Origin of the sequence: Streptomyces sp. NPDC008079 (assembly GCF_042957385.1) — a bacterium.
In the GTDB taxonomy this organism is placed as follows: Bacteria; Actinomycetota; Actinomycetes; order Streptomycetales; family Streptomycetaceae; genus Actinacidiphila.
In genome coordinates this window covers 288,357-346,027 of the sequence record NZ_JBIBIC010000005.1, presented here as the reverse complement: position 1 = coordinate 346,027, position 57,671 = coordinate 288,357, and the positions used below count along the sequence as shown (strand labels likewise).

General features: G+C 74.1%; 37 protein-coding genes (2 of these 37 cut by a window edge). 14 read left to right on the top strand and 23 right to left on the bottom strand.

What is annotated here, in order from left to right:
* From ACFZAM_RS14775 to ACFZAM_RS14750, 6 genes are all read left to right on the top strand, one after another.
* Positions 1-1,468: the 3' portion of an AMP-binding protein gene (locus ACFZAM_RS14775; protein ID WP_391046034.1), read on the top strand. The gene continues 167 nt to the left of window position 1, outside the view; 1,468 of the gene's 1,635 nt are visible here — the last part of the coding sequence; its start codon lies beyond the left edge, outside the window; it ends in the stop codon at positions 1,466-1,468.
* 3 nt (positions 1,469-1,471) lie between these two features.
* Positions 1,472-2,641: an acetyl-CoA acetyltransferase gene (locus tag ACFZAM_RS14770; protein WP_391046032.1), complete on the top strand. Its 1,170-nt coding sequence runs from the start codon at positions 1,472-1,474 to the stop codon at positions 2,639-2,641.
* A complete protein-coding gene (locus ACFZAM_RS14765; RefSeq protein WP_355342415.1) occupies positions 2,638-3,117 on the top strand; it encodes a Zn-ribbon domain-containing OB-fold protein in 480 nt (159 codons plus the stop codon). The genes ACFZAM_RS14770 and ACFZAM_RS14765 overlap by 4 nt, the downstream gene beginning before the upstream one ends.
* A 195-nt stretch (positions 3,118-3,312) precedes the next feature.
* On the top strand, positions 3,313-4,515 hold the full coding sequence (locus ACFZAM_RS14760) for an ABC transporter substrate-binding protein (protein WP_391046030.1): 1,203 nt from the start codon (positions 3,313-3,315) through the stop codon (positions 4,513-4,515).
* Positions 4,512-5,036 (top strand): nuclear transport factor 2 family protein, encoded by a 525-nt coding sequence (locus ACFZAM_RS14755; RefSeq protein WP_391046028.1) that lies wholly within the window; start codon positions 4,512-4,514, stop codon positions 5,034-5,036. Before ACFZAM_RS14760 ends, ACFZAM_RS14755 begins: the two co-directional genes overlap by 4 nt.
* The gene (locus tag ACFZAM_RS14750; RefSeq protein ID WP_355342406.1) at positions 5,015-5,467 is read left to right on the top strand and encodes a MaoC family dehydratase; all 453 of its coding nucleotides are present in this window, start codon (positions 5,015-5,017) and stop codon (positions 5,465-5,467) included. The genes ACFZAM_RS14755 and ACFZAM_RS14750 overlap by 22 nt, the downstream gene beginning before the upstream one ends.
* Positions 5,468-5,666: 199 nt before the next feature.
* Here the strand turns inward: ACFZAM_RS14750 and ACFZAM_RS14745 are convergent, their stop codons facing one another.
* The 12 genes from ACFZAM_RS14745 to ACFZAM_RS14690 form a co-directional block, all read right to left on the bottom strand.
* A complete protein-coding gene (locus ACFZAM_RS14745) occupies positions 5,667-5,864 on the bottom strand; it encodes a ferredoxin (RefSeq protein WP_188284234.1) in 198 nt (65 codons plus the stop codon).
* 32 nt (positions 5,865-5,896) lie between these two features.
* On the bottom strand, positions 5,897-7,129 hold the full coding sequence (locus ACFZAM_RS14740; protein ID WP_391046026.1) for a cytochrome P450: 1,233 nt from the start codon (positions 7,127-7,129) through the stop codon (positions 5,897-5,899).
* Between the two features lie 401 nt (positions 7,130-7,530).
* Positions 7,531-8,328, bottom strand: coding sequence for a 4'-phosphopantetheinyl transferase superfamily protein (locus ACFZAM_RS14735; RefSeq protein ID WP_391046024.1), 798 nt, complete (start codon positions 8,326-8,328; stop codon positions 7,531-7,533).
* Positions 8,325-11,612, bottom strand: coding sequence for a S41 family peptidase (locus tag ACFZAM_RS14730; protein ID WP_391046022.1), 3,288 nt, complete (start codon positions 11,610-11,612; stop codon positions 8,325-8,327). The genes ACFZAM_RS14735 and ACFZAM_RS14730 overlap by 4 nt, the downstream gene beginning before the upstream one ends.
* Positions 11,609-12,193 (bottom strand): GNAT family N-acetyltransferase, encoded by a 585-nt coding sequence (locus tag ACFZAM_RS14725; RefSeq protein ID WP_355342394.1) that lies wholly within the window; start codon positions 12,191-12,193, stop codon positions 11,609-11,611. Before ACFZAM_RS14725 ends, ACFZAM_RS14730 begins: the two co-directional genes overlap by 4 nt.
* Before the next feature lie 3 nt (positions 12,194-12,196).
* Complete coding sequence (locus ACFZAM_RS14720) at positions 12,197-12,634, bottom strand: GNAT family protein (protein ID WP_355342391.1); 438 nt, start codon at positions 12,632-12,634, stop codon at positions 12,197-12,199.
* Positions 12,627-13,127, bottom strand: coding sequence for a hypothetical protein (locus tag ACFZAM_RS14715; RefSeq protein ID WP_355342388.1), 501 nt, complete (start codon positions 13,125-13,127; stop codon positions 12,627-12,629). The genes ACFZAM_RS14720 and ACFZAM_RS14715 overlap by 8 nt, the downstream gene beginning before the upstream one ends.
* Positions 13,124-13,681 carry a hypothetical protein gene (locus ACFZAM_RS14710; protein WP_391046019.1) on the bottom strand — a complete coding sequence of 186 codons (558 nt, stop codon included), beginning with the start codon at positions 13,679-13,681 and terminating at the stop codon, positions 13,124-13,126. The genes ACFZAM_RS14715 and ACFZAM_RS14710 overlap by 4 nt, the downstream gene beginning before the upstream one ends.
* Positions 13,678-14,814, bottom strand: a complete 1,137-nt coding sequence (locus ACFZAM_RS14705) for an acyl-CoA dehydrogenase family protein (RefSeq protein ID WP_355342382.1) — start codon at positions 14,812-14,814, stop codon at positions 13,678-13,680. The genes ACFZAM_RS14710 and ACFZAM_RS14705 overlap by 4 nt, the downstream gene beginning before the upstream one ends.
* Entirely contained in the window at positions 14,811-15,434 is a 624-nt protein-coding gene (locus ACFZAM_RS14700) for an acyl-CoA dehydrogenase family protein (RefSeq protein ID WP_355342379.1), read from the bottom strand. The genes ACFZAM_RS14705 and ACFZAM_RS14700 overlap by 4 nt, the downstream gene beginning before the upstream one ends.
* Positions 15,435-15,465: 31 nt before the next feature.
* The gene (locus tag ACFZAM_RS14695; protein WP_188284224.1) at positions 15,466-15,732 is read right to left on the bottom strand and encodes a phosphopantetheine-binding protein; all 267 of its coding nucleotides are present in this window, start codon (positions 15,730-15,732) and stop codon (positions 15,466-15,468) included.
* Between the two features lie 165 nt (positions 15,733-15,897).
* Complete coding sequence (locus ACFZAM_RS14690) at positions 15,898-16,083, bottom strand: hypothetical protein (RefSeq protein WP_355342376.1); 186 nt, start codon at positions 16,081-16,083, stop codon at positions 15,898-15,900.
* A 280-nt stretch (positions 16,084-16,363) separates the two neighbouring features.
* Here ACFZAM_RS14690 and ACFZAM_RS14685 point away from each other — a divergent pair, with 280 nt between their 5' ends.
* The gene (locus ACFZAM_RS14685) at positions 16,364-18,232 is read left to right on the top strand and encodes a condensation domain-containing protein (protein WP_391046014.1); all 1,869 of its coding nucleotides are present in this window, start codon (positions 16,364-16,366) and stop codon (positions 18,230-18,232) included.
* Between the two features lie 280 nt (positions 18,233-18,512).
* Here the strand turns inward: ACFZAM_RS14685 and ACFZAM_RS14680 are convergent, their stop codons facing one another.
* Entirely contained in the window at positions 18,513-19,592 is a 1,080-nt protein-coding gene (locus ACFZAM_RS14680; RefSeq protein WP_355341381.1) for a hypothetical protein, read from the bottom strand.
* A 350-nt stretch (positions 19,593-19,942) separates the two neighbouring features.
* On the opposite strand from ACFZAM_RS14680, the gene ACFZAM_RS14675 reads away from it, so the two are divergent.
* The 7 genes from ACFZAM_RS14675 (at position 19,943) to ACFZAM_RS14645 (ending at position 31,634) form a co-directional block, all read left to right on the top strand.
* Complete coding sequence (locus tag ACFZAM_RS14675) at positions 19,943-20,221, top strand: phosphopantetheine-binding protein (protein WP_355341384.1); 279 nt, start codon at positions 19,943-19,945, stop codon at positions 20,219-20,221.
* Positions 20,214-21,959, top strand: coding sequence for an acyl-CoA ligase (AMP-forming), exosortase A system-associated (locus ACFZAM_RS14670; RefSeq protein ID WP_391046011.1), 1,746 nt, complete (start codon positions 20,214-20,216; stop codon positions 21,957-21,959). Before ACFZAM_RS14675 ends, ACFZAM_RS14670 begins: the two co-directional genes overlap by 8 nt.
* Positions 21,956-23,227: a pyridoxal-dependent decarboxylase, exosortase A system-associated gene (locus tag ACFZAM_RS14665; protein WP_391046009.1), complete on the top strand. Its 1,272-nt coding sequence runs from the start codon at positions 21,956-21,958 to the stop codon at positions 23,225-23,227. The genes ACFZAM_RS14670 and ACFZAM_RS14665 overlap by 4 nt, the downstream gene beginning before the upstream one ends.
* Before the next feature lie 62 nt (positions 23,228-23,289).
* Positions 23,290-26,010: a BTAD domain-containing putative transcriptional regulator gene (locus tag ACFZAM_RS14660; protein WP_391046007.1), complete on the top strand. Its 2,721-nt coding sequence runs from the start codon at positions 23,290-23,292 to the stop codon at positions 26,008-26,010.
* Positions 26,011-26,113: 103 nt separating this feature from the next.
* A complete protein-coding gene (locus ACFZAM_RS14655; protein ID WP_355341396.1) occupies positions 26,114-27,052 on the top strand; it encodes an ABC transporter ATP-binding protein in 939 nt (312 codons plus the stop codon).
* A complete protein-coding gene (locus ACFZAM_RS14650) occupies positions 27,042-27,797 on the top strand; it encodes an ABC transporter permease (RefSeq protein WP_355341399.1) in 756 nt (251 codons plus the stop codon). The genes ACFZAM_RS14655 and ACFZAM_RS14650 overlap by 11 nt, the downstream gene beginning before the upstream one ends.
* Before the next feature lie 9 nt (positions 27,798-27,806).
* The gene (locus ACFZAM_RS14645) at positions 27,807-31,634 is read left to right on the top strand and encodes an SDR family NAD(P)-dependent oxidoreductase (RefSeq protein WP_391046004.1); all 3,828 of its coding nucleotides are present in this window, start codon (positions 27,807-27,809) and stop codon (positions 31,632-31,634) included.
* 131 nt (positions 31,635-31,765) lie between these two features.
* Here ACFZAM_RS14645 and ACFZAM_RS14640 read toward each other — a convergent pair whose 3' ends face one another.
* From ACFZAM_RS14640 to ACFZAM_RS14595, 10 genes are all read right to left on the bottom strand, one after another.
* Positions 31,766-33,343, bottom strand: a complete 1,578-nt coding sequence (locus tag ACFZAM_RS14640; protein ID WP_391046001.1) for an AMP-binding protein — start codon at positions 33,341-33,343, stop codon at positions 31,766-31,768.
* A complete protein-coding gene (locus tag ACFZAM_RS14635) occupies positions 33,330-34,172 on the bottom strand; it encodes a thioesterase domain-containing protein (RefSeq protein ID WP_355341408.1) in 843 nt (280 codons plus the stop codon). The genes ACFZAM_RS14640 and ACFZAM_RS14635 overlap by 14 nt, the downstream gene beginning before the upstream one ends.
* A complete protein-coding gene (locus ACFZAM_RS14630; RefSeq protein ID WP_355341410.1) occupies positions 34,169-35,278 on the bottom strand; it encodes an HAD-IIIC family phosphatase in 1,110 nt (369 codons plus the stop codon). The genes ACFZAM_RS14635 and ACFZAM_RS14630 overlap by 4 nt, the downstream gene beginning before the upstream one ends.
* The gene (locus ACFZAM_RS14625) at positions 35,275-36,441 is read right to left on the bottom strand and encodes an acyl-CoA dehydrogenase family protein (protein WP_355341413.1); all 1,167 of its coding nucleotides are present in this window, start codon (positions 36,439-36,441) and stop codon (positions 35,275-35,277) included. Before ACFZAM_RS14625 ends, ACFZAM_RS14630 begins: the two co-directional genes overlap by 4 nt.
* An 11-nt stretch (positions 36,442-36,452) precedes the next feature.
* Positions 36,453-36,713 carry an acyl carrier protein gene (locus tag ACFZAM_RS14620; protein WP_188282225.1) on the bottom strand — a complete coding sequence of 87 codons (261 nt, stop codon included), beginning with the start codon at positions 36,711-36,713 and terminating at the stop codon, positions 36,453-36,455.
* Between the two features lie 5 nt (positions 36,714-36,718).
* Positions 36,719-37,570: a 3-hydroxyacyl-CoA dehydrogenase NAD-binding domain-containing protein gene (locus ACFZAM_RS14615; protein ID WP_355341416.1), complete on the bottom strand. Its 852-nt coding sequence runs from the start codon at positions 37,568-37,570 to the stop codon at positions 36,719-36,721.
* Positions 37,571-37,673: 103 nt separating this feature from the next.
* Positions 37,674-46,775 carry a beta-ketoacyl synthase N-terminal-like domain-containing protein gene (locus ACFZAM_RS14610; protein WP_391045996.1) on the bottom strand — a complete coding sequence of 3,034 codons (9,102 nt, stop codon included), beginning with the start codon at positions 46,773-46,775 and terminating at the stop codon, positions 37,674-37,676.
* A gap of 12 nt (positions 46,776-46,787) precedes the next feature.
* A complete protein-coding gene (locus ACFZAM_RS14605; RefSeq protein WP_391045995.1) occupies positions 46,788-51,665 on the bottom strand; it encodes an SDR family NAD(P)-dependent oxidoreductase in 4,878 nt (1,625 codons plus the stop codon).
* Positions 51,666-51,824: 159 nt separating this feature from the next.
* Positions 51,825-57,386, bottom strand: a complete 5,562-nt coding sequence (locus ACFZAM_RS14600) for a beta-ketoacyl synthase N-terminal-like domain-containing protein (RefSeq protein ID WP_391045993.1) — start codon at positions 57,384-57,386, stop codon at positions 51,825-51,827.
* 39 nt (positions 57,387-57,425) lie between these two features.
* Positions 57,426-57,671 carry the end of an SDR family NAD(P)-dependent oxidoreductase gene (locus ACFZAM_RS14595; RefSeq protein WP_391045989.1) on the bottom strand. It continues 8,673 nt past the right edge of the window, so 246 of the gene's 8,919 nt are visible here — the last part of the coding sequence; the start codon falls outside the window, past its right edge; it ends in the stop codon at positions 57,426-57,428.

Here is a 57,671-nt window from a genome sequence, read left to right as displayed (position 1 = left end):
ATTCGCCGCGTGGGCCGATGTGCTCGCCGCGCACTTGGTCGAGGCGGGAGTCGTTCGCGGCGACCGCGTCATGATCCAGCTGCCGAATCTGGCGGAGGCGCTGCTGGGCCAGGTCGCCGCCTTCCGGATCGGCGCGGTCAACGTCCCGGTCGTGCCGATCTACCGCGAGCACGAGATGGCGCACATCGTCAACGACTGCAAGCCGCGCGCGGTGATCTCGATCGCGGAGAACCGCGGCAGGCGCCCCGCCGAGGAGCTGGACGGCATCCTGGAGGGCGCCACCTGGGGACCGGTCGCCCGCTTCTGCGTGGACCTGGAGGAGCCGCGGCCCGGCTGGCGCGCCTTCCCCGGCCGGGACGACCGGCGGCCCGCCGTCTCGCTCCCCGACCCGCTCGAACCCGACCGGTGCTGCCTGATGCTCTACACCTCGGGGACGACCTCCGCGCCCAAGGGCGTCGAGCTGACGGGCCAGGGATTCGTGTCCAACGCGCGCAGCATCCGGCACACCATGTCGCTGAGCGCCAAGGACGTCTTCTTCTGCGCCTCGCCCCTGTCCCACCTGGCCGGTTTCAACGCCGGGGTCGTCTGGCCCGTGTCCATGGGCGCCAAGATCGTCGTGATGCCGGTCTGGAACGGCGCGGAGGCGGCCCGGATCATCGAACGCGAACGGTGCACCTTCACCACCGCAGCCTCGGTGTTCCTCCACGACCTGGTCGCGGCCCACCGCGAGGGCATCGGCGCCGGCCACCCGATCTCGGTGTTCATGTCCGGCGGCGCGGCGACCGTACCCGATCTGATCCGGGAGGCGGGCGAGGTCGGGATCACCGCGCTGCGCGGCTACGGCATGACGGAGACCGGCGGGGGAGTCTCCTGGGTCGCCCCCACCGAACCGCTCGACATCAGGGCCGAGTACGACGGCGCCGTCGTCCCCGGCAGCGAGATCCAGGCCGTCGACGCCGAGCGCCGGCCGCTCCCGCCCGGCGCGGAGGGCGAACTGCGGATCAGGGGTCCGCAGGCCCTCATCGGCTACACCGACCCGGCCCTCACCCGCGAACAGCTCGACGAGGAGGGCTGGTTCTACACCGGCGACCTCGGCCGGGTCGACGCGCGCGGTCTGGTCCGCATCACCGGCCGTACCAAGGACATCATCAACCGCGCGGGCGAGAAGTTCTCCGCCCGCGACATCGAGGAACTCATCCAGCGGCACCCGGCCGTCGACATGGCGGCCGTGGTCGGACTGCCCGACCCGCGGCTCGGCGAGGTCGTCGGCGCCTTCGTCACCCTGGCCTCGGGCCAGGAGTGGCCGGGCGACGCCGAGATGACGGCGTACCTGGACCGGGCCAAGCTCGCCAAGCAGAAGATCCCCACCTCGTGGCAGGTGCTCCCCGAGCTGCCGAGAACCGCCTCGGGCAAGATCCAGAAACACGAACTGCGCCACACGAACTCCACGACGAACAGGAGGAGTTGAGCCGTGACCCGCCTCGACCGCACCCCGGTCATCGCCGCCGTCGGACTGTCCGACGGGCCCAAGGCGCCCCATCTCGACGCGCTCGGCCACCAGGCCCAGGCGATGCAACGCGCGCTGGCCGACTCCGGCCTGCGCAAGGACGACATCGACGGCTTCGGCTGCGCCGAGGCGTGGATCCCCGGCGTCCCCGGCGTCGACCTCCCCGAGACCGCGGAGTACCTGGGCCTCGACCCGCGGTGGATCGAGGGCACGTACACCGGAGGATCGGCCTACGAGTTCCAGATCCAGCACGCCGAGGCCGCGATCCGGTCCGGCATGGCGGACACCATCCTCCTCACCTACGGCAGCGACCTGCTGACCCGGATGGGACGGAGCCTCGGCACGGCGTACGGCCGCAGGCCCGTCGGCGGCGCGGCGTACGAGGAGCCGTACGGCAAGACGACGGTCGCCGCGTACGCGATGGCCGCCCGGCGCCACATGTACGAGTACGGCACCACGCCGGAACAGCTCGCCAGCGTCGCCGTCGCGGTCCGCGAACACGCGGCCCACAATCCGCAGGCCATATACCGCAAGCCGCTGACCGTGGACGACGTCCTCGACTCCCGGATGATCGCCGACCCGCTGCACCTGTTCGACTGCTGCGCGATCACCGACGGCGGCGGCGCCGTCATCGTCACCACCGAGGAGCGCGCCCGCGACCTCAGGCAGCCGTACGTCTCGATCCTGGGCACGGCCGCCCGCCAGAACCACTGGAACATCTCGCAGGCGCCGGACGTGACCACCACGGCGGGAGCCCGCTCCGGCCCCGACGCCTTCGCGCGCGCCGGACTGACCCCGGCCGACGTGGACATGGCCATGCTCTACGACAGCTTCACCATCACGGTCATCCTGCTGCTGGAGAGCCTGGGCTTCTGCGAGCCGGGCGAGGGCGGGCCCTTCGCCGAGGAGGGCAACCTCCGGCTCGGCGGGAAGCTGCCCGTCAACACCGACGGCGGCGGCCTGTCCGCCTGCCATCCGGGACTGCGCGGGATCTTCCTGCTGATCGAGGCGGTCAGACAACTGCGCGGCCAGGCCGGTGAGGTGCAGGTGCCGGACTGCGAGGTGGCGCTCGCGGCCGGCTCCGGCGGCTGGTTCTCCACGATCGGCGTCACCATCCTCGGGAAAGGCAGATGAGGCAGATGGCAACCGAGAACATCCGCGGCCCACAGGGGACCCTCGACGTCATCGACGTGGCCGACACCTGGGCGAAGCCGGTCCCCGAACTCGACCCGGTCAGCGCCACCTACTTCCGCGCCGCCCAGGAAGGCACGCTGCTGATCCAGCGCTGCCCGTCCTGCCACGCCACGCAGCACTACCCGCGGCTGATCTGCCGCGTCTGTGCGGCGACGCCCGAGTGGGAGGCGGCGAGCGGGCGGGGCACCGTCTACACCTACACCGTCGTCCGGCAGGCGGGCATGCCCGGATTCGACGAGGACGCGCCGTACGTGATCGCGCTGGTCGACCTCGACGAGGGGCCGCGCATGATGGGCAACATCACCGACTGCCCCGTGGACGAGGTCCGCGTCGGCCAGCGCGTCCAGGCGTATCAGTTGCGGATCGCCGACGGGATCGGCCTGCCCCAGTGGCGGCCCGAGGCCACCTCCGGCTGAGACCGCGCCACGCGACCGAGGCCACGTCCGGCTGAGACCGCGCCACGCGACCGAGGCCACGTCCGGCCGAGGCCGCCCCCGACCGAGAGCACCTCCGGCTGAGCCCGCTCGCGGCTGAGCCCGCCCACCCTCCCCGTGACGCGCGTACGCGCCGTCGCCGGCGATTCATCATTTCACTTCGTTAAGGAGCCTGTTGTGCACAGATCCCTCTTCGGCGTCGGCGTCCTGGCGCTCGCCGCCACGATGTCGCTCGCCGCCTGCGGCTCCAACGGCGGGGGCAGCACCTCCGGCGGTGGCGGCGGCAAGACCCTGGTCATCGGCTTCGCCGCCCCGCTCACCAGCGGCAACGCGGCAGTGGCCGAGCAGATGGTCAACACGGCCAAACTGGCCGTGAAGACGATCAACGCGGACGGCGGCGCGGGCGGCCGGAAGCTCTCCCTCAAGGTCTACGACGACAAGCTCACCGCCGACGAGTCGGCCAAGGTCGCCCAGCGGGCCATCACGGTCGACAAGGCCGGGGTCATGATGGGCGGCTACACCAGCATCGAGGGACTGGCGATCCGCAAGATCGTCGAGCCGCGCAAGATCGTCTTCATCAACTCCTCGACGATCTCACCCGCCCTGATGGACGGCGCGAAGTACACCTTCCGCACCACCGTCGACCAGAGCGACTACCCGGTCCAGATGATCGACCTGCTCAAGTCGCTCGGCTACAAGCACCCGGTGGTGACCGCGGACGACGGCCCGACCGGATCGACGCTGTGGAAGCCGATCGTCGACCAGGCGAAGCAGGCGGGCATGGACCCGGGCGACACCGTGCACTACACGCTGGGCGCGACCGACCTGACCTCGGCCGTGACCAAGCTGAAGGGCGAGCACCCGGACGCCGTCGTCCACATCGGCTCCGCGGCGGCCGACGCGGGACTCATGCTCAAGACGATGGCGGAGGCCGGGGTCAACGTGCCCGTCGTCGGCTTCGGCTCGCTCATCGCGCCGGACGCCCTGAAGATCGGCGGCGACGCGTACACCAAGCTCCCGGCGATCTACACGCTCGCCAACCAGCAGCCGTCCAAGCCGGAGTACCAGGACTTCGTCAAGGCGTACGCCACCGAGTACGGCGGCAGCGCGGACGCGCTCGCGCTGGGCCTGGCGGAGCAGGCGGGCGCCACCTGGGACGCCTTCACCGTCCTGAAGAAGGGGCTCGACGCCACCGACGGCGACACCGACGGGGACAAGCTCGCCAAGGCGATCGACGCGATCACGCCCTTCGCGGGCGCCGCGGGCAAGGACGGCTCGCTGATCAACTTCGGTGACGGACGCGACGGATTCAGCAAGTCGCTCGTGGCCTTCCAGTTCGTCGGCGGCAAGCCCAAGGAACTGGCGAAGCAGCCCTCGTGACCCGGCGCGACCCGGTCGACGCGCCGGGCCCCACACCCCGGGGCCCGGCGCTCGACGCCCAGGACGTCCGGCGGATCACCGCCCTGCTCACCGCGTACTGCGACAGCGTGGACACCGGTGACTTCGCGCGCTTCGCCCGCCTCTTCCGCGACGGCACCTGGCTGGGAATGCCCGGCGCCGACGTCGAGGACTGGATGCGGGAGAACGTCCTCACCTACGACGGCGCCACGCACACCCGGCACCGCGTGCACGACATCAGCCTGGCACCCGGCGGTTCGCGGGACGAGGCGTACGGGACCTGCGGCATCGAGGTCACCCAGCGGTTCCCCGGTGAGCGGGCCCTGCTCGTCACCCGCAACACCTACGCCGACCGGTTCCGCCGCGTGGACGGCCGGTGGCGGTTCGACTCCCGGACGATCACGCGGCGGCAGCCCGGCGACGACTCCCGGCACCGGCGCCGGGGGAGCGGCCGGGACGACAACCAGAAGGGACGAGGCACGTGCGGATCTTCGACGGCCTGACGGATCTGGCCGACTCCGAAGGCGAGGATCTGGGGGCCAGCGACTGGATCGCGGTCGACCAGAAGCGCATCGACGCCTTCGCCGACGTGACCGGGGACCACCAGTGGATCCACGTCGACCCGGACCGCGCCGCCTCCGGCCCCTTCGGGCGGACGGTCGCCCACGGCTACCTGACCCTGTCGCTGCTCGCCGAACTCACCACCCGGCTCTACCGCGTCGACAACGTCTCCTTCGCGGTCAACTACGGCCTGGACCGCGTCCGGTTCGTCACGCCCGTGCTCGAAGGCTCCCGCATCCGCGCCACGGCGCGGCTCGCGGAGGCCGCACGCCTGGACGCGGCCGTCCAGGTGAGGCTGGAGAGCACCATCGAGATCGAAGGGTCACGGCGCCCGGCCGCGGTCGTCACCTCACTCGCCCGCTACATCGCCTGAGCCGGGCAGCGTACGAGGCGCGGCGGACCGGGACAGGACATCGCGATGGACCTGCGCGTCGCGCCGCACCGGCTGTGCCCCTTCTGCGACCGGCGGCGGGAACTGCCGGGCGGTGATCCGGGGGCGCTCCCGTCGGAGCGCCCCCGGATCACCGCGGCTGTACGGCTGTACGTCATACGGCTGCGGCTGCGGCTACGGCCTACGGCTCGACCGTCTCGATCGCCTGCGCCGGGCAGCCCACCTCGGCCTCGCGGACGTCGTCCCACGTCGCCTCGGGCGGCTCGTCGGCCAGCAGCCGCACGATGCCGTCCTCGTCGCGCTGGTCGAAGACGCCCGGCGCGGTCAGGACGCACATGCCGGAGCCGCAGCACTTGTCGGTGTCGACGTGGACTCGCATGAGGCGTTCCTTTCGTTGCGGAGCGGCGGGGTTCACCAGGCGAGGGGGAGCGCGTGCAGCCCGTAGACGGCCATCTCGTGGCGGAAGCGCAGCTCTTCGAAGGGGACGGCCAGGCGCAGGCCGGGGAACCTCTGGAGTACGGCGGGCAGCGCGACGCGCAGTTCGAGGCGGGCGAGCGGCTGGCCGAGGCACTGGTGGACGCCGAAGCCGAAGGCCAGGTGACGGCGGGCGCCGGGGCGGCCGAGGTCGAGCAGGCCGCCCTCGGGGAAGGCGTCCTCGTCCCGGTTGGCGGCGCCGATCATGCACAGGACGCCCTCGCCCGCCCGTATCCGCGTGCCGCTGACCTCCACGTCCTCGACGGCGACCCGGCCGATCCCGTTGTGGACCACCGTCATGTAGCGCAGCAGCTCCTCGACGGCGGTGTCGAGGGCGGAGCCGTCGCCGTCCTCGTCGAGCCGGGCCGCCTCGTGCAGCCGCGCGGCCTGGGCGGGCTCGCGCAGCAGGGCGAGGACCGACAGGGAGGTCATGTTGGCGGTGGTCTCGTGCCCGGCCACCAGCAGCAGCCGGCCCATCGACGCGATCTCGTCGTCGTCCAGGACGTCCTGCTCGGCGAGGCGGCTGATGATGCTGTCGTCCGGCGCGGCCCGCTTGGCGCGCGCCAACCCCGCGAGATAGGCGCCCAGTTCGTCCTGCGCCGCGGCGACCTCCCGCGGCGGCGCGTCGGTGCGCAGCATCGTGCTGCTGCACTGCTGGAAGAAGGCGTGGTCGGCGTATGGGACGCCCAGCAGCAGGCAGATGACCATGGAGGGCAGCGGCAGCGCGAAGTCGGCGACCAGGTCCGCGGTGCGGTCGGCGCGGGCGGCCATCCGGTCCAGCAGGTCGTCGGTGACCTGGCGTACCGCCGGTCGCATCTCGGCGACCTTGCGGATCATGAAGTCGGCGGTGAGCATGCGGCGCAGCCGGGCGTGGTCCGGGTCGTCCATCCGGATGAAGGTCGGCCGGTCGGTGGCGAGCGTCCGCAGGCCCGCCGAGAGGAACGGGAAGCCGGGCCGCCTCGCGTCCGAGCTGAAGCTCCGGTCCCGCAGCACGGAGCGGATGTCCGCGTGCCGGGTCACCATCCAGCACGACGTGCCGTCCCACAGCCGGACGCGGCTCAACCCCTCCTCGCCTCGGGCCTGTTCGTAGGCGGGCGGTGGGGCGAAGGGGCATGTCCCTCGGGCGGCGGGGGCGGTGACGGCAACGGGCGGGTGCGCGGCGGTGGCCATGACGGACACTCCTGTCTTGCCGGTGCGGAAGGTGCCAGAGCGGTGCCAGGGGCAGCAGAGGTCAGTGCCTGTAGCACTAAGTGCCGTAGGCAACTAACTTGGTGTCGAGGCTAGTTCGCTCTCCGCACTCGCCGGTAGGGCGGATTCGGGCCGTTTCACGCCGATGCGACCCGGTGGTCACGCCTTCGGTGACGGGACGTCACGCCCCGAACGGGGCGCCCGCTTGAGGTCGGCGCGACGGCCCCGACCGGCGACGCCGCGCCGTGCCGTCGCGCACCCGCGCGCGTCGCGCCGACCGCCGCCCGGCGCCGTCCGAAACGCATCGGTACGCGGTCGGGTGCGGCCGTTCGGCGTGGCTGCCGTCCGTGGCTGCCGTGCGTAGGCGCCGTGCGTGGCCGCCGTCACTCCGGGAGCGTGCGCCGCCGGACGTGGGTCACCGGAACCGTCGTGGCCAGGGCCGCGCGATGGGCGGGCGGGGCCGCGAGGGGGGTGAGGTGGAGCGGGGCGCGGGGCCAGTCCCGCACGGTCGGCGCCGTGGCCAGCGCAGTGCTGACGTCGATCGCCGCGGGAGGAGCCGACAGGCCGTGGCCGGTCAGCTTCATCGCCGCCTCCTTGCGCACCCAGGCGTCGAGGAACGCCTCCGGGCGCGCGCTGGGCGGGAGTTGGTCGTACGCGGCGCGCTCGGCGGGGGTCAGGGTGAGCACCGCGAGGCCGTCCGCGTCACGGTCGGCGTCGAGTTGGTCGAGATCCGCGCCGATCAGGCCGCTGCCGACGACCGCGATCAGCAGCCACTCGCGGGTGTGCGAGACGGAGAAGTCGAAGGCGGCGTCCGCCACTCGGGGGCGGCCGTGCCGGGGCGCGCCGCACAGCCCGCAACCCCGCTCGACGGCCACCTCGGCCGGTGGCACGCCCAAGTAGCGCCCTACGACGAGCCGTTGGGCCGCCCGCGAGGTCAGCAGCGTATCGGCCGCCGCGCCCTCACCGAGCACCTGCCACCGCTCCCGCTCCTCGGCGCCGAGCAGACCGGCCCACGCCGCGCGCCGCCGCACCGGCACCAGCCACACCTCGCAGGTCCCGGTGACGGGCGCAGCGAGGGCCCTTCCGGCCGCGACCGGCCCGGCCGCAAAGGGGCTCGTCGCCAGAGGCGTGGGGACGAGCGGTCCGGCCGCGGCCCGCCCCGCCGCCCCCGGCCCGCTCATCCGCCGCTCCGTCCCGTCGCGGCGCCGACGGCCCCGGCGTCGACCGCCCCGGCGTCGACCGCCCCGGCGTCGGCCGGTGCGATGTCCATGCCGGACCCGTCCGTCGACGCCGGTGCCGGCAGCACCGTCAGCAGATGCGTCACCGCCGTCGCCAACTGCGCGTCCAGGCCGGGCTGCGGCCCCGCCGGGACCACGGCGACCGTGATGTCCGGCTCGACCCCGCGGTTCTCCAGCCCCGCCCCGACCCCGCGGAAGTAGTAGCAGAATTCGGGCTGGGTGGTCACCGTGCCGTCGACCAGCCCGTGCCGCGGCCAGGTGGCGATCGTGCCGCCCCACGTCCGCGTGCCCACCAGCGTGCCCAGGCCGCGCTCGCGGAACATATGGCCGAAGATCTCGCCGTCGGAGCCGGTCTGTTCGTTGATCAGCGCCGCCATCGGACCGCGCGGCGACTCCAGCGGATACGGCACCGCGCCGCTCCACCGGCCGTGCTCGGTACCCGTGCGGCTGCGCGCGAGCCGGTCGAGGAGCAGCGGAGAGACATGGCCGCCGCCGTTGAACCGCACGTCGACCACCAGCCCCTCCCGGTCCAGACCGCCGAGGAACTGCCGTACGAAGTCCGCGTATCCGGTCCTGAACATGTCCGGCACGTGCAGATACGCGAGCCTGCCGTCGGAGACGGTGTCCACGTACGCGCTGTTGCGGGCCACCCAGTCCAGGTAGCGGGCGCGCGCCTCGCTGCGGGCCGCGCGGACCACCACCCGGCGCGGGACGGCGCCGCCGCGCAGCACGGTCAGTTCGACCTCGCGGCCCGCGAGACCGGTGAGCAGTTCCGCCGGGCCTCCCGGCCCCACGAGGTGCCCGTCGACCGCGGCGATCTCGTCGCCCGGCCGGATGTCGACGCCCGGCCGGTCGCAGGGCGAGGTGGCGTCGGGGTTCCACGGGTCGCCGCGCAGCACGTGCGCGATCCGCCACCGGCCCTCGGCCTGCGGCGCGGGCTCCCAGTCCACACCGAGGAAACCCTGCGCCTCACCGCTCGGCGCGCCGTAGTCGCCGCCGCGCTCGTACGCGTGCGAGGTCGCCAGCTCGCCGTGCAACTCCCAGACCAGGTCCGAGAGTTCGGCGCGGGTCGCGACCCGGTCGAGCAGCGGCAGATAGCACCGGTGCACCGCGTCCCAGTCGATCCCCGACATGTCGGCGTTCCAGAAGCTCTCGCGCTGGAGCCGCCACGCCTCCCGGAACATCTGCCGCCACTCCGCGGCAGGGACGAACGGGATCTTGACCCGGTCCAGGTCGACCCAGCCGGTGGGCCGCCCCGGCGGGGCGATGGGCGAGTCGAAGTCCTCCACGGCCTCCTTGGGCGCGCCCGCGGGCACCACGCGCAGCCGGTGGTTGTGCCGGTAGAGCAGCGCCGTGCCGGTGCGGTCGGTGCTGATCTCGTCGACCGGCCCGAGATAGTCCTCGGTCACGTCGCCGGTCGCCAGGTCCACCAGGGTGACGCTGCCCTCCTGTTGCTGCTGCGGGTCGTCCGGCTCGGGCGCGCTGAGCGGTACCGACAGCAGCAGCACGCAGTCGGGCAGACCCAGCACCGCCGCGTACCGGCCTTCGGGGACCGGCAGCGGGACCAGGCGCCGTTCGATACCGGTGAAGTCGATGGCGACCGGCCCTTCCGGATCGCCCTCGTCGTACCCGTCGGGGGAGTACGCGCCGCCCGCCGACTGCTGCGGCGGAGCGAACGGCGGCTGCCGGTCGGCGGTCAGCGGCACCGCGTACGGCCGGGCGCCGAAGGGGAAGCCGATCTCGAACTGGACCTGGTCGTGCTCGGGCGTCAGGTCGCGCTGTCCGACGAAGTACAGATAGCGGCCCGCCGGGTCGAAGGACGGCAGCGCGTCCCGCAGCACCGGTCGGGTGATCCGCGAGGTGCGTCCGGTGTCCACCTCGGCGACCTTGATGGCCGTGCTCCTGGGCGTGTCCGGATAGGTGTAGGCGAGCCAGCGGCCGTCGGGCGACCAGGCCAGATCCTCGATCCGCTCATGGGCACTGGTGTCGAGCAGCCGCGGCTCCAGCTTCGGCCGGTCGGTGTCGACGCTCCACAGCTCCTGCCGGTTGGTGGCGAAGGCGACCTGCCCGGTGGCGGGCGAGGCGGCCAGCGCGGTGACATAGCCCAGGTCGGCCAGCGGCACGCCGAGCAACTCCGCGCCGCCCTCCGCGGGCAGCAGCACCAGCCGCTCACCGGGCCCCGAGTCGCCCGCGACCGCGACCAGCCGCTCGCCGTCGGCGAGCCAGTTCAGCAGCCGGTAGCGGACACCGTCCGGGCGCCCGTGCCGCCGTACCGGACCCGACCAGGGCGCGAGCGTGAACGCCTTGCCGCGGGCGGTGACCGCGAGGGTCTGCCCGTCGGGGCCGATCCGCGCGCCGTCCAGGAAACCGGTGGCCGACACGATACGGCGCTGGTGCTGGACGCCCGAGGGGCCCAGCTCCACCCGCAGCCGCCGGGTGCCGCCGCGCGCCGGGTCCAGCACGTGCAGGACCGCGCCGCTGTGGTAGACCAGCCGGCGGCCGTCGCTGGACAGACCGCGCGCGTAGTACTCGTCGTGGTCGGTGTGCCGGGTCAGACCCGTGCCGTCGGAGTGGCAGGAGTAGACGTTGCCGGTGCCCTCGTGGTCGCTGATGAAGTAGATCCGGTTGCCGACCCAGCACGGGTCCGCCGGATTGCCCGCGGGCAGCGCGAGCCGCCGGTACGCGCCGGATCCGTCGTCGTCCACCCAGAGTTCACCGGCCGCGCCGCCGCGGTAGCGCTTGCGGCGCGCCGGGTCGGCGATGCTCCGGCCGATCACCGAACCGCCGCCGGGCCCGTACGACACGGACGCGGCGGGGCCCGCCTCGACCAGCCGCGGCGGGCCGCCGTCGGGGTGCACGGCGAACAGCCGGAAGCCGAAGCCCTCGGGCTGGCCCGCGGTGCTCGCGTACAGGATCTCGCCGGTCAGCGGGTGCCAGCCGGTGACCGTGCACCGGCCCGCCTGGTGGGTCAGCCGGCGGACGGGACCGCCGGAGACCGAGGTCAGGCAGACCTCGGTGAGGCCGTCGGGGGAGCCGGTGAAGGCGACCTGGCGGCCGTCGGGCGAGAGCCGGGGGCCCGCGCACGCGGTCGTGCCCGCGGTGAGCCGCCGCGCGGTGCCGCCGTCGGCGGACACCGTCCACAGGTCGTCCTCGCACACGAAGACCACGGTGTCGCCCACGATCGTCGCGTGGTGCAGATAGCCGCCTTCCGCGGCGCGGGCGCTCATGACGGCTGGGACGACGTGGAGCGGATACGGGCGGCGATCGCACGGCGCCGGTCGGCGACCTGCTCGCGCCGGCGGTGCACGTCCTGCTCGCTCTCGGTCCAGTAGCAGGCGGTGCGCCACTCGCCGACGGTGTAGGAGTCGTACGCGCAGCGCACCCGCCGCTGCTCGGTGAGTTCACCGGACGACACCAGCATCGTGTTGTGCTCCAGGACCTGGTTGACGACCACCCGCATGTTCAACTCCGCGCGGATGTACGCGTGCGCGGCGGTCACGGCGGTCGCGCCGTACGGGCCCCGGCACTCCGGCAGCACGCCGAAGGACAGCTCACAGGTCTGGCCGGGCCAGTCGATCGAGGTGATCCAGGCGAAGCCGACGGTCGCGCCGCGGGAGTCGCACATGGTGAACATCCGCTTGACGTCGTGCTCACGCGTGAGGGTGCGGCGCTGGTTGGCGGTGAGCGCGTCGTCGTCGCTGACGACCGCGAAGTCGGTGAGATTCGCCTGGAAGCGCGACTCGCGCAACAGGGCGGTACGCGTGGGGATGTCGTCCTCGGTGAAATGCCGGACGGTCACGAACGGCATGGGTCAGCCCTCCTCGGTGGCGCAGTAGACCAGCACGTCGTGGTAGCCGCCGGTGTGGAAGACATGGCCGGGCAGCCGGCCGGCGCCGGTGAAGCCGCAGGCTTCGAGCGCGGGCACGGCCGGTGAGCCGTCGGGGACCTCGGCGACATACGACGTGCACCGGCGGTAGGTGCGCAGGAAGGCGAGCAGGGCGGCCAGCGGCTCCGGGTCGGCGGACGTGGTGGCGACCCAACCCTGGCGCGGCTGCGCGGGGTTGGGCACGTATCCCAGCAGCACGTCCCCGGCCTGGAGCACCTGCGCTCCGGTACGGGCCAGCTCGCGGGCGAGCAGCGGGCCGTTCTGGGTGACCGGGTCGAGGCCGAGGAAGCCGCGGGCGGCCTGCGGCGCGGCGCTCAGCCGCGCGGCGGCCTCGGCGGTGCCGAGCAGGGTCAGGTCAGCCATGGCGGGTCGCTCCCCAGATCTGTCGGGCCACCGGGCGGCCGTCCAGCCACAGCGCCCGCGGGATGTCGGCCTCCGGGCTCAGCCCCGCGTCACGCAGCAGGGCGTCGCGCGGGAGGCCGTCGGGCAGCGGCACGGCCGGGGTGACCCAGCCGAAGACCCGGCTCAGGCCGAGCACCCGGAAAGCGTGGTCGAGGGCGGCCTTCAGCAGCGGCTCCGCGCTGGTCTCCGCGCCGGAGCGCAGACCGATCTCCAGCCGCGCCCTGCGGTGCACCCAGTCCAGGGCGGCGAGCCGGACGAAGCCGGTGCCGGGCACGACGCACAACTCGTCGTCCTGGCCCGGCGCTCCGTCCTCGCCGGGACCTTCCGGCGCCGGCACCCGGGCCGGTTCCGCCAGGACGGGCCTGCCGGGCACGGACAGGCCGAGCAGCTCGCCCGGCAGCCAGTGGCCGGTGAGCAGGGGCAGGTCGGCGCCCCGGTATCCGCGCAGCATCATGACGTGGGCTCCCAGATCCGGGAGAGGAAGACGGAACCGCGGCGGTGTCCGTCGTGGACGACGTGTCCGGTCAGGACGCCTTCCTCGGTGAAGCCCGCCAGGCGGGCGGCGGTCAGGCCCCGGTCGTCGAACTCGTGGACGACGACGGCCAGTCGGACCACCTCGCGCTGCCAGCGCAGCGCCCGGACCAGCTCGCGGTACGCCGACGCCCAGGCGTCCGTGCGCAGCCGGGAGGTCAGCCGCAGGTGCAGCACGTAGTGGCAGGCGTGCTCGGCGCCCATCGCCTCCAGGGCGTACAGGCCCACGGGCCGTCCGTCGGCGCTCAGCAGCCGGGTGTCCTCGTCCAGCAGGGCGAGGATCTCCCACTGCGGGCGGGTGGCGGGGCGGGCGGTGCGGAAGTAGAAGTCGGACTCGGTGAAGAGGTCGAGTACGGCGTCGTGGTCGGCCTCCGTGACCGGCCGGGCGGACCACGCGAAGGACGTGGGCGCGGGAGCTGTCGCGGGAGCGGGGACGGACGCCGTGGCCGGGCGCGCCGTCAGGTCCGTGGCGGTCATGTCCGTCCCTTCCGCGCAGCCAGGTCGTGGGTGATGTGCAGCCGCTGGATGTTGCTGGTGCCCTCCATGAACTCGAAGGCGAGCACGTCCCGGCTCCACTTCTCCAGCAGCGGGTGCTCGATCAGCGCGCCGGGGCCGAGCGCCCGGGCCGCCCAGTGCGTGGTGCGCACCGCCAGATCGGTGGTGTGCAGCTTCGCCATGGACGGCGGCCGTACGACGTCGGGCTGGAGGTCGACGGCCGCCGCGGACTCGTACAGCAGCGCCGTGGCCGCGTCGAGCCGGGCGGAGACCACCTCGTGCCCCGACCAGCCGGGACGCTGCTCGGTCACGTAGTCGCGGGTGCCGAGAGCGGTGCCCAGGGCCAGCGCGGCGATCTGGAGCCGCATCGCGTTGAAGGTCCTGCTGATCCCCCACAGACCGCGCCGGGAGGCGGGCAGGTGGGCGCCGAGCAGCATCTCGCGCGGCACGGGCACCTCGTCGAGGTCCAGCCGGCAGATCCGCGCGCCGCGCAGACCGATCATGTCCAGCGGCTCGCCGTGGAAGCCGGGCGCGGGCTGCCGGATCAGCGCGCCGCGGATGGAGAGCGGGCTGCGGCCGGTCCTGGCGAAGACCACGCCGATCGCGCCCCGGGAGGCGTTGCCGACGTAGCGCTTGGAGCCGGAGAGCAGGTAACCGTCGGCGGGGTCGCCCGCCGCGTCGAACCTGCTCTCCATCGCCGTGGCGTCGGTGCCGTGCTCCGGTTCCGTCATGCCGAAGAAGGTCCAGGCGCGACCGTCGGCGATGGTGTCGTAGAACAGTTCGCGCTGTGCCTCGTTGCCCAGGGTGTCGACAGCGACGCCGGCCAGGGAGGGACCGGTGTTGGCGCTGAGCACGCCCGCGTCGCCGCGCGCCAGTTCGACGCTGGCGACCACGCGGGACAGGCAGGTGTCGGAGTAGCCGCCGTCGTCCACGGCGGAGCCGGTGCGGTAGTCCTTGGGGGTGGAGGCGGACCTGACCAGCGCCATGACGGGCAGGTCGAGGTGGGCCGTGCCGGCCGGGTCGGCGTCGACGGCCAGGGCGTGGGCGCGCAGTTCCCGGCCCGCTTCCCGGCACTGTTCGCGCAGCTCCCGCAGCGGGGTGTCGAGGGGGATCATGGCTGTACGTCCTCCCGGTCGGTCCAGCAGTCCGCCGCGAGCCGGCCGACGTACGCGGCGCGCACCGGTCCGTCGGCGAGGTAACCGGAGGCCCCGAAGAGCTTGGCGGTGTCCCAGTCGAGCGCGGTGATCCGGTCGTGCGCGTCGGCCACGGCCGCGGGGACGCGGTGGGCGACGAGCAGGAGTTGGCGTACGGCGTCGAGTGCGGTCATGACGTCGGCGACGGTGCCGAGCACGAGTTGTTTGCGGATCAGGGGCTCGCCGCCGCCCACCCGTCCGGACAGGTGGGCGACCGCGTCGTCGAGGAGCCTGCGGGACACGCCCACCCGTACCGCGCCGAGCAGCGCGGCGAATACGGTGCGGCGGTCGTCGGGCCCGTCGTACGAGGCCGGTGCGGCGGATTCTGCGGGCCGGTGGGGCCACGCCACGAAGGCGACGCCCTCCATTTCCGCGAGGCGGTGCGGCACGACCTCGGCGCCCGTGGGCACCCGGCCCGCCGGGAAAGCGGCGACGCGTCCCGCGGGAGCGCCGACCTCCACCGTGCGCAGCGCCAGCTCCAGGCCGGGCGTGAACCCGCCGTCATGGGCCGCCGCTTCACACGCCACGAGCGTGTCCCTCATCGAATCCTCCGTTGGGCCGTGCCGTGTTCGGCTAACCGGCGACCCGCGTGAGGTCCAGCCGGATTTTGATGTAGTCGGCAAAGGAGCCTGCGGACTGGAATACCTCGGGTTCGAGAGTGTCGGGGTCGACTTCGAGGCCGATGGTGTCCTCAAGGCTCATGAGGAGTTCGACAAAACGCATGGAGTCGATCTCCAGGTCTTCGAGAATCCTGGTATCCGCGCTGAATTCGGGGAGCGGCCGGTCCAGGATCACGGAGAGGGAATGCTGAAGGTGCTCGATAATCTCGGCGTGTTCCACCGGACTTTCCCCTTCCCTGGGAGAAGTGGGCCCGAGCGGTCGGCCGTCCGGCCCTGGGGGAGGGCTGCCCGCCGGCAGGGCGCCGGCCGCCTGATGGCGGACGCGGCGCCTTGCCGGCGACGGACGTCACACGGCCGTGAGCTCAGACATGTTGCAGGTCCGAGATCAGGCGGCCTTGGACGCGGCCTTCACCGCGGCCTTGACGGCCGCCTTCGACGCGGCCTTGCTCGCAGCCTTGCTGGCCGCCTTGGACGCGGCCTTGGTCGCCGACTTGTCAGCGGCCTTGACGGCAGCCTTGCTGGCGGCCTTGGACGCGGCCTTGACGGCGGCCTTCACGGCGGTCTTGGACAAAGGAACCACACCTTCCATGTAAGGAAATTCGGGACCCGAGTGGGCCCCGGATGCCGGATCTGGTTTCTCCGACACCATGAGATTCCCGGACGGCGCAACTCCCGTCAACCCTTGCCGGGTTGCACCTGGTCGAATCCCGATGGCAGCTTTTTGCCGTCAACAAGCGGCCACCGTGAAACGCTGCCGTTATTCCCGTTCGGGCCTGATGCTGGGAGGTGATTCACGGGCCCGCGCGAATGCGGCCGGGCCGGTCCCACTCACGGTTTGGAAGGAGGGCGGGATGCCCGAGGTGAGAAGCGCGGACCTCTGCTGGGGGCAGCGGTACCACTGGCTGAGGTACCAGCAGGTGCCCGCGGGCGCTCGTCACGACGCGCACATCGTCACCAACTACCCGCTGCCGCAGGGACTCTCCCTGACGGGCCTGCGGTCCGCGCTGGCCTATCTGGTGCGCAGGCACGAGGGGCTGCGCACGGTCTTCGACGCACACGCCAGGCCGGGCCCGAGACAGCGGGTCGAGCCGCCGGGGCCGATGCCGCTGCTGGTGGCCGCCACCGAGCAGGACGGTACGCCGGGACCCGCGGCGGTCATCGCCGAGATGTCCACCACCGAGTTCGACCCGGAACGCGAGTGGCCGATCAGGGCCTGCGCGGTCACCACGGGCGGCGTGCCGCGCACGCTGGCGCTCGTCCTCAACCACACGGCCTTCGACGACTGGAGCATGCAGCTCTTCCAGCGCGACTTCGAGGCACTGCTCGGCACGCTCGCCACCGGCCGCCGGGCGCAGTTGGGGCCGGTCGCGTACCAGCCCGCCGACCTCGCCGCCATCGAGGCGCGGCCGTCGCCGGAGCGGGCGCAGATGCTGCGCTATTGGCAGCGGGCGGTGCCCGAGCTGCCCGCCGACATGTTCGTACGGCGCCGTGAGCCGGCCGCGCCCGACGGTGTCGCCGCCTTCGGGGCGACGCTCACCTCGCCCGCGCTGCTCCCCGCCGTCCGCGAGATCGCCGCCCGGCTGCGGGTGTGGCCCTCCGCGGTGCACCTGGCGGCGTACGCGGTGGCCATGGCCACGTACACCGGGGAGCGGACGGTCACCCACCGCTGGCTGACCAGCCACCGCCAGGACGGACCCCGGATGTCCGTGCTGACGTGCATGTTCTCGCCGGCGCTCGTCTCGGTCGACCTCGGCGGCGACCCCGGATTCGCCGAGGTGGTCGCGCGGGTCGCCGCCGCGCTGGAGACGGCGCAGGAGCACGCGTACGCGCCGTACGACGAGATCGTGGAGCTGGTCGCCCAGGACGCCTTCCGGCGCGGCGCGCCGATCAGGACCTCCTCCGAGGTCAACTTCCTCAACCACGGGACCAAGAGCTGCGGCACCCGCAAGGAGCGCCTCCTGCGGACACCGGAGCCGACCGCGTGGGCGCTGTCCGAGACCGACACCTATCTGCGGGTCGGGGAGTGGGACGACGGGGTCACCGTCGGCCTCAACGCGCGGGCCGACGTGATGGACGCGGCGGCCGTCGAGCACTTCCTGCGCGGGTACGGGCGGCTGCTGGAGGCGCACCGCGACGCGGCCGTCGACCTGCGGCTCGACGAGGCCGCCGCGCTCTTCGACTTCACCGCCCCCGCCCCGCGCCGCCTGGCCCGGCTCGGACCCGACGCGGTGGACCTGGACGCGACCGAGCGCGTGCTGCTGGCGCATCCGGCGGTACGGTCCGCGCGGGTGTCCGTGGAAGACGGCCGGCTGCTCGCCGAGGTCACCACGGAACGGCCCCTGGACGAGCGGGAGTTGCGGCTGCACTGCCTGGACACCGGCTCCGCGCTGCCCGGTGCGCGCCGCCCCGACCTCTTCCGGGTGACGGCCGGGGAGGGCGCCCGCGCGGCGCGTACGGAAGCGGTGGCCGCGGACGCCCTGGCCGCCGTCGTCGCCGAGGTCAACGGGCTGGCCGCCGTGGACCTCGACGCCTCCTACACGGTGGCGGGCGGCCGGATGCTGCGCGCGCCGCGGGTCCTGACCGAGCTGCGCGCCCGCGGCTGGGAGGGCGCCGATCTGAACCAGCTCGGCGGCACCCGGCCGCTGTCGGGCCTGGCCCACGGACTGACCCCGGTCCAGGAGCTGACCCCGGAGTTGACCCCGGAGTTGGCCCCGGCCTGACACCCTTCCGCCCGGCCGCTGTCGACCGCGCCGCCCTCGCTACGGACCACCCGCGGCGAGGGCGGCGCGGCCATGCCGGGACCGTACCGCCGTACCGCTCGCGGCCATGTCGGGACCGCTCCGCCGCTCCGCCGTTCCGCGTACCGCGTACCGCCGTACCGCGCCCGTCACATCCGGGACCGGCCCGCGCACGCCGCCCCCGCAACCCACGGCGGCGGCCGACCCGGGTGGGGGTCGGCCGCCGCCGTGCGGGTCGGGGACGGGTGTGCGGGGGGCGGGTTCAGGCGGCCTCCTCCAGGGACAGGCGCTGGGCGATCTGGACGCCGGCCTGGAAGCGGCTGACCGAGCCCAGGCTGCGCAGCAGGGCCGCGATGTGGCGGCGGCAGGTGCGGACCGACATGTCCAGGCGGCGGGCCACGACCTCGTCGGTGAGGCCCTGGGCCATCAGCCGGGCGATGGAGCGCTGGAGGTCGTCGTTGATGTCCTCCGCGTAGCCCGCCTCCTCCATCGCGAAGGGCGCGGCGCCGTCCCACAGCAGGTCGAACATGTCGACCATGCACCGGATCATCGTCTCGTCGCGGACCTGCCGCGCGGTGGGCGGTCCGCCCGCCTCGCCCGCGGTGACCACCACGGCCAGCGCGCGGTCGAAGACCACCGCCGTCTGCGGCACGGAGCGGATGGTGCGGATCGACGCGCCGCGTTCCGTCAGCTTCTTGGCGCGGGCGCGGGAGGCGAAGTCGGCGCGGTCGCGGTGCGGCGAGAGCACCCGTACGTCGATCTCCGTGCCGAGCGTGTCGTAGCAGGCGTCGAAGAGGTCGTCGGGCGCGATCCGCGCGTCGTGACCGGGGCGCAGGACGATCGCCTCCGTGGCGCAGTCACCGGCCGCCAGCCGCAGCAGACCGCGGATCTCGGCCTCGCCCTCGACGGTGTCGATGACGCCGAGCGGCCCTTCCGCGCCGCCCGGACCGCCCGCGATGGAGTCGATCCTGGCGCGCAACCGGTCGGCCAGCTCGCGCTGTTGGAGGATGGCCCGCTCGATCGGCGAGGTGAGCTGGGTCGCCGCGGAGTGCGGGTCCACCGGTACGAGACCGGTGCCGGTCGTCTCGTCGGTGCGCAGCAGCCGCAGTTCCACCAGCCGTGCGGCGGCGGCGAACACCTCCCCCGCGGACAGGCCGAGTTCGAGCGCGACCAGGTCGATCGAGCCGGGGGTGACGGCGCCGCTGCGGGTCGCGTACTGGTAGACCGCGACGAGATCGCCGCTGTCGTGGCCGCCGGCCGGGTGCCGGTCGTATCCCGCGGGACGCGGGTGTTCCGGCGGGCGGTCCGGTGTCGGCGCGAGGTCGGATATCCCCGTGAGCATGGAGGGTGCCTCCCCTTCGTGGATCAATGCGGTGCCGCGGCGGGTCAGGTTCCGTTCGTGCTCCGCCCATGGTGCGTCGGGCCGCCATCACGCCGCCCTCGTTCCGCTCACCGCCCCCTGATACCGGCTCCCGGCGCGCTATCGATCCGCTATCGGCCCACTGTCCGGGGACCGCCGCCGGGGGCCGCGCCATCGCCCCGGGAACCCGCGTCACCTCGTCCGAGGGGCCGGGCGAGAGCGCTGCGATGGCGGTTCGAGAGCGGCCGGCGGTCAAGTGACATCTGTGCGCGGGTGGGTCCCGCGCCCCGGACGAAGACGAAGACCGGACGAAGACAAGGGGACCGATCACCATGGCCGAGACGACGCGGGAGATACCGCGCACCTTTCAGGACGTCCTGCTGCCCCGCCTGCCGTACGCGGAGGGCGACGAGCTGACGGCGGACGCCGATCTGGCCGCGCTGGGGCTGGACTCGATGGGCGTCGTGCAGCTTCTCGCGGACCTGGAGGACCACTTCGGGGTGGAGCTGGACGACGAGCTGCTGACCGAGGAGACCTTCGCCACGGTCGGCTCGCTGTGGGCGACCGTCGCCGACTTCGTCACGCCGGAACTCGCGGCCGGCCATGAGTGAGCCGACGGTGAGCGCGTCGGCGGTGAGCGAACCGACGACGGGCCGGACGACAGCACACGGCACGGCGACGAACGGCACGGCGACGAACGGCACGGCGAACGGCACGGCGACAAGTGCGCCGTCCACGAACGGCACGGCGCCCCACGGGGCGGCGGTGGCCGCCCGCCGGGTCGCCGCGCCGCTGACCCGCCTGGACCGGCTGATCGCGCGCGGCGCGACCCACCGCCCGGCGCTGACCTTCAAGGACCGCACCGTCAGCTACGGCGAACTCGCCGAGCAGGTCGCCGAAGTCGCCTACGGCCTGCACCGGTTGGGCGTGCGGCGCGGCGACCGCGTCGCCGTCTACGCGGAAAAGCGCGTCGAGACCGTCGTGTCGATGCTCGCGGTCTCCGCGGCCGGGGCCGTCTTCGTCCCGGTCAACCCGCTCTTCAAGGGCCGCCACCTGGCCGGTATCACCACCGACTGCGCGGTCACCGCGCTGGTCACCACCGCCGAGCGGCTGGAGACCGTACGCGCGGCGCTGCCGCCGGACACCACCGTCCGCCACCTGGTGCTGATCGGCGACACCGGCACCGTGCTCCCGGCCGACGACCGCTGGACCGCGGTGCCGTGGGAGCGGCTGCGCGAGCACGGGCCGCTGCCGGTGCCCGGCGCCGACGCCGTCGTGGACGGCGACGTCGCGGCCGTCTTCTACACCTCGGGCAGCACCGGCGGCCCCAAGGGCGTGGTGCTCTCGCACCGCAATCTGCTCGCCGGAGCCGAGAGCGTCGCCTCCTACCTCGGGCACACCGAGGACGACGTGGTGCTGGCCGCGCTGCCGTTCAGCTTCGACGCCGGTTTCAGCCAGCTCACCACCACCCTGATCGCCGGGGCCCACCTGGTGCTCACCAACTACCTGCTGCCGCGCGAGGTGGTACGGCTCTGCGCCCGCCACGGCGTCACCGCGCTCACCTGCGTACCGCCGCTGTGGCTGCAACTGGCCGCCCAGCAGTGGCCGCGGGAGGCGACCGCGCGGCTGCGGTACTTCGCCAACACCGGCGGCCGGATGCCCCGCGCCACCCTGGGCCGGCTCCGCGAGATCTTCCCGCAGGCCCGGCCGTATCTGATGTACGGGCTCACGGAGGCGTTCCGCTCCACCTACCTCGACCCGGACGAGACCGACCGCCGTCCCGACTCGATCGGCAAGGCCATCCCCAACGCCGAGATCCTGGTGCTCCGCCCCGACGGCACCCCGTGCGTGCCCGGCGAGCACGGCGAACTGGTGCACCGCGGCGCGCTGGTGGCCCTCGGCTACTGGAACGACCCCGAGCGCACCGCCGAGCGCTTCCGCCCGGTGCCGGGCGCCGTCCCGTACGGCGGCACCGAGTTGGCGGTCTGGTCGGGGGACACCGTCTACAGCGACGAGGCCGGTTTCCTGTACTTCGTCGGCCGCACCGACGACATGATCAAGTCGTCGGGCTACCGGATCAGCCCCACCGAGATCGAGGAGGCCGTGTACGCCAGCGGCCTGGTCACCGAGGCGGTCGCGCTCGGCGTCGGCGACGAACGGCTCGGCCAGCACGTGGTCCTGGTCGTCGCGGGGGCCTGCGACACCGCCCGGCTGCACCAGGCGCTCGCCCGCGAGCTGCCGCCGTACATGCTGCCGCGCCGCACGGTCGTCCTGGACGAACTGCCGCGTTCGGTGAACGGGAAATTCGACCGGGTCGAGCTGCGCAGGACCGTGGAGGGCAACCGATGAGCGGCGCGGCACCGGGTCAGGGCGCGGAGGGCGCCGACGCTTTCGGCGGCTTCGGCCGGCACGGCCGGTTCACCGTCGTGGACGGCGAGTTGGCCGTCGGCGGGGTGCCCGCGGGGCGGCTGGCCGAACGCGTCGGCTCCACCCCCTTCTTCGCCTACGACCGTTCCCTGCTCAGCCGCCGCGTCGCGGAACTGCGGGCGGCGCTGCCCGACGGCGTGGAGCTGAACTACGCCGTCAAGGCCAATCCGATGCCCGCGCTGCTGCACCACATGAGCACGCTGGTCGACGGCCTCGACGTGGCGTCGGCCGGTGAGATGCTCACCGCGCTCGACACCACCGTCCCGGCCGAGCGGATCGGCTTCGCCGGACCCGGCAAGACCTCGATCGAGATCCGGCAGGCCGTCGCCGCGGGCGTCATCGTGGAACTGGAGTCGGCCACGGAACTGGCCCGGGTCCGGCTCGCGGGCGAACAGCTCGGCATCACCGCCCGCGTCGCCCTGCGCGTCAACCCGCCCTTCGCGGTGCGCGGTTCGGGCATGCGGCTGGGCGGCGGACCGCAGCAGTTCGGGGTGGACGCCGAACAGGCGCCGGAACTGCTCGCCGGGATCGGCGCGGCCGGGCTGGACTTCCAGGGCTTCCACGTCTTCGCCGGATCGCAGAACCTCGACGCCGAGAGCATCTGCGCCGCCCAGCGCGGCACCGTGGAACTGGTCACGGAACTGGCCGAGCACGCGCCGGGACCGGTGCGCTACCTCAACCTCGGCGGCGGCTTCGGCATCCCCTACGCCGCCCGCGACCGCGCCCTGGACCTGGGGCCGATCGCCGAGAACCTCGCCAAGCTCCTCGACACCGTCATCCGCCCCGCGCTCCCGCAGGCGCGCACCGTCATCGAACTCGGCCGCTATCTGGTCGGCGAGGCCGGTGTCTATCTGACCAGGGTCGTGGACCGCAAGATCTCCCGCGGCACCACCTTCCTCGTGGTGGACGGCGGTCTGCACCACCAGCTCGCGGCCACCGGCAACCTGGGCCGCGCGATCCGGCGCAACTACCCCATCGCGGTGGTGGGTTCCGCCGTCGCCCCGGCCACCGAGACGGTCGACGTGGTCGGCTGCCTCTGCACCCCGCTCGACCTGCTCGGCAAGGACGTGTCACTGCCCCACGCGGAGATCGGCGACCTCATCGCGGTGTTCCAGGCGGGCGCCTACGGCCTGACGGCCAGTCCGGTCGGCTTCCTCGGCCATCCGGCACCGCACGAAGTCCTGATCTGAACCCACCCGCCGCGGCGGCACCGGGCCCCGCGAGCCTCACGTTGCAAGGAAGGCTGACGGACATGGCGATCGCATCACCCCTCCCCGCCAGAGCCACGGCGGACCCCACGCCGGACCCGGCTGCGAACCCGCCCGCGGACTCGACATCGGACTCGACAACGGACCTGACGGGTGAGCCCACCGTGGACGGGCAGGCGCCCGCCGCCCCGGTGGGCACCGCGGTCCGGTTCCGGGTACTCGGCTCCCTCGAGGTGCGCGGCTCGCAGCAGGTGGCGGTCACGGCGCGGCGGCAGCAGATCGTGCTGGCGCTGCTGCTGCTGGAGACCGGCCGCGGTGTGGGACTCGAAACGATGGTGAACGCGGTCTGGGGCGGCGCCCCGCCCGCGACCGCCCGCTCCCAGGTGCAGACCGCCGTGTCGGCGCTGCGCCAGCGGATGGAGCGCGCCGGGCTCGGCAAGCGCATCCGCATGCACGGCCTCGGCTACACCCTCGACCTCGCCCCCGGCGAGCTGGACCTGCACGTCTTCGACGAGCTGGCGGCCCGCGGCCGGGCCGCCGCGGCCGACGGGCGGCCCGCAGCCGCCCGCGCCGCCTTCCGCGAGGCGCTCGACCTGTGGAACGGCGACCCGCTGCCCGAGGTCGACAGCCCCGTGGTGCAGACGAAGCTGGTACGGATCTCCGAGCGCCGCTTCGAGGTGCTGGAGGAGTGCCTGGACGCCGAGCTGCGTCTGGGCCTGCACCACGAGGTGCTGGGCGAGATCAGCGCGCTGGCCGCCGAATTCCCGCTGCGCGAGCGCCCCGCCGTGCAGCTCATGACCGCGCTGTACCGCTGCGGGCGGCAGGCCGAGGCGCTGGCCGCGTACCACCAGGTGCGGCGCACCTTCATCGAGGAGCTGGGCATCGAGCCGGGGCCGGTGCTGCTCAAGCTGGAGCTGGCCATCCTCAACGGCTCCGGCGACCTGGACCTCCCGCAGACCGCCGCCCCCGCCACCGTCAACGCGACCGCGCCGCTGCCGCTGCCGCGGATGCTCCCGGCCCGGATCACCGACTTCACCGGCCACGCCGACGTCCTGGCGGAACTGACCGACCGGCTGTCCGCGCCCTCGGCGCCGATGGCCGTGATCACCGGCTGCGCGGGCGTCGGCAAGTCCGCGCTCGCCGTCGAGGCCGCGCACGCCCTCGCCCCGGCCTTCGCCGACGGCCAGTTGTACGCGAGGCTGCCGGTCGGCGCAGGTCCCCGCGAGGTCTCCGACGTCCTGGAACGCTTCCTGCGGGCGCTCGGCTTCACCGCCGCCGCCGTACCGGAGTCCCTGGACGGCCGCTCCGCGCTCTACCGCAGCGCGCTGGCCGAGCGCCGGATGCTGGTGGTCGTCGAGGACGCCGCCGACGTCACGCTGCTGCGCCCCCTGGTGCCCGGCACCCCCACCTGCGGTCTGCTCGTCACCAGCCGGGCCCGGCTGTCCGCGCCCGCCGACACGTACACCGTCGAGCTGGAAGTGCCGCAGATCCCCGAGGCCGTGGAACTGCTCGCGGCGATGACCGGCCGCGAGCGGGTCGCGGCCGAGCCCAGCGAGGCGATCGAACTGGCCGAGCTGTGCGACGGGCTGCCGCTGGCGCTGCGCGCCGCCGCCGCCCGGCTGTCCGCCCGCCCGCACTGGAGCCTGGCCCAGCTCACCGCGCGGCTGCGCGACGAACGCCGCCGGCTGGACGAGCTGTTCCACCAGGGCCTGGACGTCCGGGCCGCGCTGCGCGGCACCTACGAGCAACTGGCCGCGCCCGCACGGCAGCTCTTCGCCCGGCTCGGCGGACTGCCCACGGCGGAGTTCCCCGCGTGGGCCGCGGCCCCGCTGCTCGACGTGGCGACCGCGTCGGCCGTGGACGTGCTGGAGACGCTGGTCGACGCCCGGCTGGTCGACCCGGTCGGCGGCAGCGGCGTCACCGCCCGCTACCGGCTGCGCGGCCTGACCCGGCTGCACGCCGCCGAGTGCCTGGCGGAACTGGCCGAGGACCAGGACGAGTCGGCCCCGCGGCGGCGGCTGCTCGGCGCGTGGCTGACGCTGGCCGACGAGGCGCTGCTGCGCCAGGGCGGCACCCCGGCCGCCGAACTCCACCACCCCACCCGCTGGCCGATGGAACTGCCCATGCTGCGGGCCGTGTTGAGCGACCCCGGCGAGTGGTACGGCACCGAGCGCGAGTCGCTGCTGGCCGCCGTACGGCAGGCGGCCGACATCCACGAGACCGAGGCGTGCTGGCACCTGGCGGTCGCGGTCGGTGCGTTGGCCGCGGTCCAGCGGGCGCACGACGACTGGCGGGCCGCGGGCACCGACGCGCTGCGCGCCACGCAGCGCGCCGGGGACTCCCTCGGCGAGGCCGCCATCTTGTTCTCGCTCGGCACGCTCGACCTGCGCGAGCGCCGGTACGAGCAGGCCACCGCCCGGCTGCGGGGCGCGCTCGGCGCCTTCGACCGGCTCGGCGCCGACTCCTGGCGCGAGGCGGCGGGCAAGGCGCTGGAGCGGCTGGCCCGCGAGACCGGGGCAGCGGCCGACGGCAGGACCCCGCGTCCCGGCCGCGGCGGCGCGGGCTCGGCGCCCGCGACGCCGGTCGAGACCTCCGCCTGGGGCGTCCCGGCCACCCAGCGCCGCTACGGCCTGGCCGCCAGCACCGGCGGCTCCGGCACCCCCGCGGCCCGTACCACCCCGGCCCCCCGCTCCACGGCCCCCCGCCACCGCCCGGCGGCCTCCTTCCCCACCCGCCGGCGTACCGAATCGGTGGAGGAGCAGTGACGCGGGCGCCCCACCCCGTGCGGTACGGGTGCCCCGCCCCGGCGCCCACCGGTCCTGACCACCGCGTTCTGCACTGGCAGCACACCGATTCCCAGGAGGAGCAATGAGCTTGAGGACCCCCTCGCCGCCGGCGGGAGTGCGGGACGAACCGTCGCGGAAGCCGGACCGGCAGGCCGCCAGGAGCGGTGAGGACAGCGACCGGGCCATGCTCGAAGTGACCGGACTCAGCAAGCGCTACGGCGAGGTCCAGGCGCTCGACGGCTTCGAACTGACCGCGCACCGCGGCGAGATCGTCGGACTGGTCGGCCACAACGGCGCGGGCAAGTCGACCTTCGTCGAGATCGTCTCCGGGCTCATCAGGGCCGACTCCGGCGGCGTCCGCATCGGCGGCGAGGAGCCCACCAAGGCGCGCGGGCGGATCGGGGTCTCCCCGCAGAACATCGCCCTCTACCCGCCGCTGTCCGTCCGCGAGCACATGAAGTTCTTCGGCGGCCTGTCCGGGCTGCGCCGCCGCGCCCTCACGTCCGCCATCGACGAACTGTCCGCCGCGCTGCGGCTGACCGAATTCCTCGACCGCCCGGCCGGTGTACTCTCCGGCGGCCAGCAGCGCCGTACGCAGGCGGCCGTCGCCATGATCCACCGCCCCGACCTGCTGCTGCTCGACGAGCCCACCGCGGGCGCCGACCCGGAGACCCGCCAGGCGCTGCTCGACACCGTCAAGCTCCGCGCCGCCGACGGCGCCGCCGTCGTCTACACCACCCACTACCTGACCGAACTCACCGAACTGGCCGCGACCATCGCCGTCGCCAAGCGCGGCCGGGTGGTCGCCCGCGGCACCAGCGCGCAGCTCCTTGAGGGCCTGCCCGGCGAGGTCCGCGTGGTCCTGGCCGACGGCAGCGAACTCCACGAGTCCACCACCGACCCGACCGCCGCCCTGGTGCGGCTGCTCCACGAGGCGCGGCAGCCGGTCACCTCCGTCGACGTCCGCAAGCCCGACCTCGACGACCTCTACCGATCCCTGGCGGTGCTCGATGTCGACTGAATCCCTCTACCGGTCCGGCCTGATGGCCAAGTACAACGCCCTGCTGCGGCTGCGCGACCCCGGACAGCTCATCAGCTACATCGCGATGCCGATGCTGCTGATGCTGGTCTTCAAACCGCTGTACGTGACCGCGCTCAAGACCGGCACGCTCCAGGCGGTCACCGGGCCGCTGGTGATGTTCTCGGTCTTCGCGCTCTCCATCGTGGGCAACTCGATCATGGTCGAGCGCGAGTGGCGCACCTGGGACCGGCTGCGCGTCACCCGCGCCTCACGGGCCCAGCTCCTGCTGGGCAAGGCCGTACCGGCCTTCGTGATCCTGCTGCTCCAGCAGAGCGTGCTGCTGATCTTCGGCTGCCTGGTGATCGGGCTGCCGGTCCCGCCGACCCTGGGCTGGATCATGCTGGCCGTCGCGGTGTGGGGCTTCACCCTGCTCGCCCTCGGCACGGCGCTCGCCACGGTCGTCCGCAGCCGCGGCGACCTCGGCATGGTCTCCGACCTGGGCGCGATGCTGGTCAGCGCGCTCGGCGGCGCCCTGGTGCCGGTCAGCCTGATGCCCGCCTGGGCCCAGCACATCGCCCCGGCCTCGCCCGGCTACTGGGCGATGTCCCTGCTGCACGCCGCCATCGACGGCGACGCCTCGCGGATGCTGCGCCCGGCGCTGGTCTGCCTGGCGATCGGCGTGGCCTGCGGCGCCTTCGCCACCTACCGGCTCTCTCGCGGCTGGGGCCGCAGCCACCTGCTGTGAGGAGACATCGTGTCTGACATACCCGACGAGACGGACGAGACCGACGAGGCGTACGACGCCTACGATTCCGCGGTGGCCCTGGTCGGCATGGCCGGCCGCTTCCCCGGCGCCCCGGACGTGGCCACGCTGTGGCGCAACGCGCTGGCCGGTGTCAGCGGCCTGCGCGAGATCACCGACGAGGAACTGGCCGCGGCGGGCGTCTCCGCGCGGACCGCCGCCAACCCCCACTACGTACGGGTGGGCGGGCCGGTCGACGGCATCGCCGACTTCGACGCCGCCGCGTTCGGCTTCTCGCCGCGCGAGGCGGAGACGATGGGCCCGCAGCACCGGCTCTTCCTGGAGTGCTCCTGGGAAGCGCTGGAGAACGCCGGTTACCCGCCGGTGGCCCCGCCGGGACAGGTCGGCGTCTTCGGCGGTTCCGCCTTCCCCGACTACCTGCTCGACAACGTCGCGCACGTCATGGACGAACCCGGCGGCGGCCAGTTGGTCGCGGTCGGCAACGAACGGGACTCGCTCACCAGCCTGGTGGCGTACAAGCTCGGCCTGCGCGGTCCGAGCCTGAGCGTGCAGACCTTCTGCTCGACGTCGCTGGTCGCGGTGCACCTGGCCTGCCAGAGCCTGCTGACCTTCGAGAGCGATCTGGCCCTGGCCGGCGGCGCCTTCCTGCCGCTGCCGCAGCCGACCGGGTACATGTACCACCCGGGCGGCATCACCTCGCCGCAGGGCACGGTCCGCAGCTTCGACGCGGCGGCCGACGGAACGGTGATGGGCGCGGCCGTCGGCGTGGTCGCGCTGCGCAGGATGACCGACGCGCTCGCCGACGGCGACGTGATCCACGCGGTCATCCTGGGCTCCGCGGTCAACAACGACGGTCAGGAGCGCGTCGGTTACTCCGCACCGGGCGTCGAGGGACAGGCCGCGGTGATCCGTACCGCGCTGAACGTCGCCGACGTCAAGCCCGAGTCCGTCGGCTACGTGGAGTGCCACGCCACCGGCACCGCGCTCGGCGACGGCATCGAACTGACCGCGCTGTCACGGGTGTTCCAGACGACACCGCAGACACCGATCGTGCTGGGCTCGGCCAAACCGGCCGTCGGCCACCTGGACCGGGCCTCCGGCGTCACCGGCCTGATCCGGGCCGCGCTCGGCGTCCGCGACGGCGTACGGCTGGCCATCCCCGGCTTCGAGAAGCCCAACCCCGCGCTGGCCGCCGCCTCCGACCGCTTCACCGTACTGCCGCACAATCAGCCGTGGCCGGCCGGACCCGAGCCGCGCCGGGCCGGAGTCAGCTCCTTCGGCATGGGCGGCACCAACGCGCACGTCGTCATCGAGCAGGCCCCGCCGCGTACCGCCCGCGCCGCCGTCCCCGGACCGCACCTGCTGGCCTTCTCCGCGGGCGACCAGGACGCGCTCGACGAGGTCACCGAGCGGCTGCGCGGCCACCTGGCCGCGCACCCCGAACTGGACCCGGCCGACGTCGCCTACACCCTCCAGGTCTCGCGCGGGCACTTCGCACTGCGCCGTTTCGTGGTCTGCGACGACCTCCAGGACGCGGTCGCCGCGCTCGGCGACCCCGGCCGCTGGGTGGACGGCGAGACCACCCGGCACGACCCGGCCGTGGTGCTGGCCGAGGAGGAGCGGGCACCGGCCGACTGGCGGTCCCAACTGGCCGCCGCGGCGGCCTCGTTGCTGCCGGGAACCCCCGAGGGCGGCGCTTCCCCCGCCGTCTCCGCCGTCCTGGAACAGGGGCTGCGGGCGATCGGCGTGCGGATCAGGGCCGCCGGTGACACCGGGACCGGGCACGCCGAGACCGTCACCGTCGCCCCCGAGGCCGACGCTCCCTCCGGGTCGGCGGCGCGCTGGCTCGTGACCACCATCGGCCGACTGTGGCTGGCGGGCGCCGCGATCGACTGGGCCGCACTGCACAAGGGCGAGGGACGGCGGGCCGAACTGCCCACCTACCCCTTCCGCCGCACCCGCCACTGGGTGGAGGCGCGGCCGGGAGCCCGCGGTGAGAAGCCGCCGGCCGAGGGCCGTGTCGACGACCTCGCGCAGTGGTCGTATCTGCCCGCGTGGCGGCAACGCCCGCTGCCCACCCGCGATCTGGACGAGCGGCTGCGCGCGGCCGGGCCGTGGCTGGTGCTGTCCGCCGAGGAGCGCGCCGAGGCGCTGGTACGCCGACTGGCGGTGGCCGGCGCCGAGGTCGTCACGGCAAGGCCCGGCGGGGAGTTCGGGCAGGACGCGGCGGGGGACTTCACCGTACGCGTCGAACACCCGGAGGATCTGGGAGAGTTGCTGGCCCTGCAATTCGTCGCGCCCCGCACGCTCGTGCACGGCTTCTCGCTCGCCTCACCCGAGGGCGACGGCGCCGGGCACTTCACCGCGGAGCAGGAGCGGGGAACGCACTCCGCGCTCGGCCTGGTCGGCGTGCTGGCCGCCGAATCCGAGCCCGCGCAGGCCGAGTTGACCCTGCTGACCGCCGGGGCCGTCTCCGTGACCGGCACCGATCTGCGGCATCCGGAGCACGCTGCGCTCGCCGCGCTGGCCCCCACCATCGGCCAGGAGAACGCGCATCTGTCGTGCCGTCACCTCGACCTGGACCCGGCGGAGGGCGCCGGCACACCGTCGGCGGTCGACCAGACGCTGGCCGCGATCGTCCACCCGCACCAAGGGCCTTCGGCCGTCCGGGCCGGCGACCTGTGGGCGCGGACCTATCAGCCGCACCCGCTGGAGGAGACCGACCCCGCTCGTCCGGTGTTCGGCGACGGCGAGACGGTGCTGATCACCGGCGGTCTCGGCGACGTCGGCCTGGCCCTGGCCCGGCACCTGGCGGAGAGCCACGGCTGCCGTCTGGTGCTGACCTCGCGCGGCGGACTCCCGCCGCGTGAGCGCTGGCCGGAGCTGTCGGCCGGTGACGACCGGGTCGCCCGGCACATCAGGAACGTGCTGGATCTGGAAGCGCGCGGCGCCGAGGTGATCGCCATGGGCGCGGACGTCGGCGACCAGGAGGCAATGCGGGCCGTCGTCCGGGCGGCCGACGAGCGGTTCGGCGGCATCGACGCGGTGGTGCACGCGGCCGGTACGCGGGACCCGAGCCGGTTCGAGATCGCCCACCTGTCCGACCGGGAGAACCGCGCCGCGCACCTGCACCCCAAGGTGGCCGGCTTCCACACCCTCCAGGCGGTCCTCGGGGACCGCGCCAAGGACCGCAGGATCACCGTGTCCTCGCTGTCCGCGGTGCTCGGCGGCGTCACGTTCGGTCCGCACGCCGCGGCCAACGCGGCACTGGACGCGTACGCCCGCAGGGCCCGGCTGCGCGGCGAGGGCCGCTGGATCACCGTCGACTGGGACACCTGGGCGACCGACGCGGCGCGCCGTGAGGCGCACGGCGATCCGGCCGCCGGGGCCTACGAGATGGCGGTGCCGGAGGGCCTGACCCTGCTGGAGCGCGCGCTGGCGGCGGCCGACCGGCTCGCCCATGTGGTGATCTCCTCCGGGCCGCTCGCCCCGCGGCTCGCCCAGTGGGTCACCGGCGACGGCACGTCGGCGGAACAGCGGGCCGCCGACGACGGGCAGCGCCACGCGCGGCCGAAGCTGCGCACCCCGTACGCCGAGCCCGCCGAGGGCACGGAGGCGGCGCTGGCGGAGATCTGGGGCCAGGTCCTGGCGGTGGAGGGAATCGGCGCGGATGACGGCTTCTTCGAACTGGGCGGTCACTCGCTCGTCGCCGTCGAGCTCTCGGCGCGCATCCGCGCGGCCCTCTCGTGCGACCTCGCCCCGACCGACCTGCTGGAGCACTTCACCGTCCGCCGTCTGGCGTCCTTCGTGGAGGGCTGACACCGGCACGTACCGGCACCCGTACCGCCAGGGGCGGCCGTCGCGGACCTTCCGCGTCGGCCGCCCCGCGCGTGCTGTCCGCGCGGTGGTCCCGTGCACGCCCGGCTCCGCCACCCGGTGGCGGGGCGCCGTCACCGGTCGGCCGCCGCGGCGCGCGCCGTGAGGGCCTTGCGGTCGATCTTGCGGTTGGCGTTGAGCGGGAACTCCTCGACCTGGACGAAGCGGCGGGGGACCAGGGCGCGCGGCAGGAAGGCCGCCAGCTCCTCGGCCAGGGCCGCCTGAGGCCGCCGCTCACCGAGCAGGAAGGCCGTCAACTCGCCGTCCACGGCGACCGCTACGGCCTCCTTCACACCCTCGACGCGGCGCAACGCCCACTCCACCTCGGCCAGTTCGACGCGCACCCCGTGGATCTTCACCTGGTGGTCGCGCCGGCCCAGATACGCGAAGGCGTCGCCGGGCAGCCGCCGTACCAAGTCGCCCGTGCGGTACCAGCGTTCGCCGCCGTGCTCCAGGAACCGGCCCTCGTCGTCGGCCGGGTCGAGATAGCCGGGGAACATCTGGTCGCCGGTGACGCACAGTTCACCGTCGCCGTCCTCGGTGGGCTCGTGCAGCAGCGCCCGCATACCGGGGTGCAGACGGCCGATCGACACCACGTCGTTGACGCACGACGACGGTGAGGTGACCGGGTCCCAGCGGTGCACACTGCACGAGATGGTCAGCTCGGTCGGGCCGTAGAGATTCTCGACCACCGAGCCGGGCGCCGCAGCGCCCCACTCCCGCGCGTCGTGGGCCAGCAGTGGCTCCCCGCAGAACAGGCTCCAGCGCAGGCTCGGCATGCTGCCCGCGGGCAGCCCCCGGGGCCGCCGCCGCAGCAGCGACACCAGGCTCGGCGCGGAGAACCACACCGTGATGCCCTGCTCGGCGACGAACCGCTCCAGCGAGGCGTACGCGGTCGGCGGCACGCTCACCACGGTGCCGCCGCTGCCCCAGCCGGTGAACAGGTCGAACATCGCCAGGTCGAAGGTGAGATCGAAGGTCTGCGAGAACACGTCCCCGCTGTGGAAGCCGTACCGGCCGTGCACGAAGCGCAGATAGGCGTCGACATTGCGGTGCAGCACGGGCACCCCCTTGGGCGTGCCCGTGGAGCCCGAGGTGAACAGGATGTACGCGATGTCGTCGGGCGTCGTCGGCAGCGGCTGCTCCAACGGCTCCCCGACCGGCTCCCCGACGACGGGGACGCCGTCGAGGACCCCGGCCAGCTCCGGCAGCACGGCGGCGCCGCGCTCGTCCACGATCAGCGCGTCCAGACCGGCCGCGGTGATCATCCGGGCGGTGCGGTCGGCGGGGAAGCCGGGGTGCAGCGGCACGACGGCCGCGCCCGCGAACTGCGCGCCCAGCAGACCGGCGTAGGCGGTCACGGTACGGGAGGCCAGCAGGCCGACCCGCCGGGGCCGCCCGCCGGGGACCGCCGCGACGACGGTCCCGGCGAGCGCCCGCGCGGCGGCGTCCAGCCGCGTGTAGTCGACGGCGGTGGAGCCGACGCGCAGCGCCTCGGCCCCGCCGTCGAGCGCCAGGCCGTGCCGGAACCAGTCGGTGAGGGTCCGGCCCGCCGGGACCGCGGCGCCCGCGGTCCCCGGCGGCCGGTCCCCGGCCTCCCGTCGCGGCCCGCCCGGCCGCGACGGCAGGCGCGCGGGTTCAGTGGTGAACAACGGATGCCTCCTGCGGGTGGATGGGCGCGAGGCCCGGAAGCTGCGGGCCCCAGGTGCCGCGCAGCGCCCGGTCGATGTACCGGTGGGTGACCGCGGCCTGCTCCAGCACCGCGAAGTGCCCGCCGGTCAGGGTGTGCGAGGTGAAGCGCCCGGTGGTCTGGTCGCGCCACCCCGCCACGTCTGCGATGCCCGCGCGCGGGTCGTCGGTGGCCGCGAGCGCCGTGATCGGCACGCTCAGCGGAGCCTGCGGCCGGTACTCGTAGGAGTCCCTGACCCCGAAGTCCGCGCGGAACGGCGGCAGGATCATCCGCAGCACCGTCGGGTCGGTCAGCATCCACTCCGGGGTGCCGCCGATCCGCCGCAGCAGCGCCACGACCTCGTCCTGCGTCATCCCCGCCACCGGCGGGTCGCCGTCGTCGGGCGAGCCGGGCGCCGCGCACCCGGAGACGAACAGGTGCACCGGCATCGGCCCGCCGCGGCGCCTGATCTCCCGCACCAGCTCGAAGCCGACCAGCGCCCCGAGGCTGTGCCCGTACACCGCGTACGGCCGCGTCTCCCCCTCCGGGGAGGTGTCGGCCAGCACGGCGTCCGCGAGGTCCGGCACCAGCCGGTCCATCCGGTCGTACGGGGTGTCGCGCAGCCGGGTCTCCCGGCCGGGCGGCTGGACCGGGCGCACCGACACCGGGCCCAGCCTGCCGAACCAGGAACGGTACGCCGAGGCCGAACCCCCGGCGTGCGGCAGGCAGTACAGCCGCACGCCGGCGCAGCCGGGCTGCTCCGCGAAGGGCAGCCACGAGGCGGCGGGCGCCGCCTCCAGCACGGTCGTCATCGCGTCACCTCGACCTCGACATAGCCGGGCAGCGGCTGGATCTGGTCCAGGTCGGCCCCCAGCACCAGCCGGTCGCCCTCCCTGGCCACCTCGCGGAAGCCGCTGAAGGCGTAGGTGATCTGCATCATCCGGTTGCGGCCGGTCTCCACGAAGTCCGCGCGCAGGCCCGCACCGGCCTCCCGCGCCCGCTCCATGATGTGGCTGAGCAGCACCGAGCCGACCCCGCGGGACATCACCCGGCACGACATCAGCATCATGTGGAGCTGCCAGTTCGGGTCGCCGGTCTCCACCAGCGCCAGGCCGATCTTGCCGTACGAGCCGAACCGGTCGGTGAGGGTGGCCACCAGCAGCAGGTGGTCGGGCGACTCGCGCAGCGCGTCCAGCTCGTCGTACGAGTACGTGCGGCCCGTCGAGTTGAGCTGGTTGGTGCGGATGGTCAGTTCCTCCGCGCGCTGGAGGTCCTCGCGGGCCGCCGGGGCGATGGTGAACGTCATGCCCAGGCTGGCCAGGAACTCCTCGTTGGTGCCGACGAAATCGCTCTCGATCTCGTCCCGCGCGAGCTGGCTGTGGTACATCGCCCGGCGCTGCGCCGACTCGTCGGAGACGAACCGCGGCCGGAACTCGATCCGGTTCAGCTCGGTGTCGATGTCGAGCGCGTTGACCCGGGTGACCTCGGGGACGGAGAACTCCATCTCGGCCAGCTCGAAGTCCTGGTCGTCGACGAAGGCGAACGCGTCGAGCCCCAGATTGAGCTTGGCGGAGATCTGCCGGACCGACTCCGACTTGGCGTTCCAGCCGATCCGCGGGTACAGGAACAGGTCCTCAAGGCCCAGTTCGCGCAGCTTCGCCATCGCCGTGTCGTGGTCGTTCTTGCTCGCCACGGAGTGCAGGACGCCCAGCGCGTCCAGCCGGCGGATGTGCTCCACCACGCCGGGGCGCAGGGTGACCTCGCCGTCCTCCAGCAGCACCCCGTCCCACAGCGTGTTGTCCAGGTCCCACACCACGCACTTGATCTTGCCCTGCGCGGGCTTGCGGTACGGACCGTCCGGCGGCGACGCCGGGCCGGTGGCCGGCGCGGTGGCCGGCGGTTGCGTCAGCGTGCTCACAGTGCCCACTCCCGGTATGCCTCGTCAGCGATCGTGATCCGCTGGATCTCGTTGCTGCCCTCGATGATTTCCATGACCTTCGCGTCCCGGTACAGCCGTGCGACCGGGAAGTCGGCGCTCATTCCGTTGGCGCCGTGGATCTGTACGGCCTCCGTGGAGTGCCGGGCCGCCGCGGTGGACGCGAAGTACTTCGCCACCCAGGTGGCCATGATGGTCGCCGGGTCCCCGGCGTCCTTGAGCACACCGGCCTGGTGGCACAGCAGCCTGGCCGCCCGCACGTCGGTGACCATGTCCGACAACTTCGCCCGGATGAGCTGGAGTTCACGGAGCTTGCTGCCACCGACCGTGCGCTGCGCGGTGTAGTACGCCGACGCCTCCAGGCACGCCTGGACGATCCCGACGGAACCGGAGGCGACCGAGAACCGGCCCAGGTCGAGGGTTCCGCTGAGCACCATGCCGGAGGCGAAGGAGCTGGGCCCCAGCAGCGCGTCGGAGTCGAGCCGCACATCGTCGAACTCCAGCTCGGCGATGAGCGAGGCCCGGGTGCCGAGCACGTCCTCCACCGGTATCACCCGCACGCCGGGTGACCGGCGCGGTACGAGCAGGGCGATCACGCTGGACTCGGTGCGGGCGAACACCAGGAACAGGTCCGCCCGTTGGCCACCGGTGATCCACTTCTTGCGGCCGTTGAGCCGCCACCCGCCGTTCTCCTGGACGGCGGTGGTACGGATGCCCGCGGTGTCGCTGCCGCCACCTGCGGGCTCCGACAGGCAGAAGGCGCCGCGCACCGCGCCGGTGGCCAGCGACGGCGCCCACTGCTCGATCTGGGCGGGGCTGCCCCAGCGGAGCAGCGCCCACGACAGCATGGTGTGCACGGTGAGCAGGGACCTGACCGAGGAACATCCCCGGCCCACCTCCTCGTGCACCTGACCGAGCGTCACCAGGTCAAGGTCCTGGCCGCCCAGCGCGGCCGGGTAGAAGGGGGCCCACAGGCCCGCCTCGCCGATCCGCTCCTGCAACTCCTCGGGGACCGCGCCCCGCCGGTCGTACACGTCGGCCACCGGCATGATGTGGGTGTCGACGAACGCGCGTGCCGAGTCCCGGGTGATCCGGGCCCCCGCCGGCGCCGCCGCGAGGGGCGGCGCCGTGGTCAAGCTCGTCATGGTCTGGCTCCTCAGTCGACGGAGACGGGGACGCTCCGGCGGGCGACGAGGTCCGCCATGGCCTCGACGGTGCGGAAGTTGTCGATGCGCAGTTCGTCGTTGGGGATGGTGAGGCCGAAGGTCTTCTCGATGAACATCACCAGCTCCATCGCGAAGAGCGAGTTGATGTAGCCGAGCGAGAAGATGTCCTGGTCGGTGGCGATGCTGGCCTGCGGGAAGCGGGCCTCGATGAAGGAGAGGATGCTGGTCTGGGCGGTGGTGTTCTCGGACATGGTCGTCATCCCTTGTTGTCGTAGGTGTAGAAGCCACGGCCGGTCTTCCGGCCGTGCAGTCCGGCGTCGGTCATCTGCTTGAGCAGCGGGCAGGGCCGGTACTTGCTGTCGGCGTAGTGCTCGTAGAGCACCTCGACGCTGTAGAGGATCGTGTCGACGCCGATCAGGTCGGCGGTCTCCAGCGGACCCATCGGGTGCCCGAAGCACCCGCGGAACACCTCGTCCACCGACTCCGCGGTGGCGACGCCCTCGTGGACGAGGAAGGCGGCCTCGTTGACGGTCAGCATGAGCACCCGGTTGGAGACGAAGCCGGAGGCGTCCTTGACGTCCACCGCCTTCTTGCCCATGCCGCTGAGGAGCTGGCGGGTGACCTCGACGGTCTCCTGCGCGGTGTGGAAGCCGGGGATCAGCTCCACGACCGGCTTGGCCGGCACCGGGTTCATGAAGTGCACCCCGACGACCCGCTCCGGGTGCGTGCCGACCGCGGCGACGCGGGTGATCGGGATCGCGGAGGTGTTGACGATCACGACCGCCTCGGGGGAGAGCACGCGGTCCAGCTCGGCGTGCACCTCGCGCTTGATCTCCCAGTTCTCGGTGACGTTCTCGATCACGAAGTCGGCCTTGGCGAGCGCCTCGACGCCGACGGCGGTGGTGATCCGGCCCAGGATCTCGTCGGGGTCAAGGGCCGGTCCGCCCATCAGGCGGCTGAGCCGGCAGTTGCGGCTGATGGCCGCCTTGGCGTCGGTGAGAATCCGCTCGTCGATGTCGACGAGGACGGTCTCGTAACCGGACTGGGCCAGATTGTGCGCGACTCCGATGCCCATGACCCCGGCACCGACAACTCCTACGACGGTCATGATCTCTCCGATTCCTTGGTGGGTGGTGCTGGCTGTTGTGGGTGTGCTGAACCACGCCTGGGGCGTGGGGTGTCGCGTGGTGCGGAGTGCCGCTGACGCGGGATCAGCTCCTGCGCCGCCGGGCGGCGGTCTTCAGGCCGGACCTGCGCAGTCGCGCCTGCTCCTGGCCGTCGGGCTCCGGGACGGGCGCCGCGTCCGCGGCGGGTCCGTCCACGACCTTGGCGAGGGCCTCGACGGTCGGGGCCTCGTAGAGGATGTGCGGGGGGAGCTCGGCGTCCTGGAAGGCCCGGCGCAGGGCCGCGAGCAGGGCGATGCCGAGCAGTGAGTTGCCGCCGAGTTCGAAGAAGTTGTCACGGGCGCCGACCCGTTCGAGCTTGAGCATGTCGCCCCAGACCTCCGCCAGCCGCTCCTCGACGGGGCCCGAGGGCTCCCGGTAGGGGGTGAGGAGTTCGGGCCGCGGGTGCCGGTCGGCGGAGCCGGAGCCGCCGCCCGCCGGGGCCATGACGGCCTCGACGGTGAAGCCGGTGCTGTAGCTCACCATCGTCGGCAGGTCCTGCGTGGAGACCACGACCCGCGACTCGCCGGAGGCCAGGGCCCGCAGCAGCGAGCGCCAGCCCTCCGCGAAGGTGATGCCGAAGGCTTCCCGGTGCGAGCGGAAGAATGCCTGCAAGCCCTCGTCGTAGCCCGACAGACCGGAGTCCCAGGCGTTCCAGGTCCACTCGCCCCAGTCGACCGACAGGACCCGGCGGCCGGTGGCCGCCTGCCGTGCCGCGTAGCCGTCGAGGTAGGCGTTGCCCGCGCAGTAGTCGACCTGGCCCGGGCCGCCGCCGGTGGCCGCGGTGATCGAGGAGAACAGCACCAGGAAGTCCAGCGCGGTCTCATCAGCGTGGCCGATTCGCAGTGCTTTGTCCAGGGCCTGTACGCCGGCAACTTTGGGCGCGAGAACGAGCTCGGAGTCGTCGGACTGCTTGAACTGGATCAGACCCGTTCCGGGCACGCCCGCGGTGTGCAGGATGCCGTGCAGGGCGCCGAAACGCTCCTGCGCCAGGTCGATGGCGCGCCGGACGTCGGGCGCGCTCGCCACGTCACCCGTGACGATCTCGACCTCCGCGCCCAGCTCCACGATGCCCAGGACACGGCTCACCCTGGCCCGCAGCGCCTCGTCGGCCGCCTCGGTGCCCGCGGCGATGCCCTCCCACCGCTCACGCGGCGGCAGCCCGCGGCGGCCGAAGAGCACCAGCCGGGCGCCGACCTGCCGTGCGAGGTGTTCCGCCATGCCCAGACCGATGCCGCCCAGACCGCCGGTGATCAGATAGACCCCGCGCTCGCGCAGCACCGCCGCGGCGCTCTCGTCGTCCGCCGCCGGGAGCATGTCGTAACCGCACACCCAGCGCCTGCTGCCGCGCAGGGCGACGGCCGCGTCGGTCCGCGGTCGGCGCAGTTCGGCGGCGACGGCGGCGGCCGGGGTGTCCGGCTCGACGTCGAGCAGCCGGGTGGTGACGTTGGGGTACTCCAGCGGCACCACGAGCGTCGGGCCGATGAGCGTGGCGGCGTCGGGCCGTACCTCCGAACCGTCGAGCACCTGGTGGGCGCCCGCGGTGACCATGTCCAACTGCCAGTCGCCCGAGCCCAGTTCACCGGCCGCACGGGCCAGTGCCACCAGGGTGTGCAGACCGAACGCGATCGACTCGTCGTCGGGCCGCTCCGCGAGCGTCCACAGATGGACCACCCGTTCCAGCGCGAGCCCGCGCTTGCGCAAGTCGCGCAGGACCGCCTGGGCGTCGCCCGAGTGACCCGGCCGTACGGTGTAGCCGGTCGCCGGGTCGGCGCTCCAGCCGCCGCCGGGACGGACCGCGGTCACGGTCGCGCCGTCGGCCGCCGCCGCGCGCACCAACTCGTCGAGCACACCGTCGGCCTCCGACCCGTCGGCGTAGACCAGCCAGCTCGCGGGCTGCGCGCCCGCCGTCGCCGGGGAAGCGGTCTGCCGCCACACCGGCTGCCAGACCCACTGCTCCTCCGGCAGCTTCGGGACCCGGTCGATGTCCTCGAAGCTGGCGGGCACACCCGGTGTGCCCGGCGCCGTCGCAGCCGCGGGCGCGGCCGGCTTGGCGCCGATCAGCGGGGTCTGCTCTATCCAGTAGCGCTGCCGCTGGAAGGGGTACGTGGGCAGCGGCACCCTGCCGGGCGCGAAGCCCCGGTGCAGCTCGGCGGTCCGCTCGGCGCGGCCGTGGTAGGCCGCCCAGTCCAGGTCCACACCGGTCAGCCACAGCCGCGACAGGGCCTCGGTCAGGACCCGGTCGGCCGGACGCGGATCGCTCTGCGCGGGCAGCGTCGCGGTGATCGTCGCCCAGCGCTGCGGAGCGCAGCCCGCGCCGCGCACCATCGTGCCCAGCGACTGTCCGGGACCGATCTCCACCATCGCCAGCTCGGGATCGGCCAGCAGCGTCTCGACGGCCGCCGCGAACTGCACGGGACGGCACATGTGCTCCGCCCAGTAGGCGGGGTCCCGCACCAGCCGGGCGTCGGCGACACCGCCGGTGACGTTCGACAGGTACGGCAGCCGCGGCGGGTTGAGCCGGATGTTCTCCGCGACCCACGAGGTCAGCTCGTCCGCGAGCGGGGCGAGCATCCGGGAGTGGAAGGCGTGCGTGGTGCGCAGCCCCCGGCTGGGGACGCCGTCGCGCTCCAGGTCGGCGGCGAGGCCGGCCAGCGCGTCGGCGGGACCGGCGACCACCACGGTCTGCGGGCCGTTGACCGCGGCGATGTCCAGGCCGCGCGCCTGAAGTCCGTAGCGGTCGCGCAGGTCGTCGGGCCCGAGCGGCACCGCGGCCATGGAACCCGTCTCGACCCCGGAGATCAGCCGGGCCCGGTGCACCACCAGCGCCAGCGCGTCCTCCAGCGACAGCACCCCGGCCAGGCAGGCCGCGACGTACTCGCCGAGGCTGTAGCCGAGCATCAGCGACGGCTGCACGCCCCACACCATCAGCGTCGAGGCCAGCGCGTAGTCCACCGCGAACAGCAGCGGCTGGACGATCTCGGTGCGCTCCAGCTCCGCCTCCCGGTCGTCGGCCGCGCCGGTCGCCCGGCCCAGCAGCGCCGCCAGGTCCATGCCGCCGCCGGGACGGTCCCCGGTCAGCAGCCCCATCAGGTCGGTGTCCGGCAGGTGCGCGGCCAACAGGCCCAGGCAGTGGTCGAGTTCGGCGCGGAAGACCGGCTCGTGCCGGTAGAGGTCGCCGACCAGACCCGGATACTGCTCGCCGACCCCGGCGAAGAGGAAGGCCACCGGGCGGCCGTGCGCGGTCTCCACCCGCGCCGACAGCGGCGCGTCCTCGTCCGTACCGGCCAGCGAGGCCACGGCCTGCTCACCGCTGGAGACCACGGTGGCGCGGCGGTGCTCGAAGGTCTTGCGGCCGACCTGGAGGGTGTAGGCGACATCGGCGACGCTCGCCCCCGAGGTCGCGGCCAGGTGCTCGGCGAGGTTGCTCACGGCCTGGTCGGCGGCGTCGGAGGTTCGGGCCGAGACCGGCAGGAAGTGGTGCCGCCTGCCGCCCTGCGGGGTGTCGGGGCCGGCCCTGCGGGCCGGCGGCTCTTCGACGACGACGTGCACGTTGGTGCCTCCCATGCCCAGCGAGTTGAGTCCGGCGATCCGCGGCCTGCCGTCCTCGGCCGGCCACTCGGTCAGCCGGGTGTTGACGTAGAAGGGGCTGTCGGCGAAGTCGATCTGCGGGTTGGGGGCGGTGAAGTGCAAGGTCGCGGGGACCATCCGCTCGCGGACGGTGAGGACCGTCTTGATCAGGCCCGCGGTGCCCGAAGCGTGGTTGAGGTGACCGATGTTGGTCTTCACCGCGCCGATCGGGATGCTGCCGGGGCCGCCCGCCGTGCCGAACGCCCGGCTCAGCGCGGTGACTTCGATCGGGTCGCCGATCGGGGTGGCCGTGCCGTGCGCCTCGATGTAGCCGAAGTCCTCCGGCCTCACCCGTGCGTCGGCCATCGCGTCCTGCACCACACGGGCCTGCCCGGCGACGCTGGGCGCGGTGTAACCGACCTTCAGGGCGCCGTCGTTGTTGATCGCCGAGCCGCGGATGACCGCGTGCACGGTGTCGCCGTCGCGCAGCGCGTCCGAGAGCCGCTTGAGGACCACGACGGTCGCGCCGTCACCGAACATCGAACCGCTGGCCTGCGCGTCGAAGGTCCGCACATGGCCGTCGTGCGACTCCATGCCGCCCTGCTGGCGGCGGTGGCCGACCCGGTCCGGCACGCTGATGGACACACCGCCCGCCAGCGCCATCTCGCACTCGCCGCCGCGCAGGCTCTGCACCGCCAGGTGCACACCGACCAGCGACGTCGAGCAGAAGGTCTGCACCGCGACGCTCGGTCCGCGCAGGTCGAACAGGTAGGAGACGGACGTGGTCAGCGCGTCCTTGTCGTTGCTCATGATGATCTCGTACGGGCTGATGTCGCCCGCGGCGAGCTGCGAGGTCATCCCGAACAGATACGTGGACAGGTTGGAGCCGCCGAAGACGCCGATCCGGTCGCGGTACGCCTCGTTGGCGTACCCCGCGTGCTCCAGACCCTCCCAGCAGACCTCAAGGAAGAGCCGCTGCTGCGGGTCGGTGAGCGCCGCCATCCGCGGGCTCATCCCGAAGAATCCGGCGTCGAAGCCGCTGATGTCGTCCAGCACGGCGCGCGCGGGCACGTACTCCGGGTCCTGGACCATGTCCGGGTCGACGCCCGCCTCGATCAGCTCCTCAGGGGTGAAGAAGCGGATCGACTCCACGCCCTCGCACAGATTCCGCCAGAAGCCGGCCACATCGCCCGCGCCGGGGAAGCGGCCCGCCATGCCGACGATGGCGATCCGCCGGTCGAGTTCGGTGCTCTCCGGTTCGGTGTCCTCGGCGCGCTCGGTGTGCTGGGTGACCGCGCTGACGGCCGGGGTCGCGGCCACGGCCGGACGCGGCGCCGGAGCGGCGACGGGTACGGGCGCGGGGGCGGGCCGGGGCGCGGGGACGACGGTCGCCGCGGGGGTACGGGGCGCCGCCGGGGCGCGGACCGGTGCCGGGCTCGGCCCCCCGGCGGCCTTGGGCTTCTGCTCGTCCAGGACGGCCGCCAGCCGGTGCACGGTCGGCGCCTCGAAGAGCGTGACCGTCGGCACCGTCACACCGAAGCGCGACTTCACGGTGGCCAGCATCTGGAGGGCGAAGAGCGAACTGCCGCCCAGGTCGAAGAAGTTGTCACGGGTACCGACCGGGTCGACACCGAGGGTGTCGGTCCACAGCGCGCACAGCTCGCGCTCCGTGGCGGTCAGCGGCGCCGTGTACGGCTGCGGCAGGTCGGGCCGCGGGAAGGACGCCACAGGGGACGTGCTCCCGGCGCCCGCCGGGACCGCCTGCGGACGGCTCGGGAGCCGGCCCGCCAGACCGCCGGCCACCACGACCACCGCGGGCAGCGGCTGCGTCACCGCGCGGTCGAGTGCGGTCAGCGACTGCTCGGCGGTCATCGCGTGCGCGGCCATCGAGGCGCCGGTCCTGGCGTCGACCTTGGCCAGCGTCGGCGCCCAGGTGTCCCAGGCGGCCGAGGTCCAGCGGGTCTGCGCGGTGCCGTCGTCCGGGCCCGCTCCTGCGAGCGCGGCCAGCGCGGCGTTGGCCGCCGCGTAGCTGCCGAAGGCCAGTCCGCCCAGGTGCGCGGAGGTCGAGGAGAACAGCAGGCCCCAACGCGGCGCGCGGTCCCCGGCGAGCCCGCCGACGGCGTCGCGCAGCACGCGAGCGCCCTCGTACTTGGCCGCGAAGTGCCGTGCGACGGTGCTCTCCTGGAGCGCGCCCAGCGGCAGGAAGGTGTCCTCCGAGGTGTCGGCCGCCGCGTGCACCAGGCCGTCGAAGCGCTCCGCGCCGAACAGGGCGCGTACGGCGTCGGGGTCGGTGACGTCCAGCGCGGGCGCCTCGACGTCCGCGCCGAGCGCGCGCAGCCGGACGACCGCCTGGCGGCGCGGGTCCGCCGGGTCGGCGGGCAGTCCGGTACGGCTGGCGAGCACGACGCGCCCGGCGCCGCCGCGGATCAGGTGCTCCGCGACCATCAGGCCCACGTCGCCCAGGCCGCCGGTGACGAGGTAGCTCTCGCCGGGCAGGACCACGGGCAGTTCGTCGGTGTGCGCCTTGGGCGCGTCGATCGGGCGGTACCGCGGGGTGAGGCGGCTGCCCGCGCGGAAGGCGGTGAGCACCGGCCCCTCGGCGGCGGCCAGTTCGGCGGCGAGCAGGGCGGCGGAGGCCGCGGTGTCGGCCGCGGGGTCCAGGTCGACGCCGCGGGCGTCGAGGCCCGGGTACTCCTGGCCCGCGACGACCGGCAGGACGGCGACCGCGGCCTGCGCCGGGAGGCTCCGCTCGGCGGTCGTGACGCTCTGGCCGCCGCGGGTGACCACGACGACACCGCCGGTCCCGGCCCGGTCGCCCCACGCCGACACGGCGCGGGAGACGTCGAGGACGGCCCGGGCCGGGTCCGCGTCGGGCCCATCCGCGTCCAGCGCGGACAGCACGACCACGGTCAGCGGCCCGTCGCCGGGCACCTCGGCGGTGTCGGGCGCGTCCGTCGGCCGTACGGTGACGGCCTCGGCGCCCGCGCCGCGCAGCCGCTCGGCCAGCGCGTCGCCGACCCCGGAGGCGTCGGCGTACAGCAGGAACCGGCCGGTGGCCGTACCCGTGCCGCCGTTCGCGTCCGGGCTCCACACCCGGCTCATGACCTGTACGTGCTCCTCGGCGCCGGAGTCGGCGGACTCCGTTGCCGCGGAGGGGAGTTCGGGCTTGGCGGCGGCGGGCGCGTCGATCCAGTAGCGGGAGCGCTGGAAGGGGTATCCGGGCAGCTTCGTGCGCAGGACGTCACGGCCGTGCTGGTAGCCGGACCAGTCGATGTCGACGCCGGTCAGCCACAGGCGGCCCACGGCCTCGGTGAGGACCGTGCCCGCCTCGCGCGGGTCGTCGTCGCCGGGCAGCGCGGGGATCAGCAGGTCCGCGTGCCCTTCGGTGAGGGCGCGGTGGGCGCCGAGGGCGCCGTCGCCGATCTCCAGCAGGGCGTGGTTCCCGGACTCCAGCAGCGCGCCGAGCGCGGTGCCGGGGTCGGCGGGCGGGCCCGTGAGGGCCGCGGTCCAGTGCGCGGGGTCGGTGGCCTCGGCCGCCGTCAGCCGGCCGCCGGTCGCGGCGGAGTACAGGACGGTTGCGGGCTCGCCGAAGGTGATGTGGCCCGCCGCCCAGTCGGTCAGCGGCTGTCCCTCGGTCTCCGTGCGGCGGTGCAGCAGCGCGAAGGCGTCCTTGAGGGAGAAGACCCCGGCCAGGCACCCGGCGACGTACTCGCCGACGCCGTGCCCGAGGAGGGCGTCCGGCTGGATGCCCCAGGAGCGCAGGAGCGTGCCGAGCGCGTATCCGAAGGCGAAGGCGCGGTGCCCGTGCTGGTCGTGGCCGCTGGTGCGGTCGGGGGAGAGCAGTCCGGCCAGCGGGGCGCCGCCGACGGCCTGGGCGGCGGCGCGGCACTCGTCGAGCGCGGTACGGAACGCCGGTTCCGCGTCGTAGAGTTCGGCCGCCGCGGCGGGGTACGGCTCCGCGGCGCCGGTCAGCAGGAAGGCGACCGGCCGGGAGGCGGTGCCGTCGGCGCGGCCGAGGGCGGACCCGGCGCGCAGCTCGCGCGCCGCGCCGCTCAGCGAGTCCGCGACCAGGGCGCGCCGGTGGCTGAAGAGCCGGCGGCCGCTCTGGAGGGTGTAGGCGACGTCGGAGATGCCCGCGCCGACCGTGGTGTCCGCGTCGTCCATGGTGTCCAGGTGCGCGGCGAGATTGGCGGTGGCCTCGTCGGCGGCGGCCTCGGTGCGGGCGGACCACACCAGCAGTTCGCTGCGGCGGCCCGAGCCGGTGCTGCGGGCGGCGACCGGCGGGGCCTCCTCCAGGATCACGTGGGCGTTGGTGCCGCCGATGCCGAAGGCGCTGACCCCGGCGCGGCGCGGACGGTCGCCGCGCGGCCACGGGTGCCGCTCGGTGAGGACCGTCAACCGCGCGTCGCCCGACTCCAGTTGGGGATTGGGCGCGGTGTAGTTGCGGGTCGCGGGGATCTCGCCGTGGTGCAGCGACAGGGCGGTCTTGATCAGACCGGTCACACCGGCCGCGCGGTCCAGGTGGCCGAGGTTGGTCTTGACCGAACCGATCATGACCTCCTTGCCGTCGAACACCTGCTGGAGCGCGGCGAGTTCGGCGGCGTCGCCGAGCGCGGTGCCGGTGCCGTGCGCCTCGATGTAGTCGATGTCCTCGGGCTCGAGACCGGTCGCGGCGAGCGCCTCGGCGATCACCTCGGCCTGGCCGCTGACGCCCGGCGCGGTGAAGCCGACCTTGCGGCCCGCGTCGTTGTTGACGGCCCAGCCGCGGATCACCGCGTACACCTGGTCGCCGTCGGCGAGCGCGTCGACCAGGCGGCGCAGCGCGACCACGCCGACGCCGTTGCCGACCAGGCTGCCCCGGCCGGAGGCGTCGAAGGCGCGGCACTCGCCGTCGGGCGAGCTGATGCCGCCCGGCTGGTAGAGGTAGCCGGTGTCGTCCGGGACCGCGATGGCGGCGCCGCCCGCGAGGGCCAGGTCGCACTCGAAGCCGGCCAGGCTGGTGGCCGCGGCGCAGACCGCGACCAGGGACGTCGAGCAGTAGCTCTGGATGCCGTACGCGGGCCCTGACAGGCCCAGCGTGTGGGCGACGCGCAGGGTCAGCGAGTCCTTGTCGTTGGCCAGGCCCACGGTCAGCTCGCCGACGCTGCGGCCGATCCCGGACGGGGCGACGTTACGCGTCAGATAGGTGCTGATCGCGCAGCCCGCGAAGACACCGATCGAGCCGTCGAAGCTCGCCGGGTCGCAGCCCGCGTCCTCCAGCGCGTGCCAACTGTGCTCCAGGAAGAGCCGGTGCTGCGGGTCGAGGATCTGCGCCTCCTTCGGGTTGATCCCGAAGAAGTCGGCGTCGAAGCGGTCGATCCCGTCGATCACCGCGCCCGCCTTCACATACGCGGGGTCGTCGATCAGTTCGTCGGGCACGCCCGCGGCGCGCAGTTGGTCGTCGGTGAAGCGGGTGATGCCCGAGCGGCCGTCGCGGAGCGCCGACCACAGCTCCGTGGCATCGGTGGCGCCGGGGAAGCGCCCGGCGAGGCCGACGATGGCGATGTCCATCGGTGACACCTCGGTGGGTATGCGCGGCATGAATCCGTCCTCCTAGTTCCGGGTGATGGAAGGCTGGGCACCGCGGGCGCGGCGCCGTCTCTCGCCCCGGGCGAGGCCGGAGTCGCGTGCTGTGGTGGTGGCGGTCCCGGCGGGACCGCCGTCGAGCGCCGCCGCGAAGGCGGCGACGGTCGGGTGCTCGAACAGGACGGCCGGGGCGATCCTGCGGTCGAGCCGCTTCTCGATGTCGGCGACCATGGACATCCCGACCAGGGAGTTGCCGCCCAGGTCGAAGAACGGGTCGTGGACGCCGATGCCGTCGATGCCGAGGTGCCGGCCCCAGCTGTCGGCGATGACCGTCTCCAACTCGGTGCGCGGGGCCGCGTATTCGGTACGCAGCAACGGCCGGGGGAAGCGCGGCCGTTCGCTGTCGGCGGGGGCGCCGGCCGCGACGAGCGCGTCCAGGTCGGTCAGCGCCGCCCACTCGCGCAGCCCCTCGGCCATCGGCATCCGCACCGCCAGCAGGCTGCCGCGGGCGGCGCCCGCCAGCCTGCCCAGCAGCGCGTTGCCGCCGGACTCGGAGAAGCCGTAGCGGGCGCGGTGCTCGCGGACCCGGTCGGCCAGCGCGCCGCCGGACGCCTCGGCCTGCCAGTCGTCGTGCTGCCACGGGCCCCAGGCCACGCTCAGCACCTTGGTGGTGGCCGCGGCGGCGTCGGCCAGCGCCGCGCCGTACGCGTCCAGGACGGTGTTGGCGGCGCTGTAGTCGCCCTCGCCCAGGCCGCCGAAGACGCTGACCGCCGAGGAGTACAGGACCAGCAGCTCCGGCCGGTCGGCCTCCGGGGTGCCGGGGCCGACGAGTTCGGCGAGCGGGCCCATGGCGAGCACCTTCGGCGCGAGCACCGTACGGGCCGTGCCGGGCGTCAGGCGGACGGCCATGCCGCCCGCGGGGACGCCCGCCGCGTGCAGGACGCCGGTCAGCGTTCCGAACCGCTCCCGGCAGTCGCGCAGCGCGCGCCGCAGGTCCTCCGGTACGCCGACGTCGGCGGTGAGCAGCAGCACCTCGGCGCCTGACGCTTCCAACGCGGCGATGTCGCGCAGGCTTTGGGCGGCCCGCCCCTCGGGGTCGGCGGCAGCCGCGGCGTTCAGATCGGTCCTGCCGACCAGGGCCAGCCGCCGGGCCCCGGAGCGTACGAGTTCCCGTGCGAGCCCGAGGCCGAGACCGCGGGTGCCGCCGGTGACCAGATACGCGCCGTCGGGGCGTACGGGGAAGCCGGTCGCGCCGTCGGCCGCGGGGAGCGGCACCAGGCGCCAGTCCTTGAGCAGGCGGCGTCCCGCGCGCCAGGCGATCAGCGCGGGGGTGGCGGCCGGGTCCTCGTGCTGCCAGGCGCGGTGGCCGATCTCCTCCGCGAGGTGGGCGGCGCAGGTATCAGCGGGCGCCGACGGGTCCAGGTCGACGCCGCGCCAGGCCGTACCCGGCTGCTCGGCGTGGGCGATCCGCGCGAAGCCGTGGGCCAGCGCCCGGTCAGGCGCCGTGCAGTCGCCGCCGTGCACCTGGGCGGCCCCCGCGGTCACGGTCAGCAGCTTCACGCCGCGTTCGGCCGCCGCCGAGGCGAGCGACTGGACGGTGAGCAGCAGGCTGTCGAAGCCCAGCCGGACCGCCCTGACCAGCTCGGCGTCCTCGGCGAACAGCGGGGTGCGGGCCGGGTCGCGCAGGCTCCACAGGTGGGCGACGCGCAGCGGTCCCGCGGTCCCGGCCAGCGCTTCCGCGACGACCCTGCGGTAGTGCTCGGGGTCGGCGGGGTCGATGACGACCCGCCGTCCGTCGCGCCGCCAGGCGCCGCCGGGCACGACCTCGGTGACGGGTGCGCCGCAGGCCGCGGCCAGCTCGGCCAGCCGGGTCCCGACACCGTCGCCGTCGGCGAACACCACCAGGGGCGCGGCCGGTTCCACGGCGGTCGGCGCGGGCAGGGTGACGTCCTGCTGCCACGCGGGGGCGTAGCAGAAGTCGTCGGGCCGGACGGCGCCGCCGGTGGAGCCGGTGCCGGTCGCGGCGGCCGTCCCCGTGCCCGTGCGCGGCCAGTAGCGGGTCCGCTGGAAGGGGTAGGCGGGCAGTTCCGTGAGCGTGCCGGGGCGTGCGCCGCGCAGCGACGTCCAGTCGAGGTCGGCGCCCAGCTCCCAGAGCCGGCCGAAGGTCTCCAGCAGCCGGGAGCGGCCGTCGGTGGGGCCGCCCGCCGCCCACTGCGCGGGGACGGTGCCGAGCACGGTGGGGTTGGCGCCGCTGCGGTCGTTCTGCCGGAGCAGGCCGCCCAGGGTCTGGCCGGGGCCCAGCTCCACATAGCCGTCCACGCCCAGATCCGCGCAGGCCGCCAGACCGTCGGCGAACCGCACGGGGCTGGTCAGGTGGTCGGCCCAGTAGCCGGGGTCGGTGGCCTGCTCGGCGGTCAGCGGCGCGCCGGTGACGTTGGAGACGACCGGGATGCGCGGCTCGTGCCGGGGCACCGCGGCCACGGCCTTGGCCAGCTCCGCGCGGGCCGGGGCGAGCAGCGCCGAGTGGAAGGGGTGCGCGGAGCGCAACTGCCGTGCCGCCAGGCCCTGTTCGGCCAGGTGGGCGGCGGCGGTCGCCACGGCGTCCGGCGCTCCGCTGACCACGGTCATGGCCGGGCCGTTGACGGCGGCGATGTCCACCGCCGCGCCGCACGCGGCCAGTTCGGCGCGCACCCGGTCGGCGTCGGCGGCGACCGCCAGCATCCGGCCCTCGGGCGCCGCCTCGATCAGCCGGGCGCGCCGCGCCACCAGCCACAGGGCGTCGGGCAGTTCGAAGACACCGGCCAGGGTCGCGGCCACGTACTCGCCGAGGCTGTAGCCGATCAGCAGGTCGGGCGTGACGCCGTGCGTGGCCAGCAGCCTGGCCAGCGCGTACTCGACGGTGAACAGCGACAGGTGCGCGATCTCCGCGTGGCTGTCCGGGTCGTCCGCCAGGTCGGCCCCGCTGCCGGGCCTGGCCAGAAAGCCCGCCCCCGCGTCGGCCGGCGCCTGCGCGGGCTCACCGAGCAGCGTGTCCCGCAGGTCGATGCCGCAGCGCTCCTCGGCGACGGCCAGGCACGTCTCGACGGCCTCGGCGAACGCCGGTTCCGTACGGTGCAGATCGCGCGCCATGCCCCGGTAGTGGTCGCCCGTGCCCGGCAGCAGATACGCCAGCTTGGGGCGGCCCTTGACCGTACGGACCCCGGTGGCCCGCGCCGCGGTCGCCAGCGCGGCGGCAGCGTCCTCGGGGTCGGCGGCCACCACCGCGCGCCTGAACTCCAGCGCCGCGCGGCCGCTTTGCAGCGTGTACGCCAGGTCGTCGAGGCCGGTGCGTCCGGCGACCGAGGCCAGCGCGTCCAGCCGCGCCGTCAGCGCGTCGTCGTCGGCGGCGGAGACGGGCAGCAGTTCGGCCCTGCCGGGCGCCGGGGCGGCTTCGACGGAACCTCCGTCGGCCGAGGTGCCTCCCGTGGTGGCGAGACCGGCGCGGACCGGGCCGCCGACGCCCGCCGCCGTGCCCGTCCCGGCCGCCGCGGGCGACGGCGCCGCCAGGACGACATGGGCGTTGGTGCCGCACCAGCCGAAGGAGCTGACGCCCACGAGCTGCGGCGACGCCTCGTCGGTCGGGAGGGGGCGGGACTCGGAGGCCGGGCGGACGGCGCCCGCGGCGAGGGCGGTCTCCGAGGGCTCGGTCATGTTCAGATTCGGCGGCACCGTGCGGTGCTTGACGGCCAGGACGGCCTTGATGAGACCGGCCATCCCGGCCGCGGCCTGGGTGTGGCCGATGTTGGTCTTCACCGCGCCCACGTGCAGCGGCCGTTCCTCGCTGCGGCGCCCGAACACATCGGTGAGCGCGCCCAGTTCGATGGCGTCGCCGAGCTTGGTGCCGGAGCCGTGCGCCTCGACGTACGCGATGTCGTCGGGGGTCGCCCCGGCAGCGGACACCGCGCGGCGGATGACGTCGGCCTGGGCGCTGCGGCTGGGCGCGGTCAGGCCGTTGCTGCGGCCGTCCTGGTTGACGGCCGTGCCGCGGATGACCGCGTGCACCCGGTGGCCGCGCCGTACCGCGTCGGAGAGCCGCTCCAGGACGACCACCCCGGCGCCCTCGCCCAGCACATAGCCGTCGGCGCGGGCGTCGAAGGTCTTGCACAGGCCGTCGGGGGACAGCATCGAGGTGGAGCAGGCGTTGACGTACATGTCGGTGTGCATCAGCAGGAAGGCGCCGCCCGCCACCGCGAGGTCGCACTCGCCGCGGCGCAGCGCCGTACCGGCGAGGTGGACGGCCACCAGCGAGGACGAGCAGGCGGTGTCCAGGGTCAGCGCGGGGCCGCGCAGGTCGTAGTGGTACGCGAGCCGGCCCGCGACGACGCTGGCGGAACCGCCCTGGCCGCCGTACGGGTCGTGCAGCACGCCCAGACCTTCCTCGGCCTGCTCCAGGCGCAGGTACTGGAGGACGTCGGAGAAGCCGATCATCACTCCGGTACGGCTGCCCGCCAGGCTCGGCGGCGGCGTACCGGAGTCCTCCAGCGCCTCCCAGGTCAGCTCCATGAGCAGCCGCTGCTGCGGGTCCATCCGCAGCGCCTCCTGCGGGGAGCTGCCGAAGAACCGGGCGTCCCAGCCCGCCACGTCGTCGAGGAAGGCGCCGCGGGTGGTGTAGACCCCGTCGTTCTCGACGTGCGGGGCGAGGTCGAACCGGCCGCCCGGCACCTCGTCGAGGACCGCGGACCTGCCCTGGTCGAGCAGGTCCCAGTAGGCGTCGACGGAACCGGCGCCGGGGAAGCGGCACGACATGCCGACGACTGCGATCGGCTCGTGCGTCTGTGCCTGGGCCTCGGCCAGCTTGCGCCTGGCGTCACCCAGGTCGACCGTGGCCTTCTTCAGGTATTCGCGGAGTCTGTCCTCGCCTGCCATCTTCCTGCCCTCTGCCGATTCGTGGTGTGGTGACGGACTGCCCGGTGCCGGGAGCCGGTGGTGCCGGTGATGTGCGCCGGCGATGTGCCGGGGGAGTGCCGGTGGGAGTGCCGGGGAGTCGCTGTACCTCGGTGGCCGGGCCGTGCGCCCGGCGCGGGATTACGCCTGGGCGTCGATGAAGGCGAAGATCTCCTCGTCGGAGGCCTCGTCGAGCACCGCGGTGGGGGAGTCCATCGGGACTCCGAGTCGGTTGAGGGCGTCCTGCAGGGCCACGACCATGCGGTCCCGCAGCGCGGGTGCGGACGAGCTGAGTTCGCCGGTGATCCGGGCGAGGGCTTCTTCCATGGTGGTCACGTCATCCTTCGGGGCCGGGACCAGCGCGATGGCCAGGTGCTCCGCCAGGGCGCCGATGGTCGGGTGATCGAAGACGAGCGTCGGGGCCAGGTCGAGACCGGAGTCCGTCTGGAGCCGATTGCGCAGTTCGACCGCCGTCAGCGAGTCGAATCCGAGGTCGATGAAGGGCAGGTCGGGGTCGAGCGCTTCGGGCGCTCCATGGGCCAGTACCGCGGCCACGTGGTGGCGTACGGCGGTGTCGACCGCGGACTTCGCGGCGTCACCGGTGAGTCCTTCGAGCTTCTTGGCCAGGCCGCCCGCGGCGTTGGCGCCGGACTGCCGGGCGCCGCCGCCTTCCGCGGTCCGCCGCCCCGCGCGGACCAGGCCGCGCAGGATCTGCGGAATCCGCTCGCCGCTGTCCTGCGCGCCGCGCAGGCCGCTCAGGCTCCAGCGGGAGGCCACGACCGCGGCCTCGACATCGGGGTCGGTCAGCACCGTGTCCAGCAGCCCGAGGCCCTGCCGCTCGTCGAGCGGCGCGACCCCGATCCTGGCCAGCCGCGCCTCGTCGGCCGCGGTCAGCGTCGAGCCCATGCCCGCCGTCGACCACAGGCCCCAGGCCACCGAGACCGCGGGCAGACCCGCCGCCCTGCGGTGGACGGCCAGCGCGTCCAGGAAGGTGTTGGCGGCTCCGTACGTGGTCTGCCCGGCGTTGCCGAGCACGCCCGCGACGGAGGAGAACAGGACGAAGGCGGCCAGCGGCAGGTCCGCGGTCAGCTCGTGCAGCAGCCAGGCCGCGTCCGCCTTCGGCCGCAGCACGTCCGCCAGGCGCTGCGGCGACTGGCCCGCGAGCAGCCCGTCGTCCAGGACACCGGCCGCGTGCAGCACACCGGTCAGCGGGTGCTCCGGCGGCACCGAGGCCAGCAGCGCGGACAGCTCGCCGCGGTCGGCGGCGTCGCACGCCTCGATCCGTACGGTGGCGCCGGGCCCGGCGGCCTCGGTCAGCTCGTCGGCCAGCTCCCGCGCCCCGGGGGCCGCGAGACCGCGCCGCGAGGTCAGCAACAGGTGCCGTACGCCGAAGCGTTCGACCAGCCGCCGGGCGACCAGCGCGCCGAGCGCCCCGGTGCCGCCGGTGACCAGGACCGTGCCGTCGCCGAAGGCCGGCTCGACGGCGGGTGCGGGCACCCGGCGGGCGACCCGCGGCAGCAGCGTACGGCCGTCCTCCAGCAGCACCTGCGGCTCGTCGGCCTCGGCCGCGGCGGCGAGCAGCGCCACCGCCCTGCCGGGACCCGCGAGGGCCGCGCTGATGCCGCCGCGGGCGCCCACCAGCAGGAACCGGCCGGGGTGTTCGGCCTGCGCCGCCCGCACCAGGCCCCAAACCCCTGCCGTGCGCAGCGAGTCGGGGTCGGTGGCGATCACCAGCCGGGAGGCGGCGAAGGCCGCGTCGTCGGCCCACCGCTGGAGCAGGCCGAGCACCTGGCCGGTCAACTCGCTGACGCTCTGCGGGAGTTCGGCGCCCTCGGCGGTGTCCAGTGCCTCGGTGTCGAGCAGGACGTAGTCGGGCCGGACGCCGGACGCGGCGAGCGCGTCGGGGCCGGTGTGGAAGGGGAGCGCGGCGACCGGGGTGCCGAGCGCGGCCCAACTGCCGGGGCTCACCGCGGGAAGCGTCGTCTCGGTCCACTCCAGGCCGTAGTAGCCCTCGGGCGAGGCCGCGCTTCCGGCGAGCGCCCGCATGGCCGCGGCCGGCACCGCCCTGACCCGCATGTCGCGGGCGTCCAGGACCAGTCCGCCGTTCTCGTCCGCCGCGGTCAGCGACAACTGGTCGGCGCCCTCGGTCACGATCCTGACCCGCAGGGCGGACGCGCCGACCGCGGTCAGCCGCACCCCGCGGAAGACGAACGGCAGCCGCAGCTCGTCCCCTTCGCCCTCGGCGGCGTACGGGTGGAAGGCCGAGTCGAGCAGCACCGGGTGAAGGCCGAAGCCGTCGTTCTCCGCGCCCTCGGGCACCTCGACCTCGGCGAACAGCTCACCGTCGGTGCGCCAGGCGCCGCGCAGCCCGCGGAAGGCCGGGCCGTAGCCGTAGCCGCGCTCCGTCAGCCGCTCGTAGACCGCGTCCAGGTCGACCGGTGCGGCCCCCTGCGGCGGCCACGTGGCGGCCCACGCGCAGCCGTCGGGCTCCGCGGGGCCCGCGGCCAGGCTGCCCGACGCGTGCCGGGTCCAGCTCTCCTCGCCGCCGCGCCGGGCGTGCACCCCGACGGAGCCGTCGCCGCCGATGGCGACCTGGAGGTCGAGCGACCCGGTCACCGGCAGCGGCATCGGCGCCTCGAACGTCAGCTCCTCGACCCGGTCGTAACCGGCCTGCGCCGCCGCCTCGACGACCATGTCGAGCAGGGCGGTGCCGGGCACGATCGCCGCGCCGCCCACGGAGTGGTCGGCCAGCCAGGGCAGGTCGTCCGCGGTCAGCCTGCCGGTGGCGACCAGTCCGCCGTCGGCGACGGCGACCGCCGCGCCCAGCAGCGGGTGCCGCAGCTCGGTCAGGCCGAGCGCGTCGGCGTCGCCGCGCGGCGGGGTCCGCAGCAGCCAGTAGCGCGTGTGGTCGAAGGCGTACGTGGGCAGTTCGACGGGCTGTCCGCCGGGCGCGGCGGCGCTCCAGTCGGCGGACGCGCCGGCCGCGTACGCCTCGGCGAGCGCGGTCAGCAGCCCCTCGGGCTCGGCCAGCGTGCGCCGGGACACGGCGGTCACCACGGCCTTGGCGTCCGGCAGGCAGGCGCGGACCATTCCGGAGAGCACCGGGCGCGGCCCGATCTCCAGATAGACGTCTGTGCCCGCCGCGTCCAGCCGCGCGGTCATGTCGGCGAAGCCCACGGCCTGGCGGACCTGGTCGGTCCAGTAGCCGGGGTCGGTCCAGCTCCGGTCCGCGCCGAGGTTGACGGCGCTGTCCAGCGTCGGCTGACGGAAGGTCAGCGCGGCCAGTTCGGCGCCGAAGGCGTCGAGCATCGGCTCCATCAGCGGCGAGTGGAAGGCGTGGCTGACGGTGAGGCGCTTGGTGCGGCGGCCCTGCTCCGCCCAGTGGGCGGCGACGGCGGCGCAGGTCTCCTCGTCACCGGAGACCACCACGTCCGCGGGGCTGTTGACGGCGGCGACCTGCGCCAGGCTCTCCTTGCCCGCCAGCGTGACGGCGACTTCCCGCGCCGTGGCGGAGATCGCGAACATCGCGCCGCCGGAGGGGAGTTGCTGCATCAGCCGGGCGCGGGCGGTGATCATCCGGGCCGCGTCGGCCAGGTCCCAGACACCGGCCACATGGGCGGCGGCGATCTCGCCGACGCTGTGCCCGGCGACCTTGTCGGGGACCAGACCGAGCGAGCCGAGCAGCCGGAAGGCGGCGACCTGGTAGGCGAAGAGCGCGGGCTGGGTGTAGTAGGTGCGGTCCAGCTCCGCGGCCTCGGGCGTGCCGGGCTCCGCCCACATCACCTCGCGCAGCGGCCGGTCGAGATGCGGGTCGAGCGCGTCGCACACCTCGTCCAGGGCGGCGGCGAAGACGGGGAAGGCGGCGTGCAGTTGACGCCCCATGCCGGGCTGCTGCCCGCCCTGTCCGGTGAACAGGAAGACGGTCCTGGCCGTACCGGACGCCACGCCGGTGGTCACCGGGGAGCCGTCCCTGCCCTGCGCGAAACCGTCGAGCCGGTCGAGGAGTTCGGCGCGGTCGCGGCCGACGACGACCGCGCGGTGGTCGAAGCGGGCGCGGGTGGCGGCCAGCGACCAGGCGATGTCCACCGGGCGCAGCGCCGGTTGAGCGGCGACGCGGCGGCCGAGCCGGTCGGCCTGGCCGCGCAGGGCGTCGGCGCTGCGGGCGCTGAGCACCCAGGCGAGCGGGGCCTTGCCGGTGTCGGACGCGATGTCGGACCCGGTGTCGGACGCGGCGCCGGTCCCGGTGTCGGAGCCGGTGTCGGACCCGGTCTCGGAACCCGTCCCGGTCTCCAACTCCGTTGCGGCGGAGGCCGGTCGCGGCTCCTCCAGGATCACGTGCGCGTTGGTGCCGCTGATCCCGAAGGACGAGACGGCGGCCCGGCGCGGCGCGTCCTCGCGCGACTCCCAGGGCTCCTCTTCGGTCAACAGCCGTACGGTGCCCGCCGACCAGTCGACCCGCGAGGTCGGGGTGCCGATGTGCAGGGTGCGCGGCAGCTTGCCGTGCCGCATCGCCTGCATCATCTTGATCATTCCGGCGATGCCCGCGGCGGCCTGCGTGTGCCCGATGTTGGACTTGATCGTGCCGAGCAGCAACGGCCGCTCCGGCGTGTGGTCCTTGCCGTAGGCGGACAGGATCGCGTTGGCCTCGATCGGGTCGCCGAGCGGCGTGGCCGTGCCGTGCGCCTCGACCGCGTCGATGTCACGGGGCGTCAGGCGGGCGTCGGCCAGCGCCTGGGCGATCACCCGCTCCTGCGCCTTGCCGTTGGGCGCGGTCTGCCCGTTGCTCGCGCCGTCCTGGTTGACGGCCGTGCCGCGGATCACGCCGTAGATCGGGCGGCCGTTGCGCTGAGCGTCCGAGAGGCGCTCCAGCAGCAGGACACCGCAGCCCTCGCCCCACACCGTGCCGTCGGCGTCGGCGGAGAACGGCTTGCAGCGCCCGTCGGGGGCCAGGCCGCGCTGCCGCGAGAACTCCGCGAACATGTCGGGCTCCGCCATGACGGTCACCCCGCCCGCCACCGCGAGCGTGCACTCGCCGCTGCGCAGGGAGCGTACGGCCTGGTGGACCGCGACCAGCGAGGACGAGCAGGCGGTGTCGAGGGTCACCGAGGGACCTTCGAGACCGAAGCTGTAGGAGACCCGGCCGGACAGCATGCTCGGGGTGCTGGCGACCAGGAGGGTGCCGTCGACGTCCTCGGGAACGGCGCCGAGGAAACGCGCCGAGTAGAACTCGTACATCATCCCGGCCCACACGCCCGTGCTGCTGCCGCGCAGCGTCGCCGGGTCGATGCCGGCCCGCTCGAAGGACTCCCAGGCCGCTTCGAGGAAGAGCCGGTGGTGCGGGTCGGTGCTCACCGCATGCCGGGGGCTGATCCGGAAGAAGGGGGCGTCGAAGTCGCCCGCGTCGTGCACGAAGGCGCCGCGCCGGGTGTAACTGGTGCCGGGGGTGTCGGGGTCCGGGTCGTACAGCTTCTCCAGGTCCCAGCCGCGGTCGGTCGGGAACGGGCTGGTCGCGTCGGTGCCGGAGTCCACCAGCTCCCACAGGTCGTCAGGTGCCTCGACCCCGCCGGGGTAGCGGCAGCCGATGCCGACCACGGCCACCGCCTCGTGCTCGCGGTCATCGGCCTCGCTCAGCTTGCGCCGGGCGTCGGTCAGGTCGCCGACCACCTTCTTCAGATATTCGCGAAGCCGCTCTTCGCTCGTCATAGCCGTGTCCTCCAGTACGAAGTCGGGTTGTCGCGAATGTCAGAGTTGGTTGTCGATGAAGTCGAAGAGGTCCTCGTCCGAGACGGTTTCGAGGCCGCCGCCGGGCAGTGCCGGGCTCAGGAGCCGCCCCGGTCCCTCGCCGCCGTCGCGCAGCCGGCTCAGCGCCGCCTGGAGCAGCGCCTCGGTGCGGTCGCGCTCGTCGGGGTCGGCCGGGCCCTCGGCCGCGGCGCCGCCGTCGAGCAGCGCGGACAGCGCGTCGCCGAGGGTGCCCCACAGCCGGTCGCC

What these genes read in the sequence shown, in the direction of transcription:
- ACFZAM_RS14765 (WP_355342415.1), top strand. Translation starts at nt 2,638, where the DNA reads ATGAGGCAGATGGCAACCGAGAACATCCGCGGCCCACAGGGGACCCTC.
- ACFZAM_RS14745 (WP_188284234.1), bottom strand. Translation starts at nt 5,864, where the DNA reads ATGCGAGTCCACGTCGACACCGACAAGTGCTGCGGCTCCGGCATGTGC.
- ACFZAM_RS14740 (WP_391046026.1), bottom strand. Translation starts at nt 7,129, where the DNA reads ATGGCCACCGCCGCGCACCCGCCCGTTGCCGTCACCGCCCCCGCCGCC.
- ACFZAM_RS14735 (WP_391046024.1), bottom strand. Translation starts at nt 8,328, where the DNA reads ATGAGCGGGCCGGGGGCGGCGGGGCGGGCCGCGGCCGGACCGCTCGTC.
- ACFZAM_RS14730 (WP_391046022.1), bottom strand. Translation starts at nt 11,612, where the DNA reads ATGAGCGCCCGCGCCGCGGAAGGCGGCTATCTGCACCACGCGACGATC.
- ACFZAM_RS14725 (WP_355342394.1), bottom strand. Translation starts at nt 12,193, where the DNA reads ATGCCGTTCGTGACCGTCCGGCATTTCACCGAGGACGACATCCCCACG.
- ACFZAM_RS14720 (WP_355342391.1), bottom strand. Translation starts at nt 12,634, where the DNA reads ATGGCTGACCTGACCCTGCTCGGCACCGCCGAGGCCGCCGCGCGGCTG.
- ACFZAM_RS14715 (WP_355342388.1), bottom strand. Translation starts at nt 13,127, where the DNA reads ATGATGCTGCGCGGATACCGGGGCGCCGACCTGCCCCTGCTCACCGGC.
- ACFZAM_RS14710 (WP_391046019.1), bottom strand. Translation starts at nt 13,681, where the DNA reads ATGACCGCCACGGACCTGACGGCGCGCCCGGCCACGGCGTCCGTCCCC.
- ACFZAM_RS14705 (WP_355342382.1), bottom strand. Translation starts at nt 14,814, where the DNA reads ATGATCCCCCTCGACACCCCGCTGCGGGAGCTGCGCGAACAGTGCCGG.
- ACFZAM_RS14700 (WP_355342379.1), bottom strand. Translation starts at nt 15,434, where the DNA reads ATGAGGGACACGCTCGTGGCGTGTGAAGCGGCGGCCCATGACGGCGGG.
- ACFZAM_RS14685 (WP_391046014.1), top strand. Translation starts at nt 16,364, where the DNA reads ATGCCCGAGGTGAGAAGCGCGGACCTCTGCTGGGGGCAGCGGTACCAC.
- ACFZAM_RS14680 (WP_355341381.1), bottom strand. Translation starts at nt 19,592, where the DNA reads ATGCTCACGGGGATATCCGACCTCGCGCCGACACCGGACCGCCCGCCG.
- ACFZAM_RS14675 (WP_355341384.1), top strand. Translation starts at nt 19,943, where the DNA reads ATGGCCGAGACGACGCGGGAGATACCGCGCACCTTTCAGGACGTCCTG.
- ACFZAM_RS14670 (WP_391046011.1), top strand. Translation starts at nt 20,214, where the DNA reads ATGAGTGAGCCGACGGTGAGCGCGTCGGCGGTGAGCGAACCGACGACG.
- ACFZAM_RS14665 (WP_391046009.1), top strand. Translation starts at nt 21,956, where the DNA reads ATGAGCGGCGCGGCACCGGGTCAGGGCGCGGAGGGCGCCGACGCTTTC.
- ACFZAM_RS14660 (WP_391046007.1), top strand. Translation starts at nt 23,290, where the DNA reads ATGGCGATCGCATCACCCCTCCCCGCCAGAGCCACGGCGGACCCCACG.
- ACFZAM_RS14655 (WP_355341396.1), top strand. Translation starts at nt 26,114, where the DNA reads ATGAGCTTGAGGACCCCCTCGCCGCCGGCGGGAGTGCGGGACGAACCG.
- ACFZAM_RS14650 (WP_355341399.1), top strand. Translation starts at nt 27,042, where the DNA reads ATGTCGACTGAATCCCTCTACCGGTCCGGCCTGATGGCCAAGTACAAC.
- ACFZAM_RS14635 (WP_355341408.1), bottom strand. Translation starts at nt 34,172, where the DNA reads ATGACGACCGTGCTGGAGGCGGCGCCCGCCGCCTCGTGGCTGCCCTTC.
- ACFZAM_RS14625 (WP_355341413.1), bottom strand. Translation starts at nt 36,441, where the DNA reads ATGACGAGCTTGACCACGGCGCCGCCCCTCGCGGCGGCGCCGGCGGGG.
- ACFZAM_RS14620 (WP_188282225.1), bottom strand. Translation starts at nt 36,713, where the DNA reads ATGTCCGAGAACACCACCGCCCAGACCAGCATCCTCTCCTTCATCGAG.
- ACFZAM_RS14615 (WP_355341416.1), bottom strand. Translation starts at nt 37,570, where the DNA reads ATGACCGTCGTAGGAGTTGTCGGTGCCGGGGTCATGGGCATCGGAGTC.
- ACFZAM_RS14610 (WP_391045996.1), bottom strand. Translation starts at nt 46,775, where the DNA reads ATGCCGCGCATACCCACCGAGGTGTCACCGATGGACATCGCCATCGTC.
- ACFZAM_RS14605 (WP_391045995.1), bottom strand. Translation starts at nt 51,665, where the DNA reads ATGGCAGGCGAGGACAGACTCCGCGAATACCTGAAGAAGGCCACGGTC.
- ACFZAM_RS14600 (WP_391045993.1), bottom strand. Translation starts at nt 57,386, where the DNA reads ATGACGAGCGAAGAGCGGCTTCGCGAATATCTGAAGAAGGTGGTCGGC.